Here is a 57,671-nt window from a genome sequence, read left to right as displayed (position 1 = left end):
CCGGGGCGCGGCTGCTCGTCACCGCCAACCCCGGCTGCCTCATGCAGGTCGCCGCCGCGGTGACCCGCGCTGGCGGCGACATCGCGCTGGCCCATACCGCCCAGGTCCTCGACGCCTCCCTCCGCGCCCGTCCGGTGGAGGAGCTGCTGTAGGGCCCCAATTCATCCGCCACCGTCTCCGAGCGTCGAGGTGACCCATGTTCGACCAGTTCACAGTCGTCACCGATCCCGTCAGCGACTCCGTCGCGCTCTCGGCAATCTTCGCCGTCCTGCCTCTGCTCACCCTCTTCGTGCTGCTCGGCGTGCTGAAGGTGCGGGCCTGGCTGGCCGGGCTGATCTCGCTCGCGGTCGCGCTGGTGGTGGCGGTCGCCATCTACGCCATGCCCGTCGGGCAGGCCGTGCTCTCGGCCACCGAGGGCGCCGCCTTCGGCTTCTTCCCGATCCTGTGGATCGTCCTCAACGCGATCTGGGTCTACAACCTCACCGTCGAGAGCGGACACTTCGACGTGTTGCGCCGCTCGTTCGAACGGGTTAGTCCGGACATGCGGATCCAGGCGATCATCATCGCGTTCTGCTTCGGCGCGCTGCTGGAGGCGTTGGCCGGCTTCGGCACGCCGGTCGCCATCACCGTGGTGATGCTGATGGCGCTCGGCTTCCGCCCGATCCACGCGGCCTCGGTGGCGCTGCTGGCCAACACCGCGCCGGTGGCGTTCGGCGCGCTCGCCACCCCGGTCGTCACCCTGGCCACCGTCACCAGTGGCGTCAATGACGACTCCCGGCTCACCGTGGACACCCTCGGCGCGATGGTCGGCCGGCAGACGCCGATCCTCGCGGTGGTCGTACCGCTGCTGCTGGTGGTCCTGGTGGACGGACGGCGCGGTATCCGGCAGACCTGGCCCGCCGCGTTGGTCGCTGGCGTGACCTTCGGCCTGGCGCAGTTCGTCGCCGCGAACTACATCTCCGTGCCGCTGACCGACATCGTCGCGGCGTTGGTCTCGGCCGCCGCCGTCGTGCTGCTGATCCGCGTCTGGCGCCCGGTCACCCCGGCCGACCTGGGCCGCGAGCCGGAGGTGGCGAGCGTGCCGGCCGCCCGGGAGCCCGCCGAGGCCGAGCTTGCCGACCCGGGCGCCGTCCGCGCCACGGCCGGCCGCCGCTCCGGTACGACCACCGCGGCAGTGCCGTCGCTCGATGGCCCGGGCGGCGAGTCGCCGCCGGGGGACCCGTTCGTCTCGGACGACGCGCCGGGGGAGGATCGGCATTGGACGGCGGCCGATGCCGGGGCGGGCCACACCCGAGCGGCCGCTCCGCGGCTCGCCGACACCCCCGCGGAGGTGGCCCGCGCGTACGCGCCCTACCTGATCATCATCGCGATCTTCTCGATCGCCAACCTCGGGGTGGTGAAGGACGTCCTGGCGAAGGAGCCGTGGACGGTGAAGTTCGCCTGGCCGGGCCTGGACATCCTGGGCGGGAACGGCAATCCGCTGTCGTCGGTTACGTACACCCTCAACTGGCTGCCCGCCGCCGGCACACTGATGATCCTCGCCGGGGTGCTCACCGCGTTGGTGCTGCGGGTCTCCGTCGGCCAGGCGCTGCGAGCCTACGGGCGTACCTACGTCGAGCTGCGGTACGCGATCGTCACCGTCATGGCGGTGCTCGCCCTGGCGTACGTGATGAACCAGTCCGGGCAGACCAACACGCTCGGCGCGTTCCTGGCCGCCGCCGGTGGGGCGTTTGTCTTCCTCTCGGCGATCCTCGGCTGGATCGGCGTGGCGGTCACCGGCTCGGACACCTCGGCCAACGCGTTGTTCGGGGCGTTGCAGGTGGAGACGGCGGCGCGGGCCGGGCTGGACCCGGTGCTGCTGGCGGCCGCCAACTCCTCCGGCGGGGTGCTGGGCAAGATGATCAGCCCTCAGAACCTGGCCATTGCCGCCGCCGCGGTCGGCATGGCGGGCCGGGAGGGGGAGATCTTCCGCAAGGTGTTCGGCTGGAGTCTGCTCCTGCTGTTGTTCATGTGTGTGCTGGTCGCGCTCCAGGGCTCGCCGGTCCTCGGCTGGATGGTGCCCTGACCCCCGCCCGGCAGGTGGGGCCGTCCCCCGCGAGGGGACGGCCCGCACCGGCCGGCTAGCGCAGACGGGACTCGATCGCGTCGATGATGCGCGGACGCAGTTCGGCGGCGCGGACCACCGCGTCCACAGAGCCCACCTCGACGGCGCGCTGGATGTTGTGCACGCGGTCGAACTCGGTGGCCACCTCGCCGAGCTTCTCCGCGCGCACCGAGGAGCGCAGCTCGTCGAGCTCCGCGGTCAACGCGGCGCGCTCGGTGCCGGCCGCGGCCGCGACCCGGGCCTCCAGGGCCCGTACGCGAGGGTCGGCCGCCGTGCGGGCGTTGACGTCCCCGGCGAACACCACGGCGGCGGCGGGAGCGCCACCGAGCACCGAGGCGAACGAGCCTTCCAGCGCGAGCACCGTCATGTTCGGGTTCAGCGCCTTCGAGAACACCACGAACGCACCGCCGTGGTACCGCGAGATCACGCAGAAGACGATGGGCCCCCGGAAGTTGACGATCGCCCGGCCGATCTCGGCCCCGTACTCCAGTTGCAGCTTGCGCATCGACTCCGGTGAGCCGTCGAAGCCCGACAGGTTCGCCAGCACCACCAGCGGCCGATTGCCGCTGGCCGCGTTGATCGCCCGCGCGGCCTTCTTCGACGACCGCGGGAACAGGGTGCCCGCGGTGTAGGTGTCCGGGCCGTCGGTGGGCGGGAAGCCGCGCCGCGGCACCGATCGTGACTCGATGCCGAGCAGGCACACCGGGATGCCCCCGAGGTGCACGTCCTGCACCACCGCGGTCTCCGCGTCGGCCATGCCCGCCCAGCGTTCCAGCACCGGGTGGTCCTGGTCGGAGAGCGCCCGCATCACCGTTCGGATGTCGAACGGCTTCTTGCGGTCCGGGTTGGACTCGGCGGAGAAGATCTCCCCGACGGTGCTGAACGCGCTGCCCGCCACGTCGTGCGGGAAGGCGGAGATGTCGCGGTCCACCGGGTCGGTGGTGGTCGCCCGCCGGGGCGCGTCCTCGCCGGGCGCGACGTACGTGTGGTCGTAGTGCGACATCAACACGTCCCGCGCGGCGGTCAGGTTCGGCGCCCAGTACTGCGCCTGCCCGTTCGGCCCCATCACCCGGTCGTAGCCGCCGATGCCGAAGTTGTCCTCGGCGGACACGCCACCGGAGAAGTCGAGCGACTGCTTGCCGGTGAGCACCATCGCCGACTCCGGTGTCATCACCAGGACGCCCTTGGTATGCATGAGCATCGTCGCCTCGGCGTTCCAGTACGGCTGCGCGCCGACGTTGATGCCCGCGACGACAATGTTGATCTCACCGCCGGCCTGGGTGAACTCGACGATCCGCTTGAGCGCCGCGGCCACCCAGTCCATGTTCTCCGTACCCGAGGTCATGGAGATCCGGGCTCCGGCGGACAGCGCCCACCACTCCAGCGGCACCCCCATCCGCTCGGCCAGGTCCAGCGCGGCGATCACCCGGCGGCACTCCGGCTCCGACAGTGCGCCCAGCGACTTCGTCGGGTCGCCGAGCAGCACGACCCGGGTGACACCCTGCGGATGCCGCACGGTCGGCGTGGTGACCACCCCGGCGACGATCGCGGCGCCGTTGCGCCCCTTCGGCCGGTCCACCGGCACCAGCGCGTGGTCGTCGTCGAGGTCGTGCTCGACGAAGTCACCGAGCCGGCCGGTCAGCTCGTACGGGTACACCGTGTTGCGGCTGCTCGCGCGCAGCACCTTCAACCGGTACTCGTCGAGCGGCTCGACCGGCTCCACCGGCGGCGCGCCGATGGCCAGCTCCGCGCCGCCCGCCGTGTCGAAGGAGATCCGCACGGCGATCTTGGTCAGCTCGCCGGTACGCCGGTCGCGCTGCCGCGCGATGAACAGGATCTCCTCCAGCCCGGCGCCCGCGGTCGTCGGGCGCACGCGCCCGGCGATCATCTCCATCTCCTCGCGGGTCAGCTCGCTCGGCGGCCAGACGTAGATCACGATCCGGTTGGTGTTGAAGCGTGTCTTCGACGGTCGCCGCGACTGGGCGCGGCGGATCGAGTCGAGGCACGCCGCGACGGCGTCCTCGGTCGTCGGCAACGCGACCAGCCGGCCGTCGTGCTCGCGCAGCTCGGTCAGGTCACGCACCTGCGCGAACGCGACGAGGCGCTCGTCCGCCCGGTTCTCCCGCGCCACGGCCTGGAAGAGGTAGACCTCCTCGTCCGACGACGGCAGCCGGGTCAGGTCGAACTGGTGCAGCCGCTCCAGCTGCATCCGCTGCGCGATGTACGGGTGCAGGCCGCGGATCAGCCGGTCCTCGGTCATCCCTGGGCCGGACGGGCGGAAGGTGAAGTGGTGGTGCATCACCGCTCCGCCGCGACCCGCGACGGTGGTGGTGAGCCGGCGGACCTGGGGCGGCAGCGGGTGCGCGGTGATGACCTCGAGCAGCGCCTCCACCATCGCGTCGAAGTCCTCCGGCTGGTTCTCCCAGCCGAGGTAGATGTCGGCGTCGACGGCGTCCTCGCCACGTGCCAGCTCGGCGAGCCCGCGCAGCGCGCTGCCGAGCGCGTCGAAGCTCACCGCGGCGGAGACCACGCTCGAGTCCGCGCGCTCGGCGACCACGAACGCGCAGCCCGCGACGTCGCTGCTGCGCACGCTGGTGAGCGCCTTGTTGCCGTAGTACCGGCGGGTCAGCACCTCCAGCATCACCGCGTTGTCGAGGTGATCACGGACGAGCCGCTGGCCGAGCAGCCGTACCAGGGGCTCGGTGCTGCGTACCATCTCCGCGATGCGCTCGGTGCGGTCGGCCGCATCCGGGTGCGCGTCCAGGTGCCTCAGGTGCCCACGGACCTCGGCGTAGACGCGGGCGCGGTTGCGGCGCAGCAGCGGCTGGGCGAACCAGGCGAACACCACGCCACGGGCGAGGTCGGCGACCGCGGGGAAGCGGACCTGAGTCGCCGCCACCAGCCGCTCCAGCGCGAGACCGGCGGGCTCGCGCAGCGTCTCGTCCGGCGGGGTCTCCCGCAGCCAGGAGCGCAGCAGCGCCGCGACGACCGCGGCGTCGGCGGTCGCGCGTTGCTGGGCGAGGAAGATCCGGAACACGGCGGCTTCGAGCTGGGGCGAGCGCTCCAGGTCGGTGACGCCGTAGTGCCCGAGCGCCTTCGCGAGCTTGCCCTGGAAGGAATCGGGCAGAGCGGCCCGCTCGACGTCGAGGCTCTGCAGGTAGGTGTGCAAGTACTCGCGGGCGCTGCGGACGTGGGCGCCGCCGTCCTCACCCGTCGGCCGGTTGCGGCTCAGCTCGGTGAGGTCGGCGAACACGTCGACGAGGTCGAGTTCCTCGGCCAGTGGCCGGTGGCCCGCCTCGGTGGCCTCCCGCCGCGCGGTGAGGTAGTCGTCGAGCACGCGACGGTCGTCGTGCGGGTCGACGTCGAAGCCGAGCAGCAGGCCGCGCAGGTCCTCCTGGCCGCGCCGGCTACGCAGGTACGCCGGAACCTCCTCGGCGGTGGCGGGAAGGTCCAGCTCGACGGAGCCGGCCGTCGGGTCGTCCGTGGTCTCGTCGGCGTCGTCGGCGAGGGGCTCCAGCCGCAGCAGGGGCGCGCCGGCCTCCACCTGGCTGCCCACGGAGACCGCGCACTCCTTCAGCCGCGCCTTGAACGGCGCCCGCAGCACCGTCTCCATCTTCATGGCTTCCAGCACCAGCACCGGCGCGCCCGCCTCGACCTCGGCGCCCACCTCCAGCGGCGTGGCGACGACCAGCGCGGGCATGGGGGACCGGACGACGCCGCCCTCGTCGCGGCTGACCCGGTGCGTCACGCCGTCCACCTCGACCAGGTGGGTCGGCCCGTGCGTGCCGGTCAGCAGGCGGTACCGGGCGCCGTTGACGACGATCTGGCCGGTGTGGCGGTCGAACCGGTCGAGTTCGACGTCGGCGGTGCGCACCGCGGCGCCCACCTCGATGCCGACGCGGAACCGGTGCGCGCCGACCCGTGCCACGCGCATGCGGTAGGTGACCCCGCGCAGCTTGAGGTCCAGCGGCCGGCCGCTCTGGTGCTGCACCTGGGGGCGCCCACCGGACGCCGTCGACAGCAGGCGCTGCCGCTCGACGCTCTCCTCCTCCTCGTACGCCTCGATGGCGGCGGCCGCCAACGCGACTCCGGAGTGCCGGTGCGCGACGAGTCGGCCCTCGCCGCGGACACGGTCGATCCAGCCGGTGTCCGCGCTGGCGTCGATCACCTCGGGCTGGTCGAGCAGGTCGAGCACGAAGCTCTTGTTCGTCGCGCCGCCCTCGATGATCACCGTGGTGTTCGCCATCGCCCGGCGCAGCTTGCCGAGCGCCTCGGCACGGTCGCGGCCGTACGCGATGATCTTCGCGATCATCGAGTCGAAGTCGGCCGGGATGGTGTCACCCTCGCTGACGCCGGTGTCCACCCGGATGCCCGGGCCGCTGGGCAGGTCCAGCCGGGCGATGCGGCCCGGCGACGGCGCGAAGTCGCGGTCCGGGTCCTCGGCGTTGAGCCGGGCCTCGATGGCGTGCCCGCGTTCCACCGGTGGCTCGCCGTCGAGCCGGCCGCCCGAGGCGACGTGCAGCTGCGCCTTGACCAGATCGAACCCGGTGGTCAGCTCGGTGATCGGGTGCTCGACCTGAAGCCGGGTGTTGACCTCGAGGAACGCGAACAGTTGATCGCCGGGGTGGTACAGGAACTCGACGGTGGCCGCGCCGCGGTAACCGACCGCCAGGGCGAGCCGCTCGGCCGACGTCTTGAGCTCGGCCGCCTGCGCCGGGCTGAGCACCGGCGACGCCGACTCCTCGATGACCTTCTGGTTGCGTCGCTGGACCGAGCAGTCGCGGACCCCGAGCGCCCAGGCGGTGCCCTGCCCGTCGGCGATCACCTGGACCTCGACGTGCCGGGCCCCGGTGACCAGGCGCTCCAGGAACACGATGCCGCTGCCGAACGCCCGCGCCGCCTCCTGGCTGGTGCGCTCGTACGCGTCGTCGAGCTCCGCCTCGCTGGTGATCACCCGGATTCCGCGCCCGCCGCCGCCCGCGGTCGCCTTCAGCATCAACGGGTAACCGATCTCGGCCGCCGCCGCCCGCGCGGCGGCCAGCGTCTCGACGGCGCCGCGGCTCCACGGCGCGACCGGCACACCGACCTCCTCAGCGATCAGCTTCGAGCCGATCTTGTCACCGAGCTGGCGCATGGCTTCCGCGCTCGGCCCGACGAACGTGACGCCGATCTTCTCGCACAGCTCGGCGAACGCCGGGTCCTCGGCGACGAAGCCCCAGCCGACCCACGCCGCGTCGGCGCCGGTCTCGGTCAGGGCGCGCTCCAGCACCGCGAGATTGAGGTACGGGCGGGTGGACGCCGGACCGAGGTCGTAGGCGATGTCCGCCTCGCGCACGAAGGTGGCGGTACGGTCGACGTCGGTGTACAGGGCGACCGTCTCGATCCGGACGCCGGTCTCCGCGGCCAGCTCTCGGACCGCGTGGATGAGGCGCATGGCTGCCTCACCACGGTTGACGATGGCGACACGGTTGAACACCCGACTGACCCCTTTGGTAGACCATGATCTGCTCGCGGAGAGACGACGGCCCCCGCAGTGATCACCCTTCCGTCTGACGGCTGGCAGCGCCATGACGCAATCACCGAACCACCCGCCCCTCATTTGTAGGAAACCACCAAAAGTTTTTGGCTGCCACGCGGCATCAGGGCGGAGACCCTCGGCGGTGATGGCATTCACGCCGCATCGTGTCCGCGTGATGACTGAGAGTAGGGAGAATGCTCCGGGCCGGGACGCGTGCGTCAGGTCGGCCTGGTCGACGGAGCTGCGGTTTGATCGGCCGGAACACGGGCACGTGCTGCGGGCGCCCGCCCGCCACTGAGCTCGCCACCGCGATTGAGGAGGCACGGTTTGCCGTTCGACGCGAGCGAGTACGGCCGGCACGTGCCGGCCGACGTCTACGACGAGGCCTTCGCGCACCTGGATCCGACGGCGGCGGTCGAGCGGCTCGTGGAACTCGCGGACGGTGGTCCGGTCTGCGAGTTCGGGGTGGGCACCGGTCGGCTGGCACTGCCACTGCAGGAACGCGGTCTGACCGTCGCCGGTGTGGAAGGGTCCCCGGCGATGGCCGCTCGACTGCGGGAGAAGCCGGGTGGGGAACGGATCGAGGTGGCCATCGGCGACTTCGCCGCGACCCGGGCGCCGGGTGAGTTCGCTCTGGTGTTCCTCGCGTTCAACACGATCTTCGCGCTGCCGGACCAGGCCGCGCAGGTCGCGTGCTTCCGCAACGCCGCCGCGCACCTGCGTCCCGGTGGTCGCTTCGTCGTCGAGGCATGGGTGCCGGACCTGGCCGCGTTCCGGGCCGGCGCGGCACTGCGGCCGGTCCGGGTCGCGCAGGACACCGTCATGCTGGAGGCCGCTCTGCTGCACCCGGCGGAGCAGCGGATGACCACCACCAAGATCCGGCTCACCGGGACCGGGGTCGACCTGCTTCCCGCGAACCACCGTTACGCCTGGCCCGCCGAACTCGACCTGATGGCCGAACTGTCGGGCATGGCCCGGGAACACCGGTGGGAGGACTGGGCGGGCCGGCCCTTCACCGACGGCAGTCGCGACCACGTGTCGGTCTACCGACGGCCGGTGACGCCATGAGCCGTACCCGCCCCCACCACCGGTGCTGGCGGCCGCCGACGTGCCGGAGGCGAACCGGCACCGACGCGACGAATGAGCGACGACCCGTCGGGTACGCGAGCGGAGCGATGGCAGAACGACCGTGGCGGACCGAAGCCGCGAAGGGGCGAGTGTCGCATCTCGGGTGAATCGCCCCGCTGGTACCGGATCGTCGGCCGGAACCCGGATACGACCAGGGGAGGGTGACTGCGATGAAGGTCAGGAACTCACTGCGCGGGTTGAAGAACAAGATGAACTCGATCGTGGTACGCCGTCGAGGCAGGACTTTCGTGATCAACAAGGCCGACCGGCGTCAGAAGGCCCGGCAGGGCTGAGGGCGGGTCCTGACGTGTCCTGGCTGGCCGGGATGCCTCGCGCGCTCCAGCAGCGCCTGATCAATCCGATCGTCCGGCGCGCGTGGAACTGGAAACTCCCGATCCCCGGCGATGCCCTGCTGGAGACGACCGGACGGCGTACGGGCCGGCCGCGGTACACCCCGGTGTGTGATGGCCTGGACGGTGACATCTTCTGGCTGGTCTCGCAGCGGGGACGCCGTGCCGACTGGGTGCGAAACGTCGAGGCCGATCCCCGCGTCCGGGTGAAGGTCGGCGGCGGACCACGCGCACGCTGGCGGGCCGGGACGGCGCGGATGGTCGAGGACGATGACCCTCGTGAGCGCCAGCGGATGCTCGGGAGGAGCAGCTTCGTGCGCCGGCTCTGCGTGCGCACCTCGAAGGCGATGAACGCGAGCCCGCTGACGGTACGCATTGATCTGGACTCACCCTGATCCTCGCCGGCGCGGCGGGCCGGAGAGCCCGCCGCCCCGGCGCTTCGGGGCGGGTCGCGGGGTCAGTGGCCGTGGTAGAGGGCGTCGACATCGGCGGCGAAGTGTGACTCGACCACCGCACGCTTGATCTTGAGGGTGGGGGTGAGTTCGCCGTCGTCTTCGGTGAGGTCGCGGGGCAGGATGCGGAACGTTTTGATCCTCTCGGCCCGGGACACCGTCCCGTTGGCCTCATCGACGGCCACCTGGATCTCCCTGCACAGCTCGGGGCTGTCTCGTAGCTCCGCTACCGACGCGCCGGAATGGCCGTGGCCGGCTGCCCACCGCCTCCACTCATGTTGGTCGATGGTGATCAGCGCCGCGACGTACGGCCGGTCATCACCGATCAGGACGCACTGACTGACCAGGGGATGGGCGCGGATGCGTTCCTCGACCGGGGCGGGGGCGAGATTCGTTCCCGCCGCCGTCACGATGATCTCTTTCGTACGGCCGGTGATGCGCAGGTAGCCGTCGTCGTCGAGGCTGCCCTGGTCCCCGGTTCGCAACCACCCGTCCGCGGTGAAGGTGGCCCGGGTCGCGTCGGGATTGTTCCAGTAGCCGGGGAACACCATCTCACCGCGCGTGATGACCTCCGCGTCGTCGGCGATGCGGATCTCCACGCCGGGTATCGGGCGACCGACCGTGCCGATCCGCACCGAGGACGGCAGGTTCAGCGTCAACGCCGGTGACGTCTCGGTCAGCCCGTACCCTTCGAGCGCTGTCAGGCCGGCGCCGCGGAAGAAGTGCCCGAGTCGCTCCCCGAGCGGGGCGCCACCGACGATCGCGGTGCGGCAGCGGCCGCCCAGCGCGGCACGCAGTTTCCGATAGACGATCACGTCGAACACCGTGCGCGCCAGCCGCAGCAGTCCTCCGGGGCCCCCTGGCGTGTCCATGGCGTAGCTGTAGCGCACCGCGACGGCGTCCGCGATGCTGAACAGCCATTCCTGGCGTGCGTCAGCGGCTTTCTGCCGCGTCTGGGTGTGCATCTTCTCGAACACCCTCGGCACGGCGAGGATGAAGGTGGGGCGGTGCTGCTGTAGTTGCGCGAGTACGCCGGTCATCTCGGAGCTGTGCACCAGGGTGGCGCGGGTCAGCACCATGCCGACCTGGATCAGGCGGGCGAACGCGTGCGCCAACGGCAGGAACAGCACCGTCGACGCTCCCGGATGCAGCAGCTCCGGCAGCACCGCGGTGGCGTTGCCGATGTCGCAGTAGATGTTGCGGTGCGTCAGCACGCAGCCCTTCGGCCGGCCGGTCGTGCCGCTGGTGTAGACGATCGTCGCCATGTCGCTGCCCGTGACCGCCGTACGGCGGACGTCGACCTGGGCGTCGTCGACGGTTCCACCCTGACCGGCCAGCGCGATCAGGTCACCGGCGTCGATCCGCCACACCTGACGCACGGTGGGCAGGTTGTCGCGCAGGCCGGCGAGAATCGCGGCGTGCCTGTTGGCCTCGACCACACACCCCACCGCGCCGGAGTCGGACAGAATCCATTCCATCTGCTCCGGGCTGGACGTGTCGTAGATCGGGACGGTGACGGCCCCGATGGACCACAGCGCGTAGTCGACGAGCGTCCACTCGTAGCGGGTGCGACTCATCAACCCCACCCGGTCACCGTGCCCGATCCCGGCGTCGATGAACCCGCGGGCGAGAGCAAGCACGTCACCGCGGAACTGCGCGCACGTCACGGGCACGTCGCCGCGTGCCGATGGCTCCGCCGGCCAGGCCGGGGAGACCGGGGCCGGGCGCAGGAACTGCACCGCGTGCGGATCCTGACGCGCGTTGTCCCACACCATGTCCGCCAGGCCCGGCGAGGCGGCCCCCGTGACCATCGGCGCTACCGACATCTCCCGCACGTTCGCCGCACCCCCTCCACCACCGGCGCCCGCCTGGCAACCGAAGCGGCTACGCGGTCATGATGACGGCACCGGCGGGCACCCCGACGGTGAACGGCGAAACAGTCCCGCCCGTGACGTGACGACGCCCCGGGCACGACCTACCGCCCGGACTGGTCGACAGGTCAGGCTGGTGAACCGCTATTTGACCTTGCGAGTCGATCGGGCCACGATGCCCTCGTACTCGGGGTGCTTGACCAGCCATTCGCTGAGGAACGGGCAGAGCGGAACGACGGTCCGGCCCTTGGCCCGCGCGTCGTCCATCACCGCACGCGCCAGGGTCGACCCGACGCCCCTACCCTCGAACTCCGGATCGACCTCGGTGTGGGTGTAGACGATGATGGTGCCGGTCAGCTGGTAGGTGACCACGCCGGCGACCACGCCCGCCTCGTCGCGCGCCTCGAATCGCTCCCGCGTCGGCGCGTCTGTCACGGTGAACTGCACCGGCCCATCCAACCACGCTGGTCAGCTAACCTGCCGGCGCGGAGTGCTGCTCCTAACCATGATCGGGGAGATCCTGCTGTCCGCCAACACCCGACCCGGCCCGGTACCGGTGGATCCACTCACGGTTGAGGTCGTCGGCCTGACGCTGGTGTCGCGGCACGACAGCGCGACCGGCCGGCATGTCCAGGCCGAGGAAATGCAGGATCCCGCGCGTGACGGCGACCATGTCCTCATCGAGGTCCTCGTAGCGGACGACGTGGGGCCGCACGCCGGTCGCGGAGAACCACGCCTGCCATTCGGCGTTGTGATCGTCGATCGTCTGGATGAGGCCGTCGATTCCTTCCCTATCGAAAGTCGGCTCCTTTCCGGTGCGGTCGCCACCACTGATCTCGCTGTTGCCGCCGATGTACCAGGCCTGGGTCTGCTCGGCCCGCAGCCAGGACACCGCCTGCGCCAGCACGTCGTCACGCCGCAGATACACGAACCGGGTACGCCCGAATGCCCGCTCCAGCAACGCGACATCCTGGCCGGTGAGGTCGGGGTGGACCATGCCGAGCTTGTCGACCACCTCGTCGAGCGTGCCCCACATCAGCTTCGCGCCGAACACACCGTTGTCGGTACGTCCGGCGTCACGTGCCGCGCGTACGTAGGCGGCGTAGTCGAAGCCGCCGTCAGCGGTGCGGGGAAGCAGCCACCGCTCAGCCCACAACGCCTCGTCCGGAGCGCGAAAGTATGCCTGCGGGTGGCCGGCGACGCCCGTGGACTCCAGTAACCCCAGGAGCAGCGAACTGCCGGTGCGCGGGGTACCGCAGATGAAGTAGGAATCAACTCGATCGGCAGCGGTCATCGACACAGCGTGAGGTAACCGCGTCGTCGGCTGGCGCACAAGGGATTTTCCGACCTGTTGCTTCCACCTCGTCACGGCCCTCTCTGGCGCAATCCGCCCAATCCCTTCCGACCGGCAGGCTCGTCAGGCGAAACTGGCAGTACGGGAAGCCAGCCGGCGGGGCCGGCCCGAGGGGAGCGCGCCGTGACATCAGGATCGATGAGCCAACGAATCAAGGGCCTGCTCAACAGCCCACGCGGGCGTGACCTGATGCAGAGGGGTCGCCGCCAGGCGGCCAAGCCCAGCACGCAACAGAAGCTTCAACAGCTCATGGCCCGCCTGACCGGCCGCCGTTGAGAAACCTGGCGGACCAGGGGCCAGCGGAGCTGTGTTCATGAGCGACACCAGTCTCGGCGTCGACCGCCAACGAGGCAGTGACTACGCCGACCTGTCCCGGCAGGTCCGCGCAGCGGGTCTGCTCGAGCGGCGGCGAGGCCACTACGCCGTGCGTATCAGTCTTGTCGTCGGTTCCTTCGTGGGGCTGTGGACGCTGTTCGGGCGACTCGGTCAGTCGTGGTGGCAGCTTGGGGTGGCGGTGGCCCTCGCGGTGGTGATCGCCCAGGCCGGGTTCATCGGTCACGATGCCGGGCACCGGCAGATAGGCCGCTCGCGCCGGGCGAACGACCTGATCGGCGTCGTGCACGGCAACCTCCTGACCGGGATCAGCTACGGCTGGTGGGTGGACAAACACAACCGGCACCACGCCCACCCGAACACCGAAGGCATGGACCCCGACATCAGCGTGGCGCCCCTGTCATTCACCACCGACCAGGTCCGGCGACGGCGCGGCCTTGGCGCACTGTTCGTCCGTCATCAGGCGTACCTCTTCTTTCCACTACTTCTGCTGGAGGGCCTGCACCTGCACGCCATCAGCCTGCGGGCTGTCCTCGGCCCGCGCCGCCTGGCGCGTCGACCCGCAGAGGCGGGGCTGCTGGTCCTGCATCTGGGCGGCTACCTCGCCGCCGTGTTCCTGGTCCTGAGTCCCGCGCAGGCGGTCGCGTTCATCCTCGTCAACCAGGGCGTGCTGGGCCTCTACCTCGGCTGCTCCTTCGCCCCCAACCACAAGGGCATGCCGATCCTCGGCGCCGAGGACAACCTCGACTACCTGCGGCGGCAGGTCGTCACCTCGCGCAACGTCCGCGGCGGAAGGTTCCTGGACACCGTGTTCGGCGGCCTGAACTACCAGATCGAACATCACCTGTTCCCGAACATGCCGTGCCCCAACCTGCGTCGCGCCGGGCCATTGGTCCAGCGGTTCTGCGCCAAGCACGACATCGACTACCACGAAACCAGTCTGGGCCGCTCCTGGGCGGAGGGGCTGCGCCATCTGCGGGAGGTCGGCAACCCCGACCCGCGAACCGACGTCGCGGTGCGCTGAGGAGCCACAGCGCCCTCGCGGAAGCTGGGTGGCCATCGACGCCGCCGCCTGCGGTGACGGCACGTGAAGCGTGGCGACTGGCAGCGCCACATCATCCTTTCGGTTAGGTTTCACCTGACCTTTGGTCTAGTCTCTGCTCATACGGTTGGCGCCGACAGGCGGAAATGCGGCCGGTGTGATGCGGAGGAGCCAGCATGATCACGACCACCGACCGGCCCGCGACGACGAGCACCCGCACCGACCACGACGCCTCCGCCGACTCACCCGCCACCGAGCTTCTTCTCGCGATGGCGGCGTTGCCCGCCGACCACCCGTCGCGCGCCGCGCTGCGGGACCGGGCGATCGAGGCATGGCTGCCGCTGGCCAACCACCTCGCTCGGCGCTACAGCGGGCGGGGCGAGCCGACCGGCGACCTGACGCAGACCGCGGCACTGGGGCTGATCAAGGCGGTGGACAAGTTCGACCCCTCCCGTGGTGTCGACTTCGCCGGTTACGCGATCCCCACGATCGTCGGGGAACTCAAGCGCCACTTCCGGGACCGCACGTGGGACATCCGGGTGCCCCGCCGGCTGCAGGAGATGCGGCTGGCGATCTCGGACGCCAACAGCACCCTTCTGCAGACGTTGGGTCGGTCGCCGACGGTCGCCGACATCGCCGCCCACCTCGGGCTCACCGAGGAGCAGGTGCTGGAAGGGCTGGAGGGCGCACGGGCGTACAACGCCGTGTCGCTGTCCACCCCGGTCGGTGACGGTGAGCGCGGCACCGAACTCGGCGAGATGCTGGGCGGCGAGGACGGCGAGTTCGCCCTGGCCGAGCTGCGGGTGGCTCTCGGCCCGGCGCTGGCCACGCTCGACGAGCGGGAGCAGAAGATCCTCACCCTGCGCTTCTACGGCAACCAGACGCAGAGCGAGATCGCCGACCAGGTTGGTGTCTCGCAGATGCACGTGTCCCGCCTGCTCGCCCGCGCGCTCGCCAAGCTGCGCACGCAGCTGGTCGACGCCTACTGACCACCGCCAGTTCCCGGTGCCCGCGTCATCCGTGGCGCGCGCGTCCGCGTCCGGGGCCACCTCGCCCCTGTGATAGACAGTCGGCGTGGTGGAGGTGAGCCAGTCCGGCGAGCGCAGCGTCGACGACACGGTTCTCGACGCTGCCCGGGACTGCGTGCTGGCGTACGGCGTCCGTCGCACGACGATGACGGACGTGGCGCGACGCGCCAGCGTCTCGCGGATGACCGTCTATCGGCGCTGGCCGGACGTGCAGTCCCTGATCGGCGACCTGATGAGCCGGGAGTGGCATCAGGTGCTGATGGCGGCCGCGGACGTCGAGACCGGCGGTTCGGCGCGGTCCCGTCTGGTGTCGCGGGTGGTCGCGGTGGCGGGGCAGCTACGGGACCATCCGCTGCTGTGCAAGATCCGTGACGTCGACCCGGAGGTGCTGCTCCCGTACCTGCTCGACCGGCGGGGCAGCGGCCAGGACGAGATGCTCCAGTTCCTCGCGGCGGCGCTGGCCGACGGTCACGAGGACGGCTCGATCCGGCCCGGGAGACCCGACGTCATGGCCCGCGCGGTCTTTCTGACCACGCAGTCCTTCGTGTTGTCTGTCCGCACGGTCGCCGACGACGTGCCGGTCGCCGAGTTCGACCGGGAGCTGGCGCTGCTGGTCGACGGCTACCTGCGACCAGGCTAGCCGGCGATGACGCGCAGTGCCCGCGGGCGGACCTCGACGTGCAGCTCGTCGGTCCGGCCGACGGGATCACCGTCGCCGTACACGGTCATCGGACGGTCGGCGCACACGGTGACCGACGTGCCACGGTAGGAGAAGACGTGCCCGCGCCGCACGTGCCGGCCGGTGCGCATCTGTCGCAGCGCGATCGGGAACAACACCTTCGGTGCCTGTCCGATCACCACGACGTCCATCGTCCCGTCGTCGGGCTGCGCCGCCGGGGCGACGTGCAGGCCGCCGCCGTAGTAACCGCAGTTGGCGACCACCACCGTGTAGGCGTACGTCTGCTCGGTCCGGCCGTCCACCATGATCGTGTACCGGGTGCGCGGCCAGCGCACCAGCGCCCGCAGGCCGGCGGTGGGATACACCAGCGGCGCGGGCAGACGCGACCGGTTCGCCAGCTCGTTGGCCGCCGCGTCGACGCCGACGTAGACGCTGCCGACGATGGTTCGTCCAGCGACGCGGAGGACGTCGAGGTGCCGCGGCCGTCCGTGCAGCAGCAGGTCCGCGATCGCGTCCGGGGAGTGCGGCAACCCGAGCTGGCGGGCGAAGTCGTTGCCCCGACCGGCGGGTATGACGCCGAGCAGACCGCCGGTGTCGGCGACCACGCCGGCGAGCAGCCGGATCGTGCCGTCGCCCCCGGCGGCGACGACGACCTCACCGCTCTGCAGCGCCGCCGTGGCGCACTGGCCGGCCTGCTCCGCAGTCTGCGTGTATTCGACCCGTATCCGGGCGCCGGCGGCGCGCAGCAGATGGGCCACCGGCATCAGGCGGGACAATCCTCGGCGTGCGGTGGGCCCGAGGATCACTGCGAAGGACCGCACCTCACGGCACCAGGATGCCGGGATTGAGGATGCCGGCCGGGTCCAGCTGCTGTTTGACCGCCCGCAGCAGGTCCACGGCGACGTCTCCGATCTCCGCGGCGTACCAGGCCCGATGATCCGCGCCGACACCGTGATGGTGGCTGATGGTGGCACCCGCGGCAGCGATCGCGTCGCTGGCCGCCGCTTTCGCCTTCCGCCAGCGGTCGACCGGATTCGCACCGGGAGAGCAGATCACCGTGAAGTACAGCGACGCGCCGGTCTCGTAGACATGGGACACGTGCGCCAGCACCAGGGCGCCGTCCGGCAACGCCTCGAGGATCGCCTGTCGGACCCGGTGGTGCACCTCCGGCAGTGCCGACCAGTACGCCGCGGTCTCCAGGGTCTCCGCGAACGCCCCGGCGTCCAGCAGTGCGTCCCGCAGATACGGGGCGTCGAAGCGGTGTCGCGCCCACTGCTGACCCGGCTCGTCGCCCAGCGGCACGCCGCCGTGCGCAGCCAGCACATCGGCAGCCGCGTCGACGGTGGGAAGGACGTCCGCGCCCTCGTACCCGGCGATGAGCTGGCAGCCGCCGTCGGCGCGTCCGGATCCGGTCGCCCCGATCATGGTCTCGACCTCGTCGGACAGTCGCAGCACCGTGGGTCGCGGCCCGTCCTGCGCCAGCCGCCGTACGGCGTGCAGGCCGTCGGCGAACGACTCGAACCGCCAGCCCTCGTAGTGTGACTGCGCCGGCAGGGGCCGGATTCGGACGGTAACGTCGGTGATGACGCCGAGTGCCCCCTCGCTGCCGAGGAAGATCTGTCGCAGATCGGGACCGGCGGCCGAGGCGGGAGCGCGGCCCGTCCGGACGGTGCCCTGCGGGGTGGCGACCGTCAGCGCCATGACCATGTCGTCGAAGCGGCCGTAGCCGGCCGACGCCTGGCCGGACGACCGGGTGGCGGCGAATCCACCGATGGTGGCGTACTCGTAGGACTGCGGGACGTGGCCGAGGGTGAACCCGTGCTCGGCGAGCAGCTCGGCGGCCCGTGGGGCGCGCATTCCGGCCTGCAGCGTGGCGGTCCGCGACAACGGGTCGATGGCGACGACGTCGTTCAGCCGGCTCAGATCGACGGCGACGTGCCGCGCCGCGGACGGCGTGAGCCCGCCCACGACGGATGTGCCACCGCCGAACGGGACCACGGCCAGCCGGTACCGGGAGCAGAGGTCGAGGATGGACACCACCTCGGCGTGGTCGGCCGGACGCAGAACGGCCTGCGGGGCCATCCGCACCTGGCCCCGCCGATGGCGTAGCAGGTCGGGTGTCGACATGCCCGACGCGTGTCGTGCCCGGGCGTCGTGGGCGGTGACCACGTGCTCGGCGCCCAACGCCCGTCGCAGCGCGTCGAGGACCCGGGCGTCCAGTTCGCAGTCCGGCACCGCCACCTCGGCCAGCGGGACGGCCGGCGGCGGGGGTGTCAGCTCGAGCACCTGCGCCAGCAGCGTCGAAGCGGAGTCCGGTAGCGCCTTCGCGTTCCTCGTGGTGCCCCAACGGGCCCACCCGACGGCCGACGCTTCCCCTTCCATATTCATGTGTGACAGAGTGACATCCAACGTCACTGCATCGCAAGGAGGCGTGTGAAAACCTCGCTGACCGTCTCCCGCCGGGAACGTGACCTCGCCGAGCTGGTCGCCGGCACGTCAGTCGACGTCCTGGTCGTCGGGCTGGGCGTCACCGGCGCCGGAGTGGCGCTCGATGCCGCGAGCCGCGGACTGTCCGTGGTCGCCGTCGACGCCGACGACCTGGCCCACGGCACCTCCCGCTGGAGCTCGAAACTGATCCACGGCGGCCTTCGATATCTCGCGCACGGCCAGATCGGCATCGCGTACGAGAGTGCCGCCGAGCGCCACCTGCTGCTGACTCGCACCGCGCCGCACCTGACGCGCCCGTTGCCGATGCTGCTCCCGGCGACCGCGTACACCAGCCGATGGCAGGCGGGCGCCGCGGGGGCCGGCCTGCACGCCGGAGACCTGCTGCGTGCCTGCGCCGGGACCTCCCGACGGACCCTTCCCGGAACGCGCAGGCTCGGCTCGGCCGAAGCGGGCGCGATGGCACCCGCCCTGCGTCCGGCCGGTCTCCGCGGAGCACACCTGTCCTGGGACGGCCAGCTCTGCGACGACGCTCGACTCGTCGTCGGCCTCGCGCGCGCCGCCGCGGAGCACTCCGCCCGCATCCTGACCCGCTGCCGGGCGATCAGCCTGCACCGGGAGGGCGCCACCATCGAGGACACCCGCACCGGCACGCGCATGCACGTCGCCGCCCGCGCGGTCATCAACGCCACGGGCGTGTGGGCCAGCAGCCTGACCCCACACGTACGCCTGCGCCCGTCACGGGGAACCCACATCGTCCTGTCCGCCGCCCGTCTGGGCGGACTCTGGGCCGGCCTGACCATCCCCGTCCCCGGCGAGTTCACCCGCTACGTCTTCGCCCTGCCCCAGACCGACGGCCTGGTGTACGCCGGACTCACCGACGAGCCGGTGAACGGACCGGTCCCCGACGTGCCGCGACCCACCGACGCCGACATCGCGTTCCTGCTCGACGTCCTCAACAGCGTCCTCGACCAGCCGCTGCGACCCACCGACGTCCTGGGCGCGTACGCCGGGCTGCGACCTCTGTTGGACGCCGGTGACAGCCGAACCGCCGACCTCTCCCGCCGGCACGCCGTCATCGACGACCCCGACGGGATCATCAGCGTGATCGGCGGCAAGCTCACCACGTACCGCCGGATGGCTCAGGACGCCGTCGACACCGCCATCCGTCAGCGCCGCCTCGCGGCCGGCCCCTGCCGCACCCGCCGCCTCCCGCTGCCCGGCGCGGCGAGCAGAACACAGCTGGCCCGGGTCCCCGCGCCACGCCGGCTCGTCCACCGGTACGGCACCGAGGCCGTCGACGTCCTGGCCGAGGCGCCCACCGAACTCCGGCAGCCGATCGGTCCCGACATCCCGGTCACCGGCGCGGAACTGCTCTGGGCCACCCGGCACGAACTCGCCCTCACCGTCGACGACCTGCTCGATCGGCGCACCCGCATCGGTCTCGTTCCGGCGCACCGCGAGGCCGCACTGCCCACGGCGCGAGACGTCCTCGCACTGGCCGCCGAGGGGTGACGGGGGAATTTCGCCGGTGGTCCGACCATCGCCTCTTCTCCTGCTAGCGTCGTTTTTGCCCGGGGAGCTTCCGTCAGCGGTCCACGCCGCCTGAGCCATCAGCCGACCGTCGCGGGTGCCGCCTGAGCAGACCGTGCGACGACGGTCCGCACGAGTCGCGGGGGGTCCGGGGCCATGTTCGAGGGCTTCGAGGAGTTCGACATCCCCACGTCGGGGGCGACGATCCACGGACGCCGTGGCGGAAGCGGGCCTCCGGTCCTGCTCCTGCACGGCATCCCCGAGACGCACCTCATGTGGCATCGCGTGGCGCCGCGGCTCGCCGAGAAGTACACCGTGGTTGTCACCGACCTGCGCGGCTGGGGCGACAGCAGCACACCGCCGAGCAGCGCCGACCATGAGCCGTACAGCATGCGAGCGATCGCCCGCGACCAGGTCGAGGTCATGCGCAGTCTGGGCCATGAGCGGTTCGGGCTCGTCGGGCACGATCGCGGCGCACGGTGCGCCTACCGGCTCGCGCTCGACGAACCGGACGTCGTCACCCGGCTCGCCGTCCTGGACGTCGTCCCGGTCGGCGACGTGTACGACCGGGCCGACATGGCGTTCAGCCTCTCGTACTGGGTCTGGTCCTTCCTGGCGGCGCCGGCGCCGGTGCCCGAGCGGTTCATCGCCGCGGCGCCCGCCGTCCTCGTGGATTTCATGCTGGACACGTGGCCCGAGGTGAAGGACGCGTTCCCGGGCGAGGTGCGAGCCGCCTACGTCAGGCAGTTCAGCGATCCCGCCACCGTCCACGCGATCTGCGAGGAGTTCCGCGCCGCCGCGACGGTGGACTACCAGCAGGACGAGGCGGACCGAGGCAACCGCAAGATCGCCTGCCCGGTTCTGTTTCTCTGGAGTCAACGGGGTCAGGTCGCGAGGCTCTATGACGACCCGCTCGGCATCTGGAGACAATGGTCCGACGACGTTCGTGGCGGCCCGGTCCCGGTTGGGCACTTCATTCCGGAAGAGGCTCCCGAGGAGACCACACGGCAACTGCTGGATTTCCTGACGTAGGGCGGTGACGAGCGGCGGGTGCCGGATGGGCGTCGCAGGCCTATATCGTCACGCTGCCCACCCGACGGCAAGGAGTCACCAGCATGCCCGGACCGATCGTTCCGCTCACGCTCGGCACGTGGCCCACACCGGTGGAGCCGATGCCCCGCCTGGCGACCGCTCTCGGGCTCGGCCGCGACGACCTTCTCGTCAAGAGGGACGACCTCACCGGCCTCGGCGGCGGTGGCAACAAGGTTCGCAAGTTGGAATGGACGGTCGCCGAAGCACTCGCGAACGACGCCGACACGCTGGTCACCACGGGAGCGCCACAGAGCAACCACGCGCGGCTCACCGCCGCGGCCGCCGCGCGCCTCGGTCTGCGCGCCGTGCTGGTGTTCCCGGGCGAACCGGTGGCGGCTCGAACCGGCAACCTCGTTCTGGACGCGTTCCTCGGCGCCGACGTCGTCTTCACCGGTGTGACGGGTCAGCAGGCGCTCGCAGACGCCGCCACGCAGGTCTGCGACCGGCTGCGCTCCGAAGGCGCACGCCCCGCCCTCATCCCGTTCGGCGGGTCCACCGCGTTGGCGGCCCGCGGTTACGCGCAGTGCGGTGACGAGTTGCTGTCCCAGGTGCCCGACCTGCGTACCGCTGTGGTCGCGCTCGGCTCCGGCGCCACGATGGCCGGGCTCGTCGCGAGCCTGGGCCCGGACCGCACGCTCGGTGTCGATGTGGGGGCGCTGGACGACCCCCGGCAGCGCGTCGCGACGTTCATCACCCCGCTCTCGCCGGACGTGCACGCCGACGACCTGCGCGTCGACCGTGATCACGTCGGCAGCGGCTACGCAAGCCTGACCCCGACGGTCAGGGAGGCGCTGACACTCGTCGCCCGGCACGAGGGGATCATCCTCGACCCGACGTACACCGGGCGCGCGATGGCGGGTCTCATCGCGGCGATTCGGCGAGGCGAGATCGGACCGGGCCAGACAACAGTCTTCATCCACACGGGCGGGCTTCCCGGAATGTTCGGGCACCCCGAGATTCCCGCGTTCGCCGAAAGCCTGTCGCCTGAACGATAAGGATCACCGGTCTGCGTCGTGTGGTGGTGGGCGTCGGGGGCGACGAGGCGACCGGACCCGTGGTTGGATGTGCGCCGTGCGGTTGTCCCCTGAACCGGTGTGTTGGTCCGTTGTAGCGGGCGCGGCGGTGGTGCATGTGGTTGGCGCGCTGTCGGACGCGTCGGTCCTCGCGGGGCAGGCGACCGGGGTGGCACTGACCGGCCTCGCGGTGATCGTGTTGCTCGGTGCCGGGCGGGGCCGCGTCGCCGTGGCTGTTGGTGTCGGCGTGCTCGCCATCGACGCCGTGGTGGCGGCGAAGGGCTCGGACGGGCCGAAGTACCTGTCGCCGTTCTATGCGCCGCTGAACGCTCCACCACCGTCCATCAGCGAGGATCTCGCGTGGCTGGGTGAGGCGTTGGCGGCGCAGGTCACCCAGCACTGGCCCGCACTGCTGGGCCTTGCGCTGATCTGCGGCGGATCGGTGGTGACGTTGACCGATCGGGCGCGGACCGACACACGGTGGATCCGTTGGGTCGCGTGGGCCGCCGTCGCCGGGCTGGCCGTCGTCGTGCTCACCCCCCTCGGCGGAGGGGACCCGATTCGCCTGCTGGTCACGCTCGCCGTCCGGTTGCCGACCCTGGTGGCGGTTGCCGCCGGGCTGACGGTGCTCGTGGTGGCCGCCGGGCGGCAGCGGCGGTTCGGCGTCCCGGCCATGCTGGGGGCCCTGCTGCTGACCGCTGCCGTCATCGACGCCAACCTGGCGGCTGTGGCGCCGCTTCGGCCAGTTGCCGTGGCTGAGACGCACTCGTTCAATGATCAGGCTGCGTTTCTTGAACCGGGGATCCGGATTCAGGTAGCGGGTGCGGTGGCGCTGGGCCACGAATCCTCGCCCGGCTTGGTAACGGCACCGCTGCTGGCGCTCGTGCCGATACTTGCGATCGCACTGCTCGTGCTTGCGGCACCGACCTGGGGCCATCGCCTCAGCCGCCGCGATGACAGCGGTGACGGGGCGCACGGCGGGGATCCCGGCGACGGGGATGACCGGCGCGGTCACCACGACGGTCGCGGCCTGGACGGGACCTGACCGCAGGTCGGGAGCGAGCCCGTTCGCGACCGTCGGTTTTCCGGACCCGCGCCCTCGGACCTCGTATCGTGACGATGACCCCTGGTCAGCGCGGACGGTGAGGTGGATGGACGACGGTGAACGCGAGCAGGCGTTGCTCACCGCCCTGACCACCGAGCATTTCGTGCTCCAGACCTCCCGCAGCGCCACCGTCACCGAGTCGGTGGGCCGGGCGACGGTCTTCCTCTCCATGCTCTCTGCCGCTCTGATCGGGCTCGGTTTCGTCGCCAGCAACGCCGCGTTCGTCGGGCCGTACCTCGGGGCGGTGCTGCCCACGCTGATGATCACCGGGCTGCTCACGTTCCTGCGGCTGGTGCAGAACATGGTGGAGAACGAGCTGGATCTCGCGCGGATTCAGCGCATCAGGGCGTACTACCAGCACCGGCTGGCGGGCGACCACGACTTCTTCGCCGATGCGGTGCAGGGCGAGGGCATCATGCGGGCGAGCTGGGCGGCGGTCGGCAACGCCCCCGGGCGGGCGCAACTGTTGCTGACCACGGCGGCGATGGTGGGTGCGGTGAACGCGCTGCTGGCGGGGCTCTCGGTCACGCTGCTGACCGGACTGGCGGGGCTGTCGTCCGGGTTCGCGATCGGCGTCGGCGCCGTGTTGGCCCTGCTGGCCTTCGCCGCCCAGGTCGCCTACATCAACCGCGCGTCGATTTCCCAGCCCGGGTAGGGCTCGCCCGGAGTGGGCCACCCGACAGAAACGGCGGGTGCTCGTGTGCCACCGGCGGGAGCCGCCATGATGGTGCGGTGAAGATCCTGTCCATCCAGTCCTCGGTCGCCTACGGCTACGTCGGCAACTCGGCCGCCGCCTTCCCCCTCCAGCGGCTCGGGCACGAGGTCTGGCCGGTACTGACGGTCCACTTCTCCAACCACACCGGGTACGGCGCGTGGCGCGGGCCGCTGCTGGAGCCGGCCCAGGTGGCCGAGGTGATCAACGGCATCGCGGACCGTGGGGTCCTCGGCAGCGCCGACGCGGTGCTGTCGGGCTACCAGGGCGACCCGGCGATGGGCGCGGTGATCCTCGACGCGGTGGACAAGGTCAAGGAGGCCAACCCGGCCGCGGTGTACTGCTGTGACCCGGTGATGGGCGACACCGGCCGCGGGATGTTCGTCCGGCCGGGCATCCCGGAGTACATGCGGGACACCGTCGTTCCGCGCGCCGACATCGTCACCCCGAACCATTTCGAGCTGGACTTCCTCGCCGGTCGTACGACGAACTCCCTGACGGAGGTGCTGGCGGCGGTCGACGTGGTACGCGAGACGGGGCCGCGGCACGTCCTGGTCACCAGCGTCCTGCACGGCGATGTGCCGGCGGGGTCACTGGAGGTGGTGGCCGTCTCGGACGAAGGCGCCTGGGCGGTCACCACGCCGCTGCTGCCGATCAACCCGAACGGCGGCGGCGACATCACCGCGGCGCTGTACCTCGCGCATCTGTGCACGACGGGCTCGCCGGCGACCGCGCTGGAACGCACCATCGCCTCCGTCTTCGCCGTCCTGGAGGCAACCCTCGCGGCGGGCACCCGGGAGCTCCAACTGATCTCGGCACAGGACGCGATCGCCGAGCCGCCAACCAGGTTCACCGCTCGGCGGCTGCGCTGATCTATCGGTCCGTCGGCCTGCGCAACTGCCCTCTGTCGTCGACTCGTAACCCGTAGTGTCGTCATGCGGTGGCCGTGGACGGGTGCGACGGGGTGATCGATGACTGCGGAGAGCGACGCGCGGTCGACGGACCCCGACCGGAAGAGTCCAGCGCATCCGGCACTCCTGGAGTTGTTCTTCGACCTGGTCTACGTCTTCGCGCTGATCTCCCTGGCGGAGAAGCTCGCCAACGAGCTCACCTGGTCGGGCGCCGCCGAGACCCTGGTGCTGCTGCTCGCGTTTACGTTCATCTGGGCGTTGACCGCGTGGGCGGGTGACACGCTCGACCAGGCCCGGTCAGCGCTCCGGGTGAAGTTCATCGGGACGATGGCGGCAAGCCTGCTGCTGGCCGCCACGGTTCCCGACGCGTACGGCAGCCGTGGGTTGCTGTTCGCGATCACGTACCTGGCGATCCACCTCGGCTCCAGCTCCTACTTCCTGCTGGTCCTGCGGGACCCGTCCCAGCGTGGCAGGAGCAGCCGGATCCTGTTCTGGGAGGCCATCGCCGGGATCGGGTGGATCGGTGGGGCACTGCTCGGCGACACGGCTCGCCTGGTGCTCTGGGCGGTGACCGTCGGGATCGAGTACGCCGCGGCCGCGCTCGGCTGGCCCGTGCCAGGGCTGGGGCGTTCGCACTCCGAGGAGTGGCGGCTGACCGGTGAGAGACTCTCCGAGCGGTACCGCCAGTTCGTCATCATCGCGCTCGGCGTGTCGCTGTTCACGACAGCGGAGACCTTCAGCCAGAGCGACTACACGGCCGCGCGGGTCTGGGCGCTCGTGGTCGTCTTCCTGATCGTGGTGCTCATGTGGCGGATCTACATCTACCGCGCCGGGGAACTGCTCACCGACGCGATCGCCAAGTCGACGAGACCCTCCCTGCTCGGCCAGTCCGCCGCGGTCACTCACCTGATCATGGTGGCCGGTATCGGCGGTGCGGCGGTCACCAGCAGGCTCGTCGTCGATCGGCCGTTCGGCGAGACCCCACCGTCCTGGGCGGCGGTCATCCTCGGTGGGCCGGCTCTCTTCCTGCTGGGCCGTGGGTTGCTCGACTACACCGTGTTCGGTCGGGTGTCCAGGTCGCGGCTGGCCGGTCTGGTCCTGCTGGGTGGGGTGGCGCCGGCGACGCACCTGCTGCCGCCGCTCGTGGTGGCACTCCTCGCCATGATCGTTCTGGCCCTGGTCGCCGTGGTGAACCTGCTGAGCACCCGGAGGCACCCCCGAACGGCGGCACCTGCGCTGCGCTGACAGGTCGGGTCGGGACCGGTGCTTCGGCTCACCCCGTGGGTAGCGGAGCGCTGGTCAGTCGCGAGCGGGGGGCCACTGCCTCGACGATCAGCGTGAGCAGCAGGACCAGGTTCGCCACGACCATGATGCCGAGCGGTGCCAGCAGCGGCATCGCGGGTCCGACAGCGCCCAGCACGATGATCCCCAGCACCCGTGGCCAGAGGATCCGACCGGTGACCACGAAGTCGAACAGACAGCCGCCGAGCAGGAACAGGGCGGGCCCACCCAGGATGGCGACGATCCAGCCTGACGGCGTCTCCCCGAACGGACGGTCGATGACGAGCGTGTCGCTGGCCGAGATGACCACCACCCCCGCCACCATGACCAGGTGGGTGTACGAGGTGGCGGTGCCGGAGCGGACCCGCTCCACCGTCGAGACGGCGGTCGGCGCCAGTAGCTGTCGGATCCGGTGGAAGTACATCTGGAACAGCAGCAGCGCGTTGACGAACGCGACCGCGCACGCCGCCACCCGGCCGGCCTCGAAGTCGCTGGCGGCCAATCCCATCCCGACGGTCAGGATCAGCTCGCCGAGGGAGATGATGAAGATCTGCCGGTGCCGTTCGGACAGGTGGGCGCCGGTGAAGATCTGACTGGCGAGTTCGGTCCGACCGAGCCTCGGTGTCGGCCAGCCGATCCGGGCCGACCCGAGGTCGACCGCCACCGCGATGGACCAGAGCACCAGCCTGGCCGTGCCGTCCACGAGGGCCCCGGCCACCCATGGTCCGGCGGTGACGCCGAGCCAGAAGAAGACGCGGATGCTTCTCGCCTGGATCGGCCGGTTCACACGGGTGGCGGGAATGAGAACCGAGTCCCGGACCAGGTGGATGCCGAAGTACGCCGCCACGAAGATCCACCCGTGCGCGCCGAATGCCCTCGGGATCGCGATGGCCATCAACAGGGTGCCGAACATGACCACGAGAACGGTGGCCTGGATCAGCGGCAACCGCGGGTTGAACAGGTCGGTGAGCCACGCGGTCAGCACCCAGACCCACCACGCGGCGAGCAGCAGGACCGCGGTCTGCGCCGCGTTACGGACGCTGAGGTCGTTTACCAGCCCTGCGGAGAGCCGGGAGAACATGAAAATGTAGATCAGGTCGAAGAAGAGTTCCAGGAACGTCGGAAACTCGGGCTCGCCGCGTCGGCGAAGAATCCGGGGTAGCGGACTCGACGTCACGGCGTCTGCCTCCTAGGGACGCCAGACCGGACGCGGCGGCGCCGGCGACCTGGACATCTTCTGCCAGCCTCGAACCTACAAAACAGGACATGCTCGGACACCCGAAAGGGCTCATCTCCAGGCATGACCCGGTTCCGGGTCAGAACACGGGCGGGTGCTCGCCCGTGACTCGCGAGCGCCCGCCCGTGCCTTGCCGTGCTGTACGCCGTCCGCCTCAGTAGCGGCCGAGATCCTCCCACTGCTGGGTCCAGCCCGGCTCGGACCCCTGTGTCCAGTACCGTGCCCGCCACAGGTGCTTGCCGTCACCCGACGCTGGACCACTCGGGTCGCCGTACCTGCTCTTCTCGTGCTTCACTGTCTGGCCCCCGTGTAAGCCGTGCCGAAGGCCCACTCCGGTGCGGTGGAACAGTTGGCGGCGGGCGGCGGTGTGGTGGGAGGCGTCGTGGGGGGTGTCGTCGGCGGGTTCGTCGGGGTCGAGCAGCCGCCCGTCGAGTCCACCGTGTCGGCGAACGTGCTGCCGGCCGAGCGGTACGCCGCCGTCTTCGCCGTCACCTGCGTCGGGGTGAGTGCCTGGTTCTTCGCGAACAGCACCCAGTCGACCTGCTGGATGTAGGTGCTCAGCCCGCCCGAGTGGGCCGCCGTGTCGATGAACCAGAGGTTCCAGTTGATCGTCATCGTCTGCCGGGGGTAGAACTTCCCCGAGTGGTCGCCCACCTGCACGCCGTCGATGTAGTAGATGACATGGCCGTTCGTCACCGTCGCCACCCGGCTGCCGGGGCCGCCTGGCTCGCACTGCGCCAGGTCGCCGACCCGGAGGAGGCGGTACGCCTGCACCGCCGCATGCTCCAGCTCGATCCTGAACTCCGGTCTGCTGGCGAACTGGCTCGGGAATCCGTCGTGGAAAGCGACGATAAGCCAGTGCCACCGGGCGCGTAGCGTTGTCGCTCGTCTGTGCTGAACACCTTTGCACCCTGGGGAGACGTCAAATGACTGCCGCCACCTTCCGCGCCCTGCACCACGGCCGCACCGCCGGCGACCCGCTCGTCCTGCCGGGGCCATGGGACGCGGCCAGCGCCCGGGCCCTCGCCGACGCCGGCTTCCCCGCGCTCGCCACACCGAGCGCCGGGGTCGCCGCATCGCTCGGCTACGAGGACGGCGCCACCCCGCCCGACGAGATGTTCGCCGCGGTGGCGAGGATCGTCCGGGCCGTCTCCGTGCCCGTGTCCGCCGACATCGAGGGCGGTTACGGCCTCGCCCCCCGGGAGCTGGTCGGGCGGCTCCTGGAGACGGGCGCCGTCGGCTGCAATCTGGAGGATTCCGAGGGCCACGGCACGCTCAAGGATCCTCAGCGGCACGCGGACTGGCTGGCCGAGGTTCGCTCGGAGGCGGGTGACGCGCTCTTCATCAACGCGCGCGTCGACACCTTCCTGGTAGGGACGGGTGAGCCGGCCGACGCGGTGGCCCGCGCCCGGCTGTACGTGGCCGCCGGCGCCGACTGCGTATACCCGCTCATGGCACCGCCCGAGGTGCTCCCGCTGCTGCGGGAGGGCATCGAGGGCCCGATCAACATGGCCGCCGAGCCGGACGACAAGGCGTCCGTGGCCGAGCTCGGACGGCTGGGCGCCAGCCGGATCACCTTCGGTCCCGGGATGCAGCGGTACGCGGCGCGGGCGGTCGGCGAGCTGGCGGCGGGGCTGCGCGTCTGACGTCCGGCGACCCGGGCGGATCCAGGGCCGAGGTCACCTGGGCGGGGCTGCCGTGCTGCGGCGGGTTACGAGCGTCGGCGAGAGCCGGATGTGGGCGGCCGGCTTGTCCAGGTGGGCGATCCGGTCCAGCAGGAGTCGGGCGGCACTGCGTCCGATCTCGCGGCCCGCTTGGTCGACGCTCGTGAGCGAGATCGGTTCGAAGTCGGCGAACGTGGTGTTGTCGTATCCCGCGACGGACATGTCGCCGGGGACGGTGAGACCGGCCTGAGCGATCGCCTCGAGCACGCCCATGGCGACGATGTCCGCGCCAGCGAAGATGGCTGTGGGCCGACGGGGTCGGGCGAGCAGCTGCTGTGCGCCGAGGTATCCACCCTGCTGGGTGTACGTGGTGGAGACGATGTCGATGCCGTCCGCGAGCCCACGGGCCTGCATGGCCTGGCGGTAGCCCTCTGCGCGTATCGCGTTGGGCATCTCCGCGATACGGGCAGGGTCGGTTTCGAGGTGCTCGATGTGGGCGATCCGGCGGTGTCCGAGGTCGGCGAGGTGGTCGACGACGAGTGCGGCGCCCGCGATGTCGTCGTCCGCCACCGAGTCGTACGCGGTGGAGTGGGAGTGTCGGCCGACGACCACCGTCGGCACGGTGCTGGCGACATGCTGGAGGCGTGACCTCGACGAGATGGGGGCGATCAGTATGACGCCGTCCATGCTGTGGTCGATCATCGTCTCGGTGACCCGGGCTTCCGCCGCCTCGCCGTTGCAGCCGGGGCCGAGCAGGACCTGGTACTCCGTATCGGACAGCCACTCGGTGACCCCGTCGAGGATCTCGGCGAAGAACGGATTGCGGATGTCGGGCAGCATCACGCCGATGGTGTACGTCTGGCCGCGCATGCCCCTCGCTGCGGCGGACGGCCGGTAGCCGAGTTCGGCGACCGCCTTGCGCACCTTCGCCCGCATCGCTGGGCTGGTCCCGTACGCGTTGCGCAGCACCTTGGACACGGCTGTCGTTGACACCTCGGCGTGCTGCGCGACGTCAACGATGGTGACTCGTCGGGGCGGCGCCGACCGCGACCTCATGTTGCCTCCGGCAAGTGGGGAACGTTCCCCACGAGTGTAGGCGGGCTCTTCGCCTTCGGCGCCACCGCCCGCGGTGGTGGCCGCAGAGGAGAAATGCCCGGCGAGGCGTGGTCACCTATTGACGTCGATCGGGTCAACTCCTAGGGTCGGGCGAAACATTTGGGCAACGTTACCCACACTGATCGCTGGACCGTCGTTCGGCGCGCAGGTGCGACTCCGGATCACTCCGGGTCGCAGGGCGCGGGCCTGGGTCGGGTTGAAGAGGCCGACCCAGGCGGCAGGTTGAAACGTTTCAGGAAAGTGACATCGCCAGTGACGAGAGCAGTCGAGCCACCGCCCCTTGCCCCGCCCCGTCAGTCTCCCGAGCGGACCACTGTCCGCCCTGGACGTACCCGGATGACCCCGCCCTGGTGGTTCACGCTGCCGGCGATCGTGCTCTTCGCCTTCATCGTCCTGGTGCCGAGCGCCCGTGGCCTGTACTACGCCTTCACCGACTGGGACGGCCTCGACCCGAACCTCTCCTTCATCGGCCTGGGCAACTTCGCGGACATGACCCGCGATCCCGACGCGGTACAGGCGCTCTGGCACACCCTGCTGATCGCCGTGTCGATCACGATCATCCAGAACGGGATCGGGCTGCTGTTGGCACTCGGGGTCAACACCATGATCAAGTCACGGCATGTGCTGCGGGTGTTCCTGTTCGCCCCGGCCGTGATCACCCCGATCGTGACCGCTTACCTCTGGCGCAACCTGCTCGGCCCGGATGGCGCGGTCAACAGTCTCCTGCGTCTGGTCGGGCTGGACTCCTGGCGGCAGGACTGGCTGGGCGACCCCCAGTTGGCCCTCTGGTCGATCGTGGCCGTGATCGTGTGGCAGTTCGCCGGCTACTCCATGGTCATTTTCCTGGCGGGACTGCAGTCCGTACCGAAGGAGATCAATGAGGCGGCGGACATGGACGGCGCCGGGCCGGTGCGGCGCTTCTGGTCGGTCACCCGGCCGCTGCTCGCTCCCGCGATCACCATCAACCTGATGTTGTCGATCATCGGCGGGATCAAGCTCTTCGACCAGGTGTACGCGTTGACCGGCGGCGGGCCGGGACACGCCACCGACACGCTGTCGACGCTGATCTACAAGGACGCCTTCACGTTGGGGGAGTTCGGATACAGCATCGCGCTCGCGGTCGTGCTCACGATCATCGTGGCGGTGGTCTCGACCGGGCAGTACCTCGTGCTGTCCCGCAATGAGAGGGCCGCCTCGTGAACCGCTATCGCGGGCGCACGTTCATGGTGGAACTGGCGATGATCGCCGCCGCCGTCGTGGTCGGCTTCCCGGTGTACGTCCTGATCAACCTTGCCCTGCGGGCACCATCGGACACCTCCTCACCGATCCGCCCGACCACCTCGCCGACGCTGGACAACTTCACCCAGGCATGGCAGCAGGGCGGACTCGGCGGTGCGCTGGTCAACAGCGTGCTCGTGACCGCGACGAGCGTCGCCATCGTCCTGGCCGTCTCGTCGCTGGCCGCGTACCCCCTGGCGCGCGCCACCGCACGCTGGTCGCGGGGGGTGTTCCTGCTGATCATGTTGGGTCTGATGCTGCCCTTCCAGCTGGCCGCGTTGCCGCTGTATCAGACAATGCGCGATCTTGGCCTGCTCGGTACGCCGTGGGCGCTGATCCTCTTCTACTCGGGCCTTCAGGTGCCGTTCACGACCTTCCTCTACATCGGCTTCCTGCGGGCCCTGCCGCGTGAGTTCGAGGATGCCGCCTTCATTGACGGCTGCTCACCCCTGCAGACGTTCCGGTACGTCGTGTTCCCGATGCTCAAGCCGGTCACGGTGACGGCTCTGGTGCTCAACGCGGTGTCCGTGTGGAACGACTTCTTCACGCCGCTGCTGTATCTGAGCGGCAGTACCCAGCAGACCATGCCCGTCGCCATAGCCGGCTTCGTCGGCCAGTACGCCGCCGACTGGAACCTCATCTTCGCCGCGCTGGTGATGAGCATCGTGCCGATCCTGGCCGTGTACTTCGCGCTGCAGCGCAGCATCATCAATGGCTTCGCCGGAGGGCTCAAGGGATGACACGCGTCTCGGATCGTTGGCTGCTGCGCCCCTACGGATTGCAGACCGAGCAGCGCCATGAGCCGCTCGGGTTGGGGGAGTCGTGTCCCCGGCTGTCGTGGAAACTGGACAGTGAGCGGCGAGGCGCCGCGCAGAGCGCGTACCGGATCACCGCCGCCGAACGGCCCGCGGACCTCGACGATCCCGGTCGCCTGCTGTGGGACAGCGGCCGGCGGGAGTCCGACGACACGCTGCTCGTGCCCTGGGACGGCCCAACCCTGCGCTCGGCCACGCGCTACCACTGGCGGGTCGAGGTCTGGGACCAGACGGGCGCCGCGGGCGCACCGGCGCAGACCTGGTTCGAAACGGGCCTTCTGCACCGCCGCGACTGGACCGCGGTGTGGGTGGGGCGCGACCCGCTTCGCGTTCCCCATGTGGATCCGCCGCAGGACCGCGACCCTGGCTCAGCTAGCGAGCTCCAGCCGCCGCCGTTGTACCTCCGCCGGCCGTTCGAGGTGCGGCGTCGACCGAGGCGGGCCCGGCTTTACGCCACCGCGCGCGGCGTCTACGAAGTCCGACTCAACGGCTCACGGGTGGGCGACACCGAGCTCGCACCGGGTTGGACGGAATACCACCGCCGTCTCCAGTATCAGACCTACGACGTCACCGAGCTGGTGCGCGAGGGCGGCAACATGCTCGGCGCCGTCGTCGCCGACGGCTGGTGGTGCGGGCACGTCGGGTTCGACGCCCGCCGCGCCGCGCAGCACTACGGTGACTGCCCGGCCTTCTTCGCGCAGCTCGTGATCGATTTCACCGACGGCTCCCGGCAGGTGGTCGCCACCGATCCGAGCTGGGCCGAACGGCCCGGCGCGATCCGGGCCGCCGACCTGCTGATGGGGCAACACGTCGACGCCCGCCAGCACGTGCCCGGCTGGGACTCGCCCAGCCCGTCCGATGACGGATTCCAGCCGGTCGCGGTCCTCGACACCGAGCCGGGTCCGATCGTCGCCGAACCCGACCACCCGGTCCGGGTCACCCGCGACCTGCCCGCGGTCGTCGTGCACCAGCGGGCTCCTGGTCGCTTCCTCGTCGACTTCGGGCAGAACCTCGTCGGCCGGGTGCGACTGACCGTCCGCGGCGCCGCCGCGGGTCGGCGGATCGTACTGCGGCACGCTGAGATCCTCGCCGACGGCGAGCTGTACGTGGACAACCTGCGCCGCGCCCAGGCCACCGACAGCTACACCACCGCCGGCGACGACACCGAGGTCTTCGAGCCACAGTTCACCCTGCACGGCTTCCGGTACCTCGAGGTCGACAACCACCCCGGCCAGCTGGCCCCCACCGACGTGGTCGCCCGGGTGGTGCACAGCGACACACCCTGGACCGGGCATTTCGAGTGCTCGGACCCGATGGTGAACCAGCTGCAGTCCAACATCACCTGGGGGCAGCGGGGGAATTTCGTCGCGATCCCCACCGACTGCCCGCAGCGGGACGAGCGCCTCGGCTGGTTGGCCGACGCGCAGATCTTCGCCCCGACCGCGAGCCGCAATGCGGACGTCGCGGCGTTCTTCGCCCGCTGGATGCGTGACGTGGTGGACGGACAGGATGCCGAGGGCGCCTTCCGCGACGTCGCCCCGGTCATGACCATGCACCGCGCGGCGGCGCCGGCGTGGGGCGATGCCGGGGTGCTCATCCCGTGGCACCTGTGGCGCACGTACGGCGACCGCGAGGTGCTGCGGCGGTCGTTCGACGCGATGGTCGCCTGGGTCCGCTACGTACGGCGACACAATCCCGACCTGCGCTGGCGGCACCGTACCGGCAACTCCTACGGCGACTGGCTGCAGGTCGAGGCCACCACCCCACGCGACGTGTTGTCGACCGCGTACTTCGCGCGTAGCGCCCAGATCGTGGCGGATGCCGCCGAGGTGCTGGGGCGACACCGGGAGGCGAACGAGCACCGGGAACTGCACGCCGCGATCCGAGGGGCGTTCATCGACTCGTACGTCGGCGCCGACGGCACCGTCGAGGGCGGCACCCAGACCGCCTACCTGCTGGCCCTCGGCTTCGGCCTCGTCCCCGAGGCTCTGGTGCCGGCGGCGGTTGAACACCTCGCCGCCGACATCGAGAAGCGGAACAACCGACTCACGACCGGGTTCGTTGGCGTCGCGTTGCTCTGCCCGGTCCTGGCAGACCATGGCCGGGCCGACCTGGCGTACGCGTTGCTGCACCAGGAGGAGTTCCCGTCCTGGGGGTACTCCATCCGGCACGGCGCCACCACCATCTGGGAGCGCTGGGACGGCTGGACCGACCACGGCGGGTTCCAGTCCGCCGCGATGAACTCGTTCAACCACTACAGCCTCGGCAGCGTCGGCGACTGGCTGTTCGGCCGGGTCGCCGGCATCGACCAGACGCCCACGTCGGTGGCCTACCGCGAGCTGCTGCTGCGGCCGCTACCGTGCGGTCGGCTCACCTGGGCGAAGGCCGAGCAGGAGACCGCCCGGGGACGGGTGGCCTGCGGCTGGTCCCGCACCGACGGCCGGATCACCGTGACCGTCACGGTGCCACCCGGCAGCACCGCCGTACTGGAGGTCCCCACGCCCGACCCGGGCAGCGTGCGCGAGAGCGGCGCACCCGCTGCGGGCCAGCCGGGGGTACTCGGGGTCCAGCCGTCAACCGCCGGGGCAACCCTGCGGCTGGCGTCTGGCCGCTACACCGTCAGCGCCCTCGCACCCGGTGCTGGGCCCACCGATCAGTCATGACCACCGCACCGTCCTAGCGGGAGACATCATGAACACGCGCAGACTGCCGACCCTGCTGGCTTCAATGACAGCCCTCGCCGTGCTGGCCGCTTGCAGCGGCGGCACCAACGCCGAAACCAGCTCCACCACCCTCACCCTCGCCTCGGTCGACCAGGGCTCCGTGGAGGACGTCGTCAAGGCGTTCGAAGCCGCCAACCCGGGCGTCAAGGTCAACTTCACCACCAGCGGCGCCGACCAGTACCAGCAGCAGATCCGGACCCAGCTCTCGTCAGGCACCGCACCCGACGTGATGTCCGTCTGGCCGGGTAACGGCAACCCTGGAGCCACCTACGTGCTGGCCAAACCGGGGTACCTGCTCGATCTGTCCGACCAGCCGTGGGCCGCCAAGCTGCCGGACGCCGTCAAGAGCGTGGCCCAGTACGAGGGGAAGACCTACAACGCGATCTTCGGGCTCAACGGGATCGGTGCGGTCTACAACCAGCAAGCCATGGACAAGGCCGCACTGACCCCACCGGGCACATGGACCGACCTGCTGGCCTTCTGCCGGGCCGCCGCGACGAAGGGAACGCCGGCCTTCGCACTGGGCATCCAGGACAACTGGGTGACCCAGCTGGTGCTGTACGGGCTGGTCGCACCGACCGTCTACGCCAAGGACCCGGACTTCGACACGAAGATGCAGGCCGGCCAGGCGACCTTCGCCGGCTCACTCTGGAAGACGGCCCTGGCCAAGTACCTGGAGATGAACCAGGCCGGATGTTTCCAGAAGAACCCGCTCGGCACCAGCTACGAGGCCAGCCAGGAACTCGCCGCCACCGGAAAGACGCTCGGCATCGTGCAGGGCAACTGGGTCATCGCCCTGCTCAAGGGGAAGAACCCGAACGGCACGTTCACGCTCAAGGCGCTACCGGCCACCGATGAGCCGGCCACGGCCCTGATGCCCGCCGCGGCCGGTGCCGGGTACGGGATCAACGCCAAGGCCAAGAACAAGGAACTCGCACTGAAGTTCGTCAACTTCGTGATGTCCCCCGAGGGCATGAACCTCTACGTCAAGAAGCAGGGCGGCCTGCCAGCCCTCGCCGACACGGGCTACGCCGTCGACCCCTCGCTGACCGAGCTGTCGACGTTCATCAACGACAACCGAACCGTGCCGTTCATGGATCAGCTCTGGCCGAACGCCAAGGTGCAGCAGACCATGCTCAGCGGCCTCCAGGAGGTTTTCAGCGGGCAGTCCACCCCCGACAAGGTCCTCGCGGCGATGGACGCCGACTACAAAGCCGGCGCCTGACCGATCTTCCCTGCGGTCGCGGACCAGGCTCCGCACCGCACCAGCAGCACCTACGTCAACACCAGGACCTGCCGGCTCAGCAGGCCGGCCAGGAAAGGAGTGACCTGTGCAGAAATCCAGGAGACGGACACGCCTGCTCGTGGTGATGGGAGTGGCGGTCACACTCGTCGCGTCGCAGACGCTCAACGCCACGCCGTCCATCGCCAGCCGACAGGCGGCCGCCGTCAGCGTCGTCGACCTTCGGGTGAACGACCGACACGATGAACCGCTCGGCATCGACGACGCCCACCCATCCCTGGGCTGGCGGATCACCGAAACGAAACGGGCCGCCGCCCATCCCTGCCGCCGACCCGGCGCACGGTTGGCCTGCCCGGGCGACAGGCAGACCGCCTACCAGATCCGCACCGCGACGAGCGCGCGGAACCTCGCCGGCGGAAGGCTGACCTGGGACTCCGGCAGGGTGCAGTCCGACCACCAGTCCGGCATCCGGTACGCCGGTCGGACCCTCACCTCCCGCGAGAGGGTCTTCTGGCAGGTCCGGGTCTGGGACGCCGACCGGAAGCCATCGGACTGGAGCGAGCCATCCACGTGGGAGATGGGCCTGCTCCAGCAGAGCGACTGGGGATCGGCCCGGTGGATCGAGTACCCCGGTCGCACGGAATCCCAGTCGATGCCGATCTTCGCTCGCCAGTTCGACATCGATCGCAACAAGCGCGTGGCCAGCGCCCGCCTCTACCTCTCCGGCGTCGGGCTGCACCTGCCGTCCCTCAACGGCCGATCCCTCAGCGACGAGGTTCTGGCACCGGGTAACTCCAACTACCAGCTCTCCAGTGAGTACCGCACGTACGACGTCAGCGGCGACCTGCGCACCGGAGCCAACACGCTCGGTGTTCGGCTCGGCAACGGCCCCGCCTACGTACGGCGAAGCGTCACCAACCCCGCCGTCGGCCGGACGGCGCCGTACTCGTGGTGGCAGAGTCAGCTCAAGGGCAACGGCATTCTGGCCGCCGACGTCGCACCCGATGCCACGACCGTGCAGCTGGACAGCGTCGCCAACTACCATGTTGGCGGCACGATCAACATCGACACTGGCAACGGTGGCGACAGCCTCGAATCCCGCACGATCACCGCGATCGGCACCGCTGGCGCGGACGGAACCGGGATCTCGTTCACCCCTGGCCTGTCCAAGCCGCACACCGCCGGCGTGGCGGTGACCGGATCGGGCAACAACGTCGCCGCCAGCGATGCGAGCGCCGGCGCCGCGGTGACCCCCCGCATGATCGCGCGGCTGGAAATCTCCTACACCAACGGCTCGACCGACGTCGTCGTCTCCGACCGCGGATGGCGGACCGCACTCGGCGCCCTGGTCACCGACGCGTGGTACTCCGGGGCGGACCACGACGCGCGCCGCGAGCAGGTGGGCTGGGACTCGGCTGGGGCCAACCTGACGGCCGCCGCCAGGCGACGTGACGGCTCCGCCATGGCCTGGGTCGACGCCGGCATCGCGCCACCCCCGAACCTCGCCACCAGGCTCGTCGCTCGCACCGCCGAACCGGTGAAGGTCGTCGAAACGTTCACACCGGTCTCGATGACCAACCCGGCACCGGGAACCTGGGTGTTCGACTTCGGCCAGAACATCGTCGGCTGGCCCCAGCTGCGCCTCAAGGGGACCGTGCCGAGCGGCGTCACCATCCGGATGTCACCCGCCGAGTCGCTGGCCGCGGACGGCACCGTGGACCAGGCCTCGCTCATGGGCGGCGGCGGCAGCCGGGGACGCGACCTGTTCAACACGTACACCACCGCCGGACTTCGCGGCGGGGAGACCTGGCATCCCGACTTCAACTACTTCGGCATGCAGTGGGTCCAGGTCAGCGGCCTGCCCGAGGGGTACGTCCCGACGAAGGACCTCATCAAGGGGCTCCGGTTGCAGGCCGCGACCCCGTCGGCCAGCGACTTCACCACCTCGAACGCGCGCGTCAACCGCGTCCACAAGATGGCCGGGTACTCCTTCGCGGCGAACATCATGTCGGTGTTCACCGACTGCCCCGGCCGCGAGAAGCTGTCGTACCCGGCCGACTACACGATGCCGATGGGTGCCATCCACCGCAACTACGAACTCGGCGCCTACCTACGGACCACCATGCGACACCTCGTCGAGGGGCAGTCTCTGGCTGACACACCGATGGCCGGGAACGTCGCGCTGAAGACCCCGGTCTACGACTGGGGCTACAGCGGACGCTTCGGCGACGAGATCAACTGGGGCAACGCGATCATCCTCGTCCCGTCGATGCTGTACGAACTGTACGGCGACACCGCGACGATGGCGCGGTACTACAACCAGATGGTCGCCTTCGCCGACTACATCCAGCGTCAGAAGGTGGGGACCGGAGCCGACGCGCACATCGTCGACGCCGCCCTCGCCGACTGGGTCGCCGCCGACCAGACATCCGGCCGAATCACCGGTACCTGGGGCTACTACACGATGATCAGCAAGTTGGCCACGATGGCGCAGCTGACCGGCCACGTCGACGACGCCGCTCGGTACCGGACGCTCGCGGACGAGATCAAGCAGGCGTTCAACGCGCACTTCTACAACCAGCAACTACGCCGGTACACCGCGGACGGCAACGCCGGGACCACGGGCGCAACGCAGACAGCGCAGGCACTCGCCCTCGACGCCGGGCTCGTCCCGGACACCGAACGTCACGCCGTCCTCGACGCGCTCGTCGAGCTCGTGTACGCGTTCCACCCGGTCGGCGACGGTCCACACTTCAGCGGCGGCACAATCGGGATGGCACCGACCGTCCGGGCACTCGCCGACGGCGGCAGGGACGACGTCCTGTGGGATCTGCTCCAGGAGAACGACCAACCGAGCTACGGGTTCTTCATGGAACCCACGGTCGCGAACCCGAACGGCATGACCACCATCGGCGAACGGTGGAACCGTGGTGACTCCAAGAACCACATGATCCTCGCCCAGATCGAGGAGTGGTTCCAGGGGAGTCTGGTCGGCATCCGCGAGGCCGACGACTCGACCGCCTACCGACGCCTTGTCATCCAGCCCAAGGTGGTCGGGGACCTGACCTCGGTGAAGGGCAGCTACCAGACACCACACGGCGTTGCGCGGTCCGAGTGGAGCACGTCGGATCGACGATTCAAGCTGACGGTCGACGTCCCCACCAACACCAGCGCACAGGTGTGGGTGCCGGCGGGAGGACGACGGCTCGACGCGCCTCCGGCCCGGGCCACGTTCCTGCGTGTCGACGGAGACTATGCCGTCTACAGCGTTCCCTCCGGCTCGTTCACGTTCCTGGCACCGCGGACGGGTAACTGATCCGACGGGCCCGGTCGCCGCTCGGTCCACGAGTGGCGACCGGGCCCGTACCCCGCGCGCCGATGAGGAGCAGCCGTGACCAGCACCCGAGACGTCGCCGACGGTCGCAGTGCGCCGGCTCCGTTGGGATCCGACTTTCCGGCGAACTTCCTCTGGGGTGCCGCGACAGCCGCGCACCAGGTTGAGGGCGGCAACGTCAACAACGACTGGTGGGACTTCGAACACGCCCCCGGTACCGCCGCGCAACAGTCGTCCCACGACGGCATCGATCACCTGCACCGGTATGCCGACGACTTCGCGCTGCTGAAGTCGTTGGGCCACAACGCCCACCGCCTGTCGCTGGAGTGGTCCCGTATCGAACCCGCACCGGGGGAGTTCAGCCGCAGCGCCCTCACCCACTACCGCCGGGTCCTGACCGCGCTCGCCAGCGCCGGCATGACCGGATTCGTCACCCTGCACCACTTCACGTTGCCGCGCTGGTTCGCCGCGAGGGGTGGTTGGCTCGCCCCTGATGCGGTCGAGCTGTTCAGCCGATACTGCGACCGGGTCGTCGCGGAGCTGGGCGACCTGATGCCCTTCGTCTGCACTATCAACGAACCACAGATGATCGCCCTGCACGGCTATCTGGAGGGCTACCACCCGCCGGGGATGACCAACCCGATCCTGTGGAAACGGGTGGGCAGGGTGCTCCTGGAGGCGCACCACGCCGCGGTACGGGCCGTCCGCGATGGAGGAGCCCGGTCCAGGGCGGGCCTCGCAGTGCAGCTGCCGCTGCTGACCCCGGCTCGTGACGACGGCAGCTGCGTCGCGTTCTGCCGCGCTCTGCGGACCGAGATCGTCGACCTGTACCTCGACGGGCTCACCGGACCCGACCCTGGAGACTTCCTCGGCGTCCAGTACTACCGCCGGCAATGGGTCGATCCCGCCGTGCCGACACTGTTCGCCGAACCGCCGGCCGGCGCCCAACTGACCCAGATGGGCTGGGAGGTCCATCCGGACGGACTGCGCCAACAGCTGCACCGTGCTGCCGCCGCCGGGCTCCCGCTGTACGTCACCGAGAACGGCATCGCCACCGAAGACGATCACGAGCGGGTCGACTACCTCGAAACGCATCTCGCCGCACTGGCGCAGGCCCGATCGGAAGGAGTCGACGTTCGCGGTTACCTGCACTGGTCCGCCTTCGACAACTTCGAATGGGCCGAGGGATACCGCCCCAAGTTCGGACTGATCGCGGTCGACCACGACCACGACCTGCGCAGAACCCCGAAACCGAGTGCCCATGCCTTCGCTCGGGTCGCCAGGACAGGAAGGCTCGACGCGCTACGCCACGGGACCGTCGTACAGGCATGAGGTCACGGCGGCCCCGGACGTAGAACCCGGGGGTATATACGCGGTGTATACCCCCGGTGTATCGTGCTGGCATGAGCGTTCCACTCACCCTCCTCGGCCTGCTCGATCGGGAACCCAGCCACGGGTACGACCTGAAGCGCGAGTACGACACCTACTTCGGCCGCGGTAAGCCGCTGCCGTTCGGGCAGGTCTACTCGACGCTCAGCCGCCTGGCGCGCGACGGCAAGGTGGTGATCAGCGAGGTCGGCCCCGGCGAAGGGCCCGACCGCAAGCGCTACATCATCACCGACCTGGGCGCGACCGAGGTCGAGCAGTGGCTGACCCAGCCGGTCGAACCGGAACCGCACCTGCAGACCGTTCTCTTCGCCAAGGTCGTGCTCGCGCTGATGCTGGACCGCCCCGCCGGCGAATACCTCGACACCCAACGCAGCGCGCACCTGCAGCGGATGCGTGAGCTCACCGAGATCAAGCGCACCGGCAGTCTCGTCGACGCGCTGCTCGCCGATCACGGTCTGTACCACCTGGAGGCGGACCTCCGGTGGATCGAGATGACCGGCGCCCGGTTGGACGCCCTGACGAAGGCGGTACGGTCATGACCATCGCGATCGAAGCGAGGAACGTCGAATTCTCCTTCGGCCAGACACCTGCGCTCCGCGGTGCCAGCATCGCCGTCGACTCGGGGGAGATCGTCGCGATCATGGGGGCCAGCGGGTCGGGTAAGTCGACGTTGCTGCACTGCCTGGCCGGCATCCTGGTTCCGGATTCCGGCGAGGTCCTGTTCGACGGGGCTCGGGTCGACTCCATGACCGAGGCCCGCCGCAGCAGCCTGCGCCGGGACCGCTTCGGGTTCGTGTTCCAGTTCGGGCAGCTCGTCCCCGAGTTGACCACCGCGGAGAACGTGGCCCTGCCGCTGCTGTTGAACGGCACACGCAGGACCGAGGCGCTGCGCAAGGCGTACGGCTGGTTCGAGCGGCTCGGCCTGGAAGGGCTGGAGCAGCGCCGATCAGGTGAGCTTTCCGGAGGGCAGGCCCAGCGGGTCGCCCTCGCCCGGGGCCTGGTCGCCGGGCCGGAAGTGCTCTTCGCCGACGAGCCGACCGGCGCGCTCGACTCGCTCACCGGCGAGCAGGTCATGGACCTGCTGGTCACCGCGGCTCGTGAGCAGGGCACCACGGTCATCCTGGTCACCCACGAACCACGGGTCGCCGCGTACGCCGATCGCGAGGTCATCGTGCGCGACGGCCGCGTGAACGCGCCGGACCGGATCGCATCATGATCCGCTTCGGGCTCCGCCTCGCCGTGGCCGGCGGGCGGGAGGCACTCACCCGCCTCATCATCATCGCCACCGCCGTGGCGGTCGGCGCCGGTCTGCTGCTGGTCACCCTCGCGGGCCTCAACGCCGTGAACGCGCAGCTCACACGGTACGCGTCGCTGTATCCCAGCCCGTCGGCGGACGGTGGCGGCGATCCACTGTTGTGGTCCACGCGGGAGGACTACTTCCGCGGCGAGCAGATCGTACGGATCGACGTCGCCGCCTCGGGCCCGAGCTCGCCGACGCCGGTCGGCATTCCGGAGACCCCGGGGCCGGGGGAGTACTACGTCTCACCGGAGTTCAGCACGCTGCTGGCAGCGACCCCTGCCGCCGAACTCGCCGATCGCTACCCCGGGCGAAACCTCGGCACGATCGGTTCGGCCGCGCTGCCGTCACCGGACGCCCTCCTCGTCATCGTCGGCCACACCGTGAACGAGGCCACGACGCTGCCAAATGTCCGCCAGGTCACCAGCATCGGCGACGACACCCACGCGCTGCCGGAGACGGTCGTGGACCTCATCGTCGGTGTCATAGCCGGTGGGCTGCTGTTTCCGGTGCTGATCTTCATCGGCACGGCCACCCGGCTCAGCGCCGCCCGCCGGGAGCAGCGGTTCGCGGCGATGCGGCTGGTCGGCGCGACGCCCCGGCAGATCTCGGTGATCGCGGCGACCGAGGCGGCCGTGGCGGCGCTCGCGGGCACGGCTCTCGGCTTCGCGCTGTTCTTCGCGTTCCGCGGCCAGCTCGCCGCGATCCCGTTCACCGGCATGCGGTTCTTCCCCGACGACATGGTCCTGAGACCGCTGGACGCCCTGGTGGTCGCGCTCGGCGTGCCGGCCGGAGCGGCGCTGGCGGCCTGGGTGTCGCTACGACGCGTCCGGATCTCCCCGCTCGGCGTCACGCGGCAGGTCACCCCCCGTCCACCCCGCGCCTACCGGCTGATCCCACTCGCGCTGGGGGTGGCCGAGCTGGCCTACTTCATCGGCCGCAGGCCCGAGACGTCGGACGGCCAGACCGCCGCGTTCCTGCCTGGTCTCCTGCTCATCATGACCGGTCTGATCCTCGCCGGCCCCTGGCTCACCATGGTCGGCGCCCGTGTCATGGCCAGCCGCGCCCGGCGGCCCGCGGCACTCATCGCGGCGCGGCGCCTCGCCGACAACCCCAAGGCCGGTTTCCGGGCCATCAGCGGCATCATGCTCGCGCTCTTCGTCACGAGTGTGGCCATCGGTGTGATCACCACGATCGTCGCCAACCGTGGCCCCGCCCGGATCGAGTCGACGGATGCCGCCACCCTCTCCACCGGCTTCTCCGACGACGAGCTCTCGGTGCCCGACTCACTGCTGGTCGAGCTGCGCTCGATCCCGGGCGTGCGGAGCGCGACGGTGGTCCACCGGAACCCGGACCGGATGGCCGATCCCGGCGTGCTCGCGTGCACCGACATCCCCGAGGCGTACGGCCGATGCGCCGACGGCGCCACCGTGGCGGCGGTGGCCCACAACTTCATCCCGTTCGACGAGTCGGCGTCCGCCTCCCGGGTGTGGCCCGCCGCATCGGTTTCCCTCGACGACCTCGAGCGGTTGCCGGTGGCGTCGATCGTCGTCGGCACGGACGGTTCGACAGCCCCGCTGGAACGGGCGCGCACGGCCCTCTCGTTGGCCTTCCCGAATTTCTGGGTGGCACCGACCGTTCCCGGTGAGTTCGAGTCGTCCTTCACCGATCAGCTGCGTGGTTGGAAGCAGTTGGCCAACGTCATCATCGTCGCCAGCCTCGGCCTCGCCGGCTGCAGCCTGGCGGTCAGCGTGGTCGGCGGTCTGAGTGAACGCAGGCGCCCGTTCAGCCTGCTCCGCCTCAGTGGGGCGCCGGTGCGGGTCCTGCGCCGTGTGGTCGCTCTGGAAAGCGCCGTACCGATGCTGGCCGTCGCCGTGGTCGCGATCGGCATGGGTTTCGTGGCCGCCCAACTGTTCCTCAAGGCACAGCTGGACTACACGCTCACCGCGCCGGGCCTCGGGTTCTACGGGATCGTGATCGTCGGCCTGGCCGCATGCCTCGGCATCATCGCGTCCACCCTGCCGTTGCTGGAGAGGATCACCGGCCCGGAGACGGCACGCAGCGAGTGATCGTGTGAGCGGCGGGGGAGGCACACCCCCGCCGCTCACCCGCTCACGCGGATGCCGGCCGACTCGAGCGGCCCTGGTCGTTCCCCCGACTCACTGGCCGGTGCGGCCGTCGACGCACTCGCGGAGCAGGTCGGCGTGGCCGACGTGCCGGGCGTACTCCTCGATCATGTGAACGAGGACGTCGCGGACGCTGACCGTGTCGTCGCCGATTGGCACCTCCCGCCCGAGGTCGTCCTCGTCGAGCGCGTCGAGCCACTCATCGGCCGCCGCGATCTCCGCCTTCCACGTGGCGAACGCCTCCTCGACGACCGCGGGGTCGGCGACCGCGTCGGTGAAGTCCGCGTCCCTGTCGTCGTCCCGGCTGAACAGGCGCGGCTGGTCGGTCCTGCCGCGCAGCACCCGCTGGAACCACTGGTTCTCCACCTTGGCAAGGTGCCGGATCAGGCCGAGCAGGCTCATGGTGCTCGGTGGCACCGAGCGGCGGGCGAGCTGCTCGGCGTCGAGACCGGCGCACTTCATGTCCAGGGTCAACCGGTAGTTCCGCAGGTACTCCTGCAGTGTCGCCTTCTCGCCCTTCGGGTTGCCGTAGGTCCGTGGATCGTCGGTGGGGTCCACCCACATGTCGCTCATGGCTCCCGACCCTGTCGACAAGCCGCGACGGGCGCAAGCGGGTTATCGGCCCGTCCGGACCGGTCGAGGTGGTGTGGGGGGTGCGCCGGCCGCGGCGTCGGCATAGCGGTCGGCCAGCCGCGCGAAGGCCTCTCTGAGCTCGGTCGGCCCGACGACCTCGATGTCGGCGTCGAACCGACCGATGGCGGCGGCCAGGCCCGGCCATGACCACGAGCCGACGACGAGCCGGCAGCGGTCCGGGCCGAGGGCCTCGACGAGTCCGTCGCTGGTGTAACGGGCCGCGACCTCGGCGGGGAGGTCCAGGATCACCTCGCCCCGGCACGGCCAGCCTTCGGGGCCGTGGAACCTGCTGACCACGAAGGCCGCCACGTCCGCACCGGGTAGTTGCCGTGGGGTGAAGCGAGGCCCCGTGGGGGTGCGGGGCGTGATCCGATCAGCGCGGAAGGTGCGCCAGTCCTCCCGGTCGAGATCCCAGGCGACGAGGTACCAGCGCCCTCCCCAGGTGACGACGTGGTGGGGCTGGACCTGGCGCGGCGCACTGTCGGCCTGATCGTCGTCGGCCGCTGGCGGGAATGCGGGGCCGTAGTCGAAACGCAGCACCTCGCGGGCGTGGACGGCGGCACTGAGCGCCATGAGCACGCCGCTGTCGGCCTGTGGGCTCGATCGGGTCGCCGGCCGCTCGACGGCGGTGACCTGGATGGTGTCGATGCGACGGCGCAGCCGTGCGGGCATGACCTGCCGGACGGTCTGCAGCGCGCGCGCCGCGGCTTCCTCGATGCCGGCGCCGGAGGTGGTGGCGATCTGGAGTGCCACGGCGAGGGCGACGGCCTGCTCGTCATCGAACAGCAGAGGCGGCAGTTCCGCGCCCGCGTCGAGCCGGTAGCCCCCGTCGGGACCCTTGGTGGCCAGGATGGGATAGCCGAGCTCACGCAGGCGGTCGACGTCGCGGCGCACGGTGCGCGGACTGATGTCCAGCCGTTCGGCCAGCAGCGCCCCCGGCCAGTCCCGCCGTGCCTGGAGCAGCGAGAGCAACGACAGCAGCCGCGCCGAGGTCTTCAGCATGGGTCCCGATACTGCCATGAGAAGCGGCCAGACCCTGGCCGCTTCACCTGCGACTGTTGCCCGATGACGGTGCTCGACAACCGCGCGCTCAACCGCGCGACGCTCGCCCGGCAGTTGCTGCTCGACCGCGCGGACGTACCGGTCCTCGACGCCGTCGCCCACCTCGGCGGTCTGCAGGCGCAGGAACCGCAGGAACCGTTCGTCGGGCTCTGGTCGAGGCTGCGCGCGTTCGACCCGGCGGTGCTCTCGGACCTGCTGATCCAGCGAAGCCTGGTGCGGACACACCTCATGCGCCGCACCGTCCACCTCCTCACCGCTGACGACGCACTGACCTGGCGCGCCCGACACGATGCGATGCTGCGCCAACGGGTGCTCGGGACCTACCGCCGCGAGCTGGACGGGGTGGACCTCGACGAACTCGCCGCGGCCGGCCGGGCCGTGATGGCCGACGACGAGCCGCGCTCGATGACCGAGCTGGCGCGGGCGCTCGCCGGGCGCTGGCCGACGCCGGGGACGCGGGCACTGGGCGAGATGGTGATCGCTGCCCTCGTCCCGATGGTGCAACTGCCGCCGCGCGGACTGTGGCGCACGAGGGCCGGAGTGCGCAACGTCCTGCTCTCCTCCTGGCTCGGTCGGGAGATCGACCCGCCGGCCCTGGAGGACGCCGATCCGGTCGGCCAGGCGCTGGTACGCCGCTACCTGGCCGCGTACGGTCCCGCGGCCACGGCCGACCTGCGCGCCTGGTGCGGCCTCGCCGGACTGCCGGCCGCGGTGGCCGCGATGCGCGGCGAGTTGATCACGTTCCGCGACGATCGTGGCCGTGAGCTGCTGGACCTTCCCGACGCGCCGCGCCCCGACCCCGACACACCCGCCCCGGTGCGGTTCCTGCCGGCCTTTGACAACGCGATACTCGGTTACCAGGACCGGAGCCGGATCATCGACGATGCGCACCGTGGTCTGTCGGTCGCCGGCGAGCGCGTGGTGCTGGTCGACGGTCGGGTCGCCGCGACCTGGAACGTCGAGGCCGGCGCCGTGACGGTCATTCCGCTGCGTCGCCTCTCGCGAGCCGACCGCACCGCCGTCGTCGAGCAGGGGCGGGAGCTGGCGTCGTTCCTCTCCGACAACGAGAGCCACCGGGTGGAGGTCGGCCCGACTCCCCGATGACCGTGCGCCGCGCCGCCGCCGGCCATACCGAACCGGCGGCGGCGCGGACGGGTGGATCAGGAGTACGGAAGCCGGAGCACCGACTGGTTGCCGATGCCCACCGTGCTCGGGTTGTTGCCGATCGCCGACCACACCTCGACCCGGACCGTGCCGTTGCTGAGCGTGCCCAACGTGCCGGTGGCCGAGGCCAGGCCGGCGTTCTGGGTGTAGTGCTCGTAGCCGGGGACAGGGTCGGTGGCGAAGTAACGCGACGTCTCCACCCGCTCCCAGCTGCCGTTGCCCGTCAGGTCGTACGAGATCCGCACCTGCACGCCGTTGCCGACGGCCGTGCCGGCGTCCAGGAACAGGTCGAAGGTGGTCTGCCCGCCGGAGTAGGCGAGGTTGAGGCCGGTCGCCGTGAAGACCTGCGGGTTGGTCGGCGTACCGTCGTGGTTTCCGTTGGCCGCCGCGACCGTGGTCGTGGCCGCGCCGCCGGCCGCGCCGAGCCCGCCACCGGGCAGCAGGTACCGGGTCGGAGAGCCCGGGTTCGGGGGCGGATCCGTCGGAGGGGGTGTGGTGGGCGGCGGGGTCCCCGGGGGTACGCCGCCGGCCGCGTTGCCGCCGCTCCAGGTGTACGCCCCGGTGGTGGCCGTCCGTCCGGCCGGTACGGCGAGCGTCGTGCCGTTGGAGAAGTTCACCGTGATCGCCGTCGCGGTCGGGTTCGACGCCACGTAGGTGCGCGCCCCGTTGCGCGAGAACACCGCCGACAGTGGATGGTTGGCGGTCACCGTCGTGTCGACGGTGCCCAGCGCCGCGAGGTTGCGGATCCAGTGGAAGGTGTGTGCCCGACTCTCGCCCTCCTCGACCGTGTAGTTGGGGTTCGCGCGGAGGTTCGCCAGCGCTGCGTCGCCGTCACCGAGGGCCTGGAACTGCCAGAGGATGTCCTGCCAGACCGTCGGCTGCCCACCGTTGTTGCGCACCAGTTCGGCGTAGTTGGTCCGTACGTACGCCGGGTTGTTGCCGAGGTAGAGGTGTCCGCCGGTGACCGGCAGCAGGTTGATGCCCTGGATCATCTCCGGCTCGGCGCTGAACCAGGTGGCGTACGCGCCGCCGTCGCCCCAGACCATGCCGACCGTCGAGTGCCCGAAGGCGGCGGGGAAGTTCTGGTCGCTGACGTCGAACCAGTATTCCTGGATGGCCGCGGCCTGGGTGGTGTAGAGGAAGATGCCGGCGTCGCGGACGGCGGTGTCGCCGGTCACCTGTCCCCACTGGATCAGGGCGTTGGCGAAGTTCATCCCCTCCGACGACGATTCCTGGTTGTTGCCGGAGCCGAATGAGCCGTGCCCGGACGCCCAGTCGTGGCCGGCGTAGATGTCGAAGTCGCGCAGGTAGGGGAAGCGGGTGTCGTCGCGGCGGTAGTTGTTGGCGTCCCGGATCAGCAGGTCCACCATGCCGCCGTAGCGGCTCGCGGCGGCCCACGCCGGGTCGAACTTCGCCAGCGTCGCCGCGGCGGCGATGTAGTAGCCGTAGTGGAAGTGGTGGTCGTTGAGTTCCTGGTCCGAGCCGTACGAGGCTGGGTAGCCGATCAACGTGCCCCAGTTGCCGTCGTAGTAGAAGACCCTTCCGGTCTTGCCGCTCGACGCGGTGAACCAGTCGGTGAGCGTGCTGCGGATCGCGTTCAGCGCGCTGTCCCGCGTCGCGGTGTCGTTGACCAGGTCGGCCACCTCGGCGAGCCGGGCGGCCCGGCCGAGTCCCTTGCCGGTCCAGTACGTGTCGCCGCCGCGCTGGTCCATCGGGTTCGCGCGGGCGGCGGCCAGGTGGTTGGTGAGCGTCGTCAGGTCGGCGCCGCTGCCGTCGGCGACGGCCGGCAGTTCCGGCAGGACCCCCTGGAACTTCATGGCGGTACGGAACTGGTTGACGCCGGTGAGCACCTTCATCCGGCCACGCGCCGACGGGTCGGTCGGGGTGATGGGGGTGGAGCCGGTCAGCGACTTCCACTGGTGCGGGTAGAGGCTGACCACGGTCTGCGTGGCGGTTCCCTCCCGGGCGGTCGTGGTGAACGCGTACGTGGTGGTCAGTCCGCTGGTGGCCGGGTTGTAGGCGTACGAGACCTGGGTGCCGGTGACGTGGGCGTGCGCGTACCGGCCGTAGGTGGAGGCCAGGTCGGCGCGCTCGGCCGCCGACGTCGACGGCGGCAGGAGGGCGACGGAGAAGTAGCCCCGGCCGGCCAGGGTGGAGGAGATCCGGCCGCCGCTGACGGTCCAGGTGGCGCCGCTGGGGGCGTACCCGACGTAGTCGTGGCCGTTGACCCGGAAGCCGACCGTGGCGCCGCTGTTGGACCAGACGTCCGCGGTGCCCGTCGCGCTGATCACCGCGTCCCCACCGGTGGTCTGGAAGTACGCGAAGGGCAGACCGTGGCCGATGGTGGCGCGCATGGTCCGGGCTCCGTCGCTCCAGTGTGGGCTGACCGTCCAGTCGGTCCAGCCGTCGACCTTGACCACGGGCGCTCCGAGCCCGGCGACGCCGACCCGGATGTCCTGGACGTACGGGTAGTGGTACTCGCCGACCCCGGTCGAGGTGCCGCTGATGGCGGGCGTGGAGTTGGCGGAGAAGCCGAGGCCGTCGGTGAACGTGTCGTAGGAGAGCGGGTGGGCGTGCAGGGGTTCGCTGAAGGCGCAGTCGGTGCGCTTCCAGAGCAGTGAGGACCACCAGTCGTTGGTGGGTACCGCACCGGCTGGCGCGTTGGCGGTGGCGAACTGTCGGGGGTTGCTCGACATCGGGCCGCAGCCGGTGGGGAGCGGGCCGACCGGGGTGGTGGTGTAGCTGCCGGCGCCGACGGGGGCGGCCTCGGCGGGACGGGTGAGGGAAATCGTGAGGCCGCCGACGACCAGGGCCAGAGCGGTGGTGGCGGCCAGGACCCAACGGCGGTGGGGGACGGGAGGTTTCACGGTGCCTCCATCGCGTGTCGGGATGCCGGCCTGCCGGCTCCGACACGTTGTCTGAATTGAGGAGAAGATGCGGTGAGAGAGCGCTCTCCCAGTCGGCACGGTAATCGAGGGCTATGACTCCCGTCAATGTGTCCCACGGGTTGCGTGCTGATGTCGCGATTTGAACTACCACCGCTCGCCGGCGTGCCAGTCGGCGACCCGCCAGTGGTCGTCGGCCTGCCGGATCAGCAGCAGCTTCAGCGGCGCGACCTCGCCATCGACGAAGCGGGCCTGCGTCAGTACCTCGGCACGAGGTTGTCCAGGGCCGACTATCGTTGTCCCCTCGACCGAATAGCCGGTGAGCCGCTGGCCACCGGAGTGCAGCTCGGAAAAGGTCGGCAGGTCGCTGGCCTGCCGACGCTGCTCGGCGAGCAACTCGTACGCGACCGTGAACTCGGCCGCGACGAGCGCGTCCAGGTACGCCGTGGCGGTCGCCTGGGCGGGACCGCGGTCCCGAACCGCCTTCGTCACAGTCAGCGCCGTCCACGCCACCGCGCCGAATGTTGCGATGGTGCCCAGGGCAACGATCTGCCAGACCGGCAATCTCCGGGTGAAGCAGCCGTAGCACCCGAGCAGGAACAGCCCGACCGCCAGAATTCCGAGTGCCCGCCTCCACCGTCCTGACATGCTCCCGGACCTTAGCTTGGCGAGGCCGCCTCGGCCAGAGCGCCATGGTGACGCGATGCCCGCTCACGCACCGCAATCAGCCCACTCTCATCGCGCGACGGCGGACAGGTCGACCGCGGCGGCGGCGACGATCGCCCGGTCACCTTTGTTCTGCACGTAACCCACCAGAGTGGCCTGCCGAGGATCGAGATTTGGCGGCGCCTCCAGCTCCACCTGCCCGCGCTCGGCGTCCAGACCCAGCGAGGTGAAGGCGCGCACCACGTTGTCCTGCCGCAGCGTCCGCCCGGCGTTCTCGCCCCGGGCGACCTCGCTCTCCAGGCCGCGTTCGACGATCGCCACGTTCAGCACCGCACGCTCCGTGGGCCGCTCGGTCTCGAAGCCCAGGACGACCCGCTGCCCGGCGCCCGCACCTCCGGCGTAGTCCTGGACCGACAGTGTGAACGGTGTGGTGGTTGCCGACGTGAGGGCCGACGCGATCGCGGTCGCCGCCCGTCGACGGTCGGAGCCGACGAACTCGACGGTGCCGTTGACGACCATCTGGGGGGTGTACAGGCGTCCGGTGCCGAAGGCCCGCGCGTACGCCTCCTGCCGCGCGGTGTACGCCGCGTCGGCGAACCGGTCGGGCCAGCCCAGATCATCCCAGTAGTCGACGTGGAACCCGAGCGCGAAGACCGGCTGCCCCTGGGCGCGCGCGTCACGCTCGATCTCGGTCAGCACCTCCTCGGCCGGAGGACAGCTCGAACAGCCCTGGGAGGTGAACATCTCCACGACGGCGAAGCCGCCGTCCGCGGACGCCACGTCCGGCAGCGGCGATCCCGGCAGGCGGGCACGATTCGACCCGGGGTCCGTCATTGCGCCTCCTCCGTGCGTGCTGCTGGCGGCCCTCCGATTCCCGTTACGGCCGCGACCATGCCTGCCCGCGCCTCGCCGCTCGGCCCGGCAGGTTCGCGTTCGGGGGCGCCGTCAGCGTCCCGCGCCCTCCGCGACGGGCGGACGCGCGGTCGAGGCGGCGGTTCGCGGCCGGCCGGGTCGCATGAGGACGATGACGAGCAAGCTGGCGAGGACGCCGACGGCTCCGGCCACGGCGAAGGTCGCCTGGACACCCGCCACCCCGGCGGCATGCGCCGCGCTGTCCAGCAGGTGCCGCCCGGCTGCCGGCGTGGCGCGCAGCAGACCGGGTGTCTGCCCGCCGGCGATGGCGTGCGCGACGTGTGCCGGGTCCGCAATGCCACGCCCGGCCAGGATGGTCTGCGCCTGGGCGGTGAAGACGCTGCCCAGCGCGGCGACGCCGAACGCGAAGCCCAGCTGGCGGGTGGTGTTGACGGCTCCGGCGGCCATGCCGCCGCGCTCGGCGGGCACCAGGGACATGGAGACCGAGCCGAGGACGGGCGTCGCGAGGCCGACGCCGACACCGATCAGGGCGAGCCCCGGCAGCAGCGCCGGCCAACTGGCCGAACCGTGCATGAGCGCCGCGGTGAGCAGGCTGCCGAGGCCGACGAACAGCAGACCGGCGCCGATCACCAGGTCTGGTCTGCGGCCGTGCAGCACCCGACCCGGCGCCGCCGAGACAGCGAACGCGGTGACGGACATCGGCAGGCCGGTGAGCCCCGCCGCGAGCGGACTCAGTCCCAGCACGACTGCAACCAGATCGAGGTGTAGGTGAGGGTGGTGAAGGCCGCGAACGTCAGCAGCAGCCCGGCGAGCAGGACCGCGACGAACGAGCGGTCGCGCAGGAGGGCGAGGTCGAACATGGCGTTCCGGGTGCGTGCCTCGATCGTGACGAACCCGGCCAGCAGGAGCGCGGCCACCACCAGCAGTCACCAGACGGCGGCTGCCGACCAGCCGTCCTCGTTCGCCCGGATGAGTGCATAGGTCGCGCACCCCGCGGCGGCGGTGAAGCTCACCATACCGGCGACGTCGATCCGGCCCCGGACGGTCGCGTGGGCGACGGTGAGCGTCGTGGCGCACAGCAGGATGGCCACGGCACTGACCGGCAGGTTGACGAGGAAGATCCAGCGCCACGACGCGCCCTCGGTGAGCAGCCCGCCGAGGATCGGGCCCACGGCGGCCGAGGCGCCCGACACCGCGCCCCAGATGCCGTACGCGCTTCCCCGGTCACGCCCGACGTAGGCGCTGTTGAGCAGGGCGAACGTGGTCGCGAACATAGCCGCCGCCCCGACGCCCTGTACGGCGCGCGCGGCGATCAGCACGCCCGGGTTCGGCGCGAGACCGCACAGCAGCGACGACACCGCGAAGACCGCCAGCCCGACGACGTACGCCCGGCGGTGCCCCACCCGGTCGGCGATCGAGCCGGCGCCGAGCACCAGTGCGCCCAGCACGAGGGCGTAGGCGTCGATGACCCACTGCAACGCCCGGAAGGACGCGCCCAGGTCGTCGACCATGTCGGGCAGGGCGACGATCACGATCGTGACGTCGACCAGGAGCATGAACGTACCCAGGCAGACCGTCAGCAGCGGCAGCCACTTGCGCATTCTGAAACGATGCGCGCTTGGTACGCGTTGACGCAGGGAGACTATCGAGGCGTCATCGCAGCTGCCGAGGCTGTTGAGGCGACCGCAGCGAACGATGGAGCGGCGATGCAGCTCGCCGCCCAGCAGGCGAAGGCTTGGGCGCGACTCGGCGACCGTCGCCAGGTAGAGACTTCTCTCGACCGTGGACACCGATTGTTGGAATCCCTGCCTTACCCGGAGGACACCGATCACCGATTCGTGGTCGACCCCGCCAAGTTCGACTTCTACGCCATGGATTGCTACCGCATCGCGGGCGAGGATCGGCTTGCCGAGATGTACGCCCGAGAGGTCCTGAAGTCATCGACCGACCCGAACGGGCAGGAACGTAAGCCAATGCGGATAGCGGAAGCTCGGGTAACGCTCGGCGTGACCGCTGCTCGCACAGGCGACGTGGAGTCAGCGATCGCGCACGGCCGCCAAGCCCTGCAAGGTGACCGGAAGTCGCTGCCGTCCCTGCTGATGTGCTCTCGTGAGCTGACTAGCCTCCTGGCCCAGCGCTATCCGGATCAGCCGGAAGTCTCGTCGTACCTGGAAGAAGTTCGAACCCTCGCGGCGTAGGGACTTGCAGCTAGTCGGACTTGGACTCGGACTGGTCTGCCCGTCGACCACCGACGCCAGGCCGAGGACGACCCTGCTGCCATGATCTGATCCGGGCCGGCCGCCACATGTGTGTACGGCCAACAGTCATGTCAGGTTCGGGCACGTGCCCACGCTTTCGGTAGTTCGTGACCGTCGAGACCTGGACTCCGAGGTAGGCGGCGACATCCGAGGTCGTCCACCACTCGGCGTCCCTTCCCGCATCCGTCGTCGCACCACCATTCTCCACCGTGCGTGAGACGTTCAACGCACCGCAGGTGAGGGGGAGCCCGCCCGACCGGCTGCCGGCGATGTCGAGTCTCAGGACGTCCGTGACAGAACAGTCTCGGGACGTGGGTGACACTTCTGGCTAGCCGGGTGGTGAGGGCGGCTCGGGTGGACGTCCTCGGGCACGGGCTGTGTCGGATACGGCGATGCCGGCCAGGACGAGAGCAGCGGCGCCGGCGACGAGCACCGGCGGCAGGAAGATCGTTGCCGGCGAGATGGCGGCGAGCATGAGGACCCCGGCCACGCGGTTTCGGGACACCCGGCCGAACACCGCGTACTCGAAGATGGCCCGTCCGGCGAGGAACAGTGCGGGTCCGCCGAGGATCACGGCGATCCACGTCGGCTGTGTGTGCCCGGATGGGTGCTCGATGATGAGCTCGACGCCGACAGAGATCGGGACGATGCCGGCGACCATGACCAGGTGAGCGTTTGTCGCCAAAACGGTAACGCGGAGCGGATCATTGGCCGCGGCGACGGCCCCGCCCAACACCTCCCCAGCGAGGTGGATGTAGATCCGCCACAGCAGCACCGTGGTCGTGAACGCCACCACGACCGCCGCGCTGCGGTCAGCCTCGAAGGTGTGCTCGCTGAGCCCCAGCCCCGTCACCAGAATCAACTCGCCGAGCGCGATGATGAAGAACTGCCGATAGCGCTCGGCCAGGAACTCGCCCGTGATCCCAAACTCCGCCGCATTGCCGCGGCCCAGCCTCGGCGCGGGCCAGCCGAGACTGGCCGCCGTGTAGTCCACGGCCACCGCTAGCGCCCACAGCACCCCACGCGGCCAACCCTGCACAATTGCGCCCGCGATCCACGGCACCGCCGACACGCCGAACCAGAGCAGCACCCGCATCTCGGGACGCTGCCGCTTGTCGCCACGGGTAACGATCACGAGAAACAGGCTGCGACCGACCTGGACGGCGACGTACGCGCCGGCGAAGACCAAGCCATGCCCGCCGAACGCCTCAGGCACTGCGGCCGACAGCACCAAGCTGCCGAACATGCACCCGATGACCAGCACCTGTATCGCCGGCCGTCGCGGCTCGAACCTGTAGACCACCCCCACCGTCGCGGCCCACACCCACCACATGGCGAGCAGCAGCAGCAGCGTCTGGAAGGCGTCGATCCAGTCCAGATGCAGTCGCAGCCCTAGCGAGAGTCGGAAGAGCGCGAAGACAAACACCAGGTCGAGGAACAGGTCCAGGAACGTCGTCCGCTGCTCCTCCGGTCTCCGCATCAGCCGGGCTGCGCCACTCGTCATCGGTTCGCCCCGTTTCTGCCGCTTCTGTCAGCTCTGACCAGTCGTACCACCCGACAGCGCTGGGGGATGTGGATGTGCTGCTGCGGCCAGGGGTCGAACGGCCTCGCCCGTGGGGGCGACGGTAGAGGCCGTCAGTTCCTACAAGCCGTCGCCGCCAGTTCTGATCAGCTCGTCGACCTTGGCCAGGCGTCGGGCCAATGCCACAAGTGGCGGAGTGTTACCCAGGTCCTGATACCGATCTGTCACCCAGGTCCTGAGACACGACAACCGGCTGTCGGCGATGTCGGGCTCCACTTGATGCGTTACGGATCGGTGTCGAATGACGGGTGCCACGTCCGGCTAGACGATCTTCGTGGTCAGGGTAGTCCGCGAGCTTGCTCCACCGCTGATGTTCTCGCTTCGATGGCTAGGCCGCCGGCGGTGTGGGCATGGGATGGGGCGTGGCCGGCGGTAGTTTGAGTCGCTGGCGGGTTGCGTGGATGACTTCGATGACGCGCTGCTGCAAAGCAGGTGGGTCGTCGGCGAGGTCGGCTAGCTGTTTTGCGCGCTGGGCGAGGTCGTGGGCCCAGTCCGGGTCTAGGTTGCCGACGGTGATGCGGTGGAACGCTTGTCGTGCGGTGTCGGGGTCGCCAGCTAGCGCTGCTGCGCCCCCGGTGTGGTAGGCGTGCCACCAGGGCGACTCGCCGTGCCTGGTCGTGCGGGAGGCCAGCTGGCGAGCGGCGGCTGCGGGGTCGGGGAACTGGCTGCGCAGCTGGTCGACCCGTTGTGCGGCGACACCGGCGACCGTGGTGATGTCGCGGGTGAACTGTTCGGCGTTGACGAAGTTCAGAAAGCTCGTCCAGCCGACCTCGCCGACCGGCGGCTGTGTGACGAAGGCGGCGTCGTTGCGCCAGTAGATGCGGCTGCCGTCGTCGAATGACCAGTGGTCGCGCTCGTGGCACAGCCACATCGCGCCAACGTTGAGATAGGTGCCTTCCGAGCGGGAAGGCTGGAACTCAACGACGATCAGCCACCAGCCTCGGTCATCGATCCAGACGCGTGATGCGCCTCGCCGATGCAGTCCAAGCGGCTGCAGATGCTGGCGTGCCACCGCTGTGACCAGTCGAGTCGCTGTGGCTCCGTCTGGCATTCGAGGAGTATGGCATCGGTCGCCGAGACGGTAGAGGGTCATTGTCCGCCTCGCTTGCCGATCGTCGTCTGCCGTGGTGGTTCCGGCTTACGGGCTTTGAACCGGGCGATGGGCTTGGTGGTGGTGCAGGCGACCTCGATGAGGAGCTGGTCGCCGTCGTAGACGCGGAAGGTGGCGTCGGTGGCTTCGACAGTGACGATGCGACCGGCGTGGGCGATGCCGGGGTGAATGCGTTGACCGGCGATGACGAGGCTGCCGCGGCTGCTGACCCGCCGCTCGACGCGTTGAGCGTCGCGGGCCGGGGCTGGTGGTGGTCCGGCGGGACGGGCATCGCGGAGGCGGGCCAGGTCGGCCTTGGTGAGTGGGTTGGGCAGGCTGCGCAGCAGGGTCCGGCCGGTGTCGAGAATCTGCAGGACGCCGTAATCGAGGCGGGCGGTGATCCGCCGCCCGGCGAGGTGGTAGCCGATCGGGTGTTGCCTGCCGGCAAGGGCGATGAGCCCGTTGGCGGTAACGATCCGGTCAACCTCGATCGGGCCGCCAGACTCGGCCGGGCCGGCGGCGATGGGTGAGGGCCCGGCAGGCTGGCCGTCCTCGGCGAGTAGCTGCCGCAGGTGGTCGAGGGTGAGCCGGGACGGGACGGACTTGAGGCGGGCGCCGTTCAGCAGCAGGTGGATGACGGTGGTGTCGGCCCAGAGCGTGATGGTGCGCCCGGCATGGGCGGGGCCGAGCCAGAACTGCTGCCCGCAGACGGCGAGGTTGCCCGAGGCGGGAATCACGCGGGCGACCTCCACGGCTAGGCGGACGCTGTCGCCGACAGCCACTGGCACTGCTGGAGCGACGGTGTGCCCCACGGATGGCGGAGGCGTCGGTGCTGGGGTCGGCAGCGGTCGGCGGGGTGCGGGAATGGTGCTGGACAGCAACGGAGGTAGTCGCAGCGGCAGCTGCTCCTCGGTCGGCTGGGCGGCGAACCGGTCCGCCGGGAACGCCATCGCGAGGGACTGGTGGGGCCGTTCGGTGTTGTATTCGTGCCGGAAGGCGTCGATGGCGGCCTGGGCTGCTTGCGGGTTGGCCCAGACCTCGACATCGTCGAGGAGTTCCCGTTGCAGGGTCTGGTGGAATCGCTCGACCTTGCCAGTGGTGGTGGGTGAGCGGGGCTTGGTCAGCCGGTGGGTGATGCCATTCTCTCGGCAGACATCCCAGGATTCAAAATGTCAAGCGGCTGCTGTGCTGTGGTGAGCCCAGGCCTTGTGTTCGTCGTAGATTGAGCGGGTCTTGAGGCATCCGTGGAGGATGCCGACGAGGCGGTTGCCGAGCTGGCGCAGCG

48 protein-coding genes and 1 pseudogene (1 of these 49 running past the window's edge) are annotated in these 57,671 nt (G+C 70.3%); 28 read left to right on the top strand and 21 right to left on the bottom strand.

The genetic code is table 11. The annotated features are described in order from the left end of the window. Together ACWD6N_RS16645 and ACWD6N_RS16640 are read left to right on the top strand one after the other, a co-directional pair. Nucleotides 1–152, top strand: partial view of a (Fe-S)-binding protein gene (locus ACWD6N_RS16645; RefSeq protein WP_387327456.1) — the 3' end only. Its footprint begins 1,288 nt before the window's first position; only the last 152 of its 1,440 coding nucleotides appear in the window; its start codon lies off the left edge, out of view; the stop codon is at nt 150–152. A 44-nt stretch (nt 153–196) separates the two neighbouring features. Then, nucleotides 197–2,065 carry an L-lactate permease gene (locus ACWD6N_RS16640; protein ID WP_387327453.1) on the top strand — a complete coding sequence of 623 codons (1,869 nt, stop codon included), beginning with the start codon at nt 197–199 and terminating at the stop codon, nt 2,063–2,065. Between the two features lie 55 nt (nt 2,066–2,120). Here the strand turns inward: ACWD6N_RS16640 and ACWD6N_RS16635 are convergent, their stop codons facing one another. Then, nucleotides 2,121–7,580 carry an ATP-binding protein gene (locus ACWD6N_RS16635; RefSeq protein WP_450004967.1) on the bottom strand — a complete coding sequence of 1,820 codons (5,460 nt, stop codon included), beginning with the start codon at nt 7,578–7,580 and terminating at the stop codon, nt 2,121–2,123. 369 nt (nt 7,581–7,949) lie between these two features. Here ACWD6N_RS16635 and ACWD6N_RS16630 point away from each other — a divergent pair, with 369 nt between their 5' ends. The 3 genes from ACWD6N_RS16630 to ACWD6N_RS16620 all read left to right on the top strand — a co-directional run bounded on the left by ACWD6N_RS16630 (nt 7,950) and on the right by ACWD6N_RS16620 (nt 9,495). Beyond that, nucleotides 7,950–8,690 carry a class I SAM-dependent DNA methyltransferase gene (locus tag ACWD6N_RS16630; RefSeq protein ID WP_387327447.1) on the top strand — a complete coding sequence of 247 codons (741 nt, stop codon included), beginning with the start codon at nt 7,950–7,952 and terminating at the stop codon, nt 8,688–8,690. A gap of 230 nt (nt 8,691–8,920) precedes the next feature. After that, nucleotides 8,921–9,043 carry a ribosomal protein bL36 gene (locus ACWD6N_RS16625; RefSeq protein ID WP_089020301.1) on the top strand — a complete coding sequence of 41 codons (123 nt, stop codon included), beginning with the start codon at nt 8,921–8,923 and terminating at the stop codon, nt 9,041–9,043. Between the two features lie 32 nt (nt 9,044–9,075). Continuing rightward, nucleotides 9,076–9,495 (top strand): nitroreductase/quinone reductase family protein, encoded by a 420-nt coding sequence (locus ACWD6N_RS16620; protein ID WP_387327442.1) that lies wholly within the window; start codon nt 9,076–9,078, stop codon nt 9,493–9,495. Between the two features lie 62 nt (nt 9,496–9,557). On the opposite strand, the gene ACWD6N_RS16615 is transcribed toward ACWD6N_RS16620, so the two are convergent. The 3 genes from ACWD6N_RS16615 to ACWD6N_RS16605 form a co-directional block, all read right to left on the bottom strand. After that, nucleotides 9,558–11,387, bottom strand: a complete 1,830-nt coding sequence (locus ACWD6N_RS16615) for an AMP-dependent synthetase/ligase (RefSeq protein WP_450004966.1) — start codon at nt 11,385–11,387, stop codon at nt 9,558–9,560. A 180-nt stretch (nt 11,388–11,567) separates the two neighbouring features. Then, the gene (locus ACWD6N_RS16610) at nt 11,568–11,870 is read right to left on the bottom strand and encodes a GNAT family N-acetyltransferase (protein ID WP_354965697.1); all 303 of its coding nucleotides are present in this window, start codon (nt 11,868–11,870) and stop codon (nt 11,568–11,570) included. Nucleotides 11,871–11,922: 52 nt separating this feature from the next. Further along, nucleotides 11,923–12,717, bottom strand: coding sequence for a Stf0 family sulfotransferase (locus tag ACWD6N_RS16605; RefSeq protein ID WP_450004965.1), 795 nt, complete (start codon nt 12,715–12,717; stop codon nt 11,923–11,925). Between the two features lie 198 nt (nt 12,718–12,915). Here ACWD6N_RS16605 and ACWD6N_RS16600 point away from each other — a divergent pair, with 198 nt between their 5' ends. The 4 genes from ACWD6N_RS16600 (at nt 12,916) to ACWD6N_RS16585 (ending at nt 15,820) form a co-directional block, all read left to right on the top strand. Further along, nucleotides 12,916–13,053 (top strand): hypothetical protein, encoded by a 138-nt coding sequence (locus ACWD6N_RS16600; protein WP_354965695.1) that lies wholly within the window; start codon nt 12,916–12,918, stop codon nt 13,051–13,053. Between the two features lie 37 nt (nt 13,054–13,090). Continuing rightward, nucleotides 13,091–14,134 (top strand): fatty acid desaturase family protein, encoded by a 1,044-nt coding sequence (locus ACWD6N_RS16595; protein ID WP_450004964.1) that lies wholly within the window; start codon nt 13,091–13,093, stop codon nt 14,132–14,134. A gap of 194 nt (nt 14,135–14,328) precedes the next feature. Next, nucleotides 14,329–15,141 carry an RNA polymerase sigma factor SigF gene (locus ACWD6N_RS16590; protein WP_387327429.1) on the top strand — a complete coding sequence of 271 codons (813 nt, stop codon included), beginning with the start codon at nt 14,329–14,331 and terminating at the stop codon, nt 15,139–15,141. A gap of 85 nt (nt 15,142–15,226) precedes the next feature. After that, nucleotides 15,227–15,820: a TetR/AcrR family transcriptional regulator gene (locus ACWD6N_RS16585; RefSeq protein WP_354965693.1), complete on the top strand. Its 594-nt coding sequence runs from the start codon at nt 15,227–15,229 to the stop codon at nt 15,818–15,820. Here the strand turns inward: ACWD6N_RS16585 and ACWD6N_RS16580 are convergent. Both ACWD6N_RS16580 and ACWD6N_RS16575 read right to left on the bottom strand, forming a co-directional pair. Further along, entirely contained in the window at nt 15,817–16,680 is an 864-nt protein-coding gene (locus ACWD6N_RS16580; protein ID WP_450004963.1) for a diacylglycerol/lipid kinase family protein, read from the bottom strand. The two genes, ACWD6N_RS16585 and ACWD6N_RS16580, sit on opposite strands and share 4 nt — an antisense overlap. 1 nt (nt 16,681) lies before the next feature. After that, nucleotides 16,682–18,247 carry an FAD-binding oxidoreductase gene (locus tag ACWD6N_RS16575; RefSeq protein ID WP_450004962.1) on the bottom strand — a complete coding sequence of 522 codons (1,566 nt, stop codon included), beginning with the start codon at nt 18,245–18,247 and terminating at the stop codon, nt 16,682–16,684. A 45-nt stretch (nt 18,248–18,292) separates the two neighbouring features. On the opposite strand from ACWD6N_RS16575, the gene ACWD6N_RS16570 reads away from it, so the two are divergent. The 7 genes from ACWD6N_RS16570 to ACWD6N_RS16540 all read left to right on the top strand — a co-directional run bounded on the left by ACWD6N_RS16570 (nt 18,293) and on the right by ACWD6N_RS16540 (nt 25,915). After that, a complete protein-coding gene (locus tag ACWD6N_RS16570; protein ID WP_450004961.1) occupies nt 18,293–19,819 on the top strand; it encodes a glycerol-3-phosphate dehydrogenase/oxidase in 1,527 nt (508 codons plus the stop codon). Nucleotides 19,820–19,993: 174 nt separating this feature from the next. After that, nucleotides 19,994–20,869, top strand: coding sequence for an alpha/beta fold hydrolase (locus ACWD6N_RS16565; protein WP_387327416.1), 876 nt, complete (start codon nt 19,994–19,996; stop codon nt 20,867–20,869). A gap of 83 nt (nt 20,870–20,952) precedes the next feature. Then, the gene (locus ACWD6N_RS16560; RefSeq protein ID WP_450004960.1) at nt 20,953–21,924 is read left to right on the top strand and encodes a pyridoxal-phosphate dependent enzyme; all 972 of its coding nucleotides are present in this window, start codon (nt 20,953–20,955) and stop codon (nt 21,922–21,924) included. A gap of 127 nt (nt 21,925–22,051) precedes the next feature. Then, nucleotides 22,052–22,987 (top strand): hypothetical protein, encoded by a 936-nt coding sequence (locus ACWD6N_RS16555; RefSeq protein WP_450004959.1) that lies wholly within the window; start codon nt 22,052–22,054, stop codon nt 22,985–22,987. Nucleotides 22,988–23,093: 106 nt separating this feature from the next. Next, the gene (locus tag ACWD6N_RS16550) at nt 23,094–23,702 is read left to right on the top strand and encodes a hypothetical protein (RefSeq protein ID WP_387327407.1); all 609 of its coding nucleotides are present in this window, start codon (nt 23,094–23,096) and stop codon (nt 23,700–23,702) included. Nucleotides 23,703–23,779: 77 nt separating this feature from the next. Further along, nucleotides 23,780–24,631 (top strand): pyridoxal kinase PdxY, encoded by an 852-nt coding sequence (pdxY, locus tag ACWD6N_RS16545; protein ID WP_450004958.1) that lies wholly within the window; start codon nt 23,780–23,782, stop codon nt 24,629–24,631. Between the two features lie 99 nt (nt 24,632–24,730). Further along, nucleotides 24,731–25,915, top strand: a complete 1,185-nt coding sequence (locus tag ACWD6N_RS16540; protein WP_450004957.1) for a low temperature requirement protein A — start codon at nt 24,731–24,733, stop codon at nt 25,913–25,915. Nucleotides 25,916–25,943: 28 nt separating this feature from the next. Here ACWD6N_RS16540 and ACWD6N_RS16535 read toward each other — a convergent pair whose 3' ends face one another. Both ACWD6N_RS16535 and ACWD6N_RS16530 read right to left on the bottom strand, forming a co-directional pair. After that, nucleotides 25,944–27,128: a low temperature requirement protein A gene (locus ACWD6N_RS16535; protein WP_450004956.1), complete on the bottom strand. Its 1,185-nt coding sequence runs from the start codon at nt 27,126–27,128 to the stop codon at nt 25,944–25,946. 351 nt (nt 27,129–27,479) lie between these two features. Next, entirely contained in the window at nt 27,480–27,962 is a 483-nt protein-coding gene (locus ACWD6N_RS16530; protein ID WP_450004955.1) for a hypothetical protein, read from the bottom strand. A gap of 152 nt (nt 27,963–28,114) precedes the next feature. Here ACWD6N_RS16530 and ACWD6N_RS16525 point away from each other — a divergent pair, with 152 nt between their 5' ends. Next, nucleotides 28,115–28,834, top strand: a complete 720-nt coding sequence (locus ACWD6N_RS16525; RefSeq protein WP_387327392.1) for an isocitrate lyase/PEP mutase family protein — start codon at nt 28,115–28,117, stop codon at nt 28,832–28,834. Nucleotides 28,835–28,867: 33 nt separating this feature from the next. Here the strand turns inward: ACWD6N_RS16525 and ACWD6N_RS16520 are convergent, their stop codons facing one another. After that, nucleotides 28,868–29,908 carry a LacI family DNA-binding transcriptional regulator gene (locus ACWD6N_RS16520; RefSeq protein WP_449935754.1) on the bottom strand — a complete coding sequence of 347 codons (1,041 nt, stop codon included), beginning with the start codon at nt 29,906–29,908 and terminating at the stop codon, nt 28,868–28,870. 396 nt (nt 29,909–30,304) lie between these two features. Between ACWD6N_RS16520 and ACWD6N_RS16515 the strand changes: the two genes are divergently transcribed. The 9 genes from ACWD6N_RS16515 to ACWD6N_RS16475 all read left to right on the top strand — a co-directional run bounded on the left by ACWD6N_RS16515 (nt 30,305) and on the right by ACWD6N_RS16475 (nt 44,116). Continuing rightward, complete coding sequence (locus ACWD6N_RS16515) at nt 30,305–31,168, top strand: carbohydrate ABC transporter permease (RefSeq protein WP_387327386.1); 864 nt, start codon at nt 30,305–30,307, stop codon at nt 31,166–31,168. Then, nucleotides 31,165–31,986: a carbohydrate ABC transporter permease gene (locus tag ACWD6N_RS16510; RefSeq protein WP_354965678.1), complete on the top strand. Its 822-nt coding sequence runs from the start codon at nt 31,165–31,167 to the stop codon at nt 31,984–31,986. Before ACWD6N_RS16515 ends, ACWD6N_RS16510 begins: the two co-directional genes overlap by 4 nt. Then, nucleotides 31,983–34,724, top strand: a complete 2,742-nt coding sequence (locus ACWD6N_RS16505; protein ID WP_450004954.1) for a family 78 glycoside hydrolase catalytic domain — start codon at nt 31,983–31,985, stop codon at nt 34,722–34,724. Before ACWD6N_RS16510 ends, ACWD6N_RS16505 begins: the two co-directional genes overlap by 4 nt. A 28-nt stretch (nt 34,725–34,752) precedes the next feature. Beyond that, complete coding sequence (locus tag ACWD6N_RS16500) at nt 34,753–36,009, top strand: ABC transporter substrate-binding protein (RefSeq protein WP_387327381.1); 1,257 nt, start codon at nt 34,753–34,755, stop codon at nt 36,007–36,009. 106 nt (nt 36,010–36,115) lie between these two features. Next, nucleotides 36,116–39,343, top strand: coding sequence for a family 78 glycoside hydrolase catalytic domain (locus tag ACWD6N_RS16495; RefSeq protein WP_450004953.1), 3,228 nt, complete (start codon nt 36,116–36,118; stop codon nt 39,341–39,343). A 75-nt stretch (nt 39,344–39,418) separates the two neighbouring features. After that, the gene (locus tag ACWD6N_RS16490) at nt 39,419–40,693 is read left to right on the top strand and encodes a glycoside hydrolase family 1 protein (RefSeq protein ID WP_450004952.1); all 1,275 of its coding nucleotides are present in this window, start codon (nt 39,419–39,421) and stop codon (nt 40,691–40,693) included. Nucleotides 40,694–40,764: 71 nt separating this feature from the next. Beyond that, the gene (locus ACWD6N_RS16485) at nt 40,765–41,289 is read left to right on the top strand and encodes a PadR family transcriptional regulator (RefSeq protein WP_354965673.1); all 525 of its coding nucleotides are present in this window, start codon (nt 40,765–40,767) and stop codon (nt 41,287–41,289) included. Further along, complete coding sequence (locus ACWD6N_RS16480; RefSeq protein ID WP_387327370.1) at nt 41,286–41,966, top strand: ABC transporter ATP-binding protein; 681 nt, start codon at nt 41,286–41,288, stop codon at nt 41,964–41,966. The genes ACWD6N_RS16485 and ACWD6N_RS16480 overlap by 4 nt, the downstream gene beginning before the upstream one ends. Beyond that, nucleotides 41,963–44,116 carry an FtsX-like permease family protein gene (locus ACWD6N_RS16475; RefSeq protein WP_450004951.1) on the top strand — a complete coding sequence of 718 codons (2,154 nt, stop codon included), beginning with the start codon at nt 41,963–41,965 and terminating at the stop codon, nt 44,114–44,116. The genes ACWD6N_RS16480 and ACWD6N_RS16475 overlap by 4 nt, the downstream gene beginning before the upstream one ends. Nucleotides 44,117–44,206: 90 nt before the next feature. Here ACWD6N_RS16475 and ACWD6N_RS16470 read toward each other — a convergent pair whose 3' ends face one another. After that, the gene (locus ACWD6N_RS16470; RefSeq protein WP_354965670.1) at nt 44,207–44,746 is read right to left on the bottom strand and encodes a DinB family protein; all 540 of its coding nucleotides are present in this window, start codon (nt 44,744–44,746) and stop codon (nt 44,207–44,209) included. A 42-nt stretch (nt 44,747–44,788) separates the two neighbouring features. Then, nucleotides 44,789–45,808 (bottom strand): helix-turn-helix transcriptional regulator, encoded by a 1,020-nt coding sequence (locus ACWD6N_RS16465; protein WP_354965669.1) that lies wholly within the window; start codon nt 45,806–45,808, stop codon nt 44,789–44,791. A gap of 63 nt (nt 45,809–45,871) precedes the next feature. Between ACWD6N_RS16465 and ACWD6N_RS16460 the strand changes: the two genes are divergently transcribed. Next, nucleotides 45,872–46,972, top strand: coding sequence for a winged helix DNA-binding domain-containing protein (locus ACWD6N_RS16460; protein ID WP_450004950.1), 1,101 nt, complete (start codon nt 45,872–45,874; stop codon nt 46,970–46,972). A 56-nt stretch (nt 46,973–47,028) separates the two neighbouring features. On the opposite strand, the gene ACWD6N_RS16455 is transcribed toward ACWD6N_RS16460, so the two are convergent. The 6 genes from ACWD6N_RS16455 to ACWD6N_RS16430 all read right to left on the bottom strand — a co-directional run bounded on the left by ACWD6N_RS16455 (nt 47,029) and on the right by ACWD6N_RS16430 (nt 53,057). Beyond that, nucleotides 47,029–49,899: a glycosyl hydrolase gene (locus tag ACWD6N_RS16455; RefSeq protein WP_450004949.1), complete on the bottom strand. Its 2,871-nt coding sequence runs from the start codon at nt 49,897–49,899 to the stop codon at nt 47,029–47,031. A 165-nt stretch (nt 49,900–50,064) separates the two neighbouring features. Continuing rightward, nucleotides 50,065–50,565: a hypothetical protein gene (locus tag ACWD6N_RS16450; protein WP_387327356.1), complete on the bottom strand. Its 501-nt coding sequence runs from the start codon at nt 50,563–50,565 to the stop codon at nt 50,065–50,067. 87 nt (nt 50,566–50,652) lie between these two features. Next, nucleotides 50,653–51,417 (bottom strand): DUF1223 domain-containing protein, encoded by a 765-nt coding sequence (locus ACWD6N_RS16445; RefSeq protein WP_450004948.1) that lies wholly within the window; start codon nt 51,415–51,417, stop codon nt 50,653–50,655. 111 nt (nt 51,418–51,528) lie between these two features. After that, nucleotides 51,529–52,200 carry an MFS transporter gene (locus ACWD6N_RS16440; protein WP_387327350.1) on the bottom strand — a complete coding sequence of 224 codons (672 nt, stop codon included), beginning with the start codon at nt 52,198–52,200 and terminating at the stop codon, nt 51,529–51,531. Continuing rightward, a complete protein-coding gene (locus ACWD6N_RS16435) occupies nt 52,188–52,376 on the bottom strand; it encodes a hypothetical protein (protein WP_387327347.1) in 189 nt (62 codons plus the stop codon). The genes ACWD6N_RS16440 and ACWD6N_RS16435 overlap by 13 nt, the downstream gene beginning before the upstream one ends. A gap of 6 nt (nt 52,377–52,382) precedes the next feature. Beyond that, a complete protein-coding gene (locus tag ACWD6N_RS16430) occupies nt 52,383–53,057 on the bottom strand; it encodes an MFS transporter (RefSeq protein ID WP_387327344.1) in 675 nt (224 codons plus the stop codon). Nucleotides 53,058–53,066: 9 nt separating this feature from the next. Here ACWD6N_RS16430 and ACWD6N_RS16425 point away from each other — a divergent pair, with 9 nt between their 5' ends. After that, nucleotides 53,067–53,654, top strand: a complete 588-nt coding sequence (locus ACWD6N_RS16425; RefSeq protein ID WP_450004947.1) for a hypothetical protein — start codon at nt 53,067–53,069, stop codon at nt 53,652–53,654. Between the two features lie 388 nt (nt 53,655–54,042). Here the strand turns inward: ACWD6N_RS16425 and ACWD6N_RS16420 are convergent, their stop codons facing one another. The 4 genes and pseudogenes from ACWD6N_RS16420 to ACWD6N_RS16405 all read right to left on the bottom strand — a co-directional run. Next, the gene (locus ACWD6N_RS16420; RefSeq protein WP_450004946.1) at nt 54,043–55,218 is read right to left on the bottom strand and encodes a low temperature requirement protein A; all 1,176 of its coding nucleotides are present in this window, start codon (nt 55,216–55,218) and stop codon (nt 54,043–54,045) included. Between the two features lie 406 nt (nt 55,219–55,624). Continuing rightward, nucleotides 55,625–56,308, bottom strand: a complete 684-nt coding sequence (locus ACWD6N_RS16415; RefSeq protein WP_450004945.1) for a hypothetical protein — start codon at nt 56,306–56,308, stop codon at nt 55,625–55,627. Nucleotides 56,309–56,385: 77 nt separating this feature from the next. Continuing rightward, the gene (locus tag ACWD6N_RS16410; RefSeq protein WP_354968837.1) at nt 56,386–57,336 is read right to left on the bottom strand and encodes a hypothetical protein; all 951 of its coding nucleotides are present in this window, start codon (nt 57,334–57,336) and stop codon (nt 56,386–56,388) included. Nucleotides 57,337–57,384: 48 nt separating this feature from the next. Continuing rightward, nucleotides 57,385–57,510, bottom strand: a pseudogene (locus tag ACWD6N_RS16405) (integrase core domain-containing protein); the annotation flags it as partial. Nucleotides 57,511–57,671: the final 161 nt, after the last annotated feature.

The organism is Micromonospora sp. NPDC005163 (assembly GCF_053599835.1).
Note: the sequence above shows the minus strand (reverse complement) of the source record. Positions and strands in the feature narration are given on the sequence as shown.

What these genes read in the sequence shown, in the direction of transcription:
- ACWD6N_RS16540 (WP_450004957.1), top strand. Translation starts at nt 24,731, where the DNA reads ATGACTGCGGAGAGCGACGCGCGGTCGACGGACCCCGACCGGAAGAGT.
- ACWD6N_RS16605 (WP_450004965.1), bottom strand. Translation starts at nt 12,717, where the DNA reads ATGACCGCTGCCGATCGAGTTGATTCCTACTTCATCTGCGGTACCCCG.
- ACWD6N_RS16470 (WP_354965670.1), bottom strand. Translation starts at nt 44,746, where the DNA reads ATGAGCGACATGTGGGTGGACCCCACCGACGATCCACGGACCTACGGC.
- ACWD6N_RS16560 (WP_450004960.1), top strand. Translation starts at nt 20,953, where the DNA reads ATGCCCGGACCGATCGTTCCGCTCACGCTCGGCACGTGGCCCACACCG.
- ACWD6N_RS16595 (WP_450004964.1), top strand. Translation starts at nt 13,091, where the DNA reads ATGAGCGACACCAGTCTCGGCGTCGACCGCCAACGAGGCAGTGACTAC.
- ACWD6N_RS16465 (WP_354965669.1), bottom strand. Translation starts at nt 45,808, where the DNA reads ATGCTGAAGACCTCGGCGCGGCTGCTGTCGTTGCTCTCGCTGCTCCAG.
- ACWD6N_RS16485 (WP_354965673.1), top strand. Translation starts at nt 40,765, where the DNA reads ATGAGCGTTCCACTCACCCTCCTCGGCCTGCTCGATCGGGAACCCAGC.
- ACWD6N_RS16480 (WP_387327370.1), top strand. Translation starts at nt 41,286, where the DNA reads ATGACCATCGCGATCGAAGCGAGGAACGTCGAATTCTCCTTCGGCCAG.
- ACWD6N_RS16505 (WP_450004954.1), top strand. Translation starts at nt 31,983, where the DNA reads ATGACACGCGTCTCGGATCGTTGGCTGCTGCGCCCCTACGGATTGCAG.
- ACWD6N_RS16430 (WP_387327344.1), bottom strand. Translation starts at nt 53,057, where the DNA reads ATGCGCAAGTGGCTGCCGCTGCTGACGGTCTGCCTGGGTACGTTCATG.
- ACWD6N_RS16475 (WP_450004951.1), top strand. Translation starts at nt 41,963, where the DNA reads ATGATCCGCTTCGGGCTCCGCCTCGCCGTGGCCGGCGGGCGGGAGGCA.
- ACWD6N_RS16425 (WP_450004947.1), top strand. Translation starts at nt 53,067, where the DNA reads ATGCGCGCTTGGTACGCGTTGACGCAGGGAGACTATCGAGGCGTCATC.
- ACWD6N_RS16500 (WP_387327381.1), top strand. Translation starts at nt 34,753, where the DNA reads ATGAACACGCGCAGACTGCCGACCCTGCTGGCTTCAATGACAGCCCTC.
- ACWD6N_RS16515 (WP_387327386.1), top strand. Translation starts at nt 30,305, where the DNA reads ATGACCCCGCCCTGGTGGTTCACGCTGCCGGCGATCGTGCTCTTCGCC.
- ACWD6N_RS16590 (WP_387327429.1), top strand. Translation starts at nt 14,329, where the DNA reads ATGATCACGACCACCGACCGGCCCGCGACGACGAGCACCCGCACCGAC.
- ACWD6N_RS16550 (WP_387327407.1), top strand. Translation starts at nt 23,094, where the DNA reads ATGGACGACGGTGAACGCGAGCAGGCGTTGCTCACCGCCCTGACCACC.
- ACWD6N_RS16620 (WP_387327442.1), top strand. Translation starts at nt 9,076, where the DNA reads ATGCCTCGCGCGCTCCAGCAGCGCCTGATCAATCCGATCGTCCGGCGC.
- ACWD6N_RS16410 (WP_354968837.1), bottom strand. Translation starts at nt 57,336, where the DNA reads ATGGCGTTCCCGGCGGACCGGTTCGCCGCCCAGCCGACCGAGGAGCAG.
- ACWD6N_RS16450 (WP_387327356.1), bottom strand. Translation starts at nt 50,565, where the DNA reads ATGTCAGGACGGTGGAGGCGGGCACTCGGAATTCTGGCGGTCGGGCTG.
- ACWD6N_RS16420 (WP_450004946.1), bottom strand. Translation starts at nt 55,218, where the DNA reads ATGACGAGTGGCGCAGCCCGGCTGATGCGGAGACCGGAGGAGCAGCGG.
- ACWD6N_RS16525 (WP_387327392.1), top strand. Translation starts at nt 28,115, where the DNA reads ATGACTGCCGCCACCTTCCGCGCCCTGCACCACGGCCGCACCGCCGGC.
- ACWD6N_RS16565 (WP_387327416.1), top strand. Translation starts at nt 19,994, where the DNA reads ATGTTCGAGGGCTTCGAGGAGTTCGACATCCCCACGTCGGGGGCGACG.
- ACWD6N_RS16600 (WP_354965695.1), top strand. Translation starts at nt 12,916, where the DNA reads ATGAGCCAACGAATCAAGGGCCTGCTCAACAGCCCACGCGGGCGTGAC.
- ACWD6N_RS16460 (WP_450004950.1), top strand. Translation starts at nt 45,872, where the DNA reads ATGACGGTGCTCGACAACCGCGCGCTCAACCGCGCGACGCTCGCCCGG.
- ACWD6N_RS16445 (WP_450004948.1), bottom strand. Translation starts at nt 51,417, where the DNA reads ATGACGGACCCCGGGTCGAATCGTGCCCGCCTGCCGGGATCGCCGCTG.
- ACWD6N_RS16625 (WP_089020301.1), top strand. Translation starts at nt 8,921, where the DNA reads ATGAAGGTCAGGAACTCACTGCGCGGGTTGAAGAACAAGATGAACTCG.
- ACWD6N_RS16575 (WP_450004962.1), bottom strand. Translation starts at nt 18,247, where the DNA reads ATGAATATGGAAGGGGAAGCGTCGGCCGTCGGGTGGGCCCGTTGGGGC.
- ACWD6N_RS16520 (WP_449935754.1), bottom strand. Translation starts at nt 29,908, where the DNA reads ATGAGGTCGCGGTCGGCGCCGCCCCGACGAGTCACCATCGTTGACGTC.
- ACWD6N_RS16640 (WP_387327453.1), top strand. Translation starts at nt 197, where the DNA reads ATGTTCGACCAGTTCACAGTCGTCACCGATCCCGTCAGCGACTCCGTC.